The sequence below is a fragment of the Stenotrophomonas rhizophila genome (genome assembly GCF_001704155.1).
GTDB classification, from domain to species: Bacteria; Pseudomonadota; Gammaproteobacteria; order Xanthomonadales; family Xanthomonadaceae; genus Stenotrophomonas; species Stenotrophomonas rhizophila_A.
Genome location: NZ_CP016294.1, coordinates 3,282,545 through 3,339,554, shown reverse-complemented (window position 1 = coordinate 3,339,554; position 57,010 = coordinate 3,282,545). Strand labels below are relative to the sequence as shown.

At 67.4% G+C, this 57,010-nt stretch carries 48 protein-coding genes (1 of these 48 only partly in view); 31 read left to right on the top strand and 17 right to left on the bottom strand.

The genetic code is table 11. The features are described 5' to 3' along the window. The first annotated feature begins 129 nt into the window (after positions 1-129). Positions 130-381, top strand: coding sequence for a hypothetical protein (locus BAY15_RS14870; protein WP_068853792.1), 252 nt, complete (start codon positions 130-132; stop codon positions 379-381). Positions 382-442: 61 nt separating this feature from the next. Here the strand turns inward: BAY15_RS14870 and BAY15_RS14865 are convergent, their stop codons facing one another. Next, positions 443-1,327 (bottom strand): outer membrane protein assembly factor BamD, encoded by an 885-nt coding sequence (locus BAY15_RS14865; RefSeq protein WP_068853791.1) that lies wholly within the window; start codon positions 1,325-1,327, stop codon positions 443-445. 116 nt (positions 1,328-1,443) lie between these two features. On the opposite strand from BAY15_RS14865, the gene rluD reads away from it, so the two are divergent. Continuing rightward, positions 1,444-2,439, top strand: coding sequence for a 23S rRNA pseudouridine(1911/1915/1917) synthase RluD (gene rluD / locus BAY15_RS14860; protein ID WP_068853790.1), 996 nt, complete (start codon positions 1,444-1,446; stop codon positions 2,437-2,439). Between the two features lie 11 nt (positions 2,440-2,450). After that, complete coding sequence (gene pgeF / locus BAY15_RS14855; RefSeq protein ID WP_237334271.1) at positions 2,451-3,248, top strand: peptidoglycan editing factor PgeF; 798 nt, start codon at positions 2,451-2,453, stop codon at positions 3,246-3,248. A gap of 52 nt (positions 3,249-3,300) precedes the next feature. Here pgeF and BAY15_RS14850 read toward each other — a convergent pair whose 3' ends face one another. From BAY15_RS14850 to BAY15_RS14830, 5 genes are all read right to left on the bottom strand, one after another. Then, positions 3,301-4,569 (bottom strand): OmpA family protein, encoded by a 1,269-nt coding sequence (locus BAY15_RS14850; protein WP_068853788.1) that lies wholly within the window; start codon positions 4,567-4,569, stop codon positions 3,301-3,303. 297 nt (positions 4,570-4,866) lie between these two features. Further along, positions 4,867-6,234, bottom strand: a complete 1,368-nt coding sequence (gene otsA / locus BAY15_RS14845) for an alpha,alpha-trehalose-phosphate synthase (UDP-forming) (protein ID WP_068853787.1) — start codon at positions 6,232-6,234, stop codon at positions 4,867-4,869. Further along, positions 6,231-8,012 carry a glycoside hydrolase family 15 protein gene (locus BAY15_RS14840; RefSeq protein ID WP_068853786.1) on the bottom strand — a complete coding sequence of 594 codons (1,782 nt, stop codon included), beginning with the start codon at positions 8,010-8,012 and terminating at the stop codon, positions 6,231-6,233. Before BAY15_RS14840 ends, otsA begins: the two co-directional genes overlap by 4 nt. A gap of 22 nt (positions 8,013-8,034) precedes the next feature. After that, the gene (gene otsB, locus BAY15_RS14835) at positions 8,035-8,805 is read right to left on the bottom strand and encodes a trehalose-phosphatase (protein ID WP_068853785.1); all 771 of its coding nucleotides are present in this window, start codon (positions 8,803-8,805) and stop codon (positions 8,035-8,037) included. A 100-nt stretch (positions 8,806-8,905) separates the two neighbouring features. After that, the gene (locus tag BAY15_RS14830; RefSeq protein ID WP_068853784.1) at positions 8,906-11,353 is read right to left on the bottom strand and encodes a TonB-dependent receptor plug domain-containing protein; all 2,448 of its coding nucleotides are present in this window, start codon (positions 11,351-11,353) and stop codon (positions 8,906-8,908) included. A 272-nt stretch (positions 11,354-11,625) separates the two neighbouring features. Between BAY15_RS14830 and BAY15_RS14825 the strand changes: the two genes are divergently transcribed. The 4 genes from BAY15_RS14825 to BAY15_RS14810 all read left to right on the top strand — a co-directional run bounded on the left by BAY15_RS14825 (position 11,626) and on the right by BAY15_RS14810 (position 16,183). Beyond that, a complete protein-coding gene (locus BAY15_RS14825; protein WP_068853783.1) occupies positions 11,626-12,102 on the top strand; it encodes a DUF3574 domain-containing protein in 477 nt (158 codons plus the stop codon). 55 nt (positions 12,103-12,157) lie between these two features. After that, positions 12,158-12,613 (top strand): hypothetical protein, encoded by a 456-nt coding sequence (locus tag BAY15_RS14820; RefSeq protein WP_141236240.1) that lies wholly within the window; start codon positions 12,158-12,160, stop codon positions 12,611-12,613. Between the two features lie 94 nt (positions 12,614-12,707). Continuing rightward, on the top strand, positions 12,708-14,429 hold the full coding sequence (locus tag BAY15_RS14815) for a thiamine pyrophosphate-dependent enzyme (RefSeq protein WP_068853781.1): 1,722 nt from the start codon (positions 12,708-12,710) through the stop codon (positions 14,427-14,429). 149 nt (positions 14,430-14,578) lie between these two features. Continuing rightward, positions 14,579-16,183, top strand: coding sequence for a hypothetical protein (locus BAY15_RS14810; RefSeq protein ID WP_068853780.1), 1,605 nt, complete (start codon positions 14,579-14,581; stop codon positions 16,181-16,183). A gap of 93 nt (positions 16,184-16,276) precedes the next feature. Here BAY15_RS14810 and BAY15_RS14805 read toward each other — a convergent pair whose 3' ends face one another. Further along, on the bottom strand, positions 16,277-16,987 hold the full coding sequence (locus tag BAY15_RS14805; protein WP_068853779.1) for a glutathione S-transferase: 711 nt from the start codon (positions 16,985-16,987) through the stop codon (positions 16,277-16,279). Between the two features lie 185 nt (positions 16,988-17,172). On the opposite strand from BAY15_RS14805, the gene clpB reads away from it, so the two are divergent. Further along, entirely contained in the window at positions 17,173-19,758 is a 2,586-nt protein-coding gene (clpB, locus tag BAY15_RS14800; protein WP_068853778.1) for an ATP-dependent chaperone ClpB, read from the top strand. 52 nt (positions 19,759-19,810) lie between these two features. Here the strand turns inward: clpB and BAY15_RS14795 are convergent, their stop codons facing one another. From BAY15_RS14795 to BAY15_RS19240, 3 genes are all read right to left on the bottom strand, one after another. Next, entirely contained in the window at positions 19,811-20,434 is a 624-nt protein-coding gene (locus BAY15_RS14795) for a hypothetical protein (protein WP_068853777.1), read from the bottom strand. A gap of 13 nt (positions 20,435-20,447) precedes the next feature. Beyond that, positions 20,448-21,062, bottom strand: a complete 615-nt coding sequence (locus BAY15_RS14790) for a hypothetical protein (protein WP_068853776.1) — start codon at positions 21,060-21,062, stop codon at positions 20,448-20,450. Between the two features lie 137 nt (positions 21,063-21,199). After that, on the bottom strand, positions 21,200-23,536 hold the full coding sequence (locus BAY15_RS19240; protein WP_157771753.1) for a M13 family metallopeptidase: 2,337 nt from the start codon (positions 23,534-23,536) through the stop codon (positions 21,200-21,202). 30 nt (positions 23,537-23,566) lie between these two features. Here BAY15_RS19240 and BAY15_RS14780 point away from each other — a divergent pair, with 30 nt between their 5' ends. Both BAY15_RS14780 and BAY15_RS14775 read left to right on the top strand, forming a co-directional pair. Then, complete coding sequence (locus BAY15_RS14780) at positions 23,567-23,845, top strand: hypothetical protein (protein ID WP_068853774.1); 279 nt, start codon at positions 23,567-23,569, stop codon at positions 23,843-23,845. A 49-nt stretch (positions 23,846-23,894) separates the two neighbouring features. Then, on the top strand, positions 23,895-25,196 hold the full coding sequence (locus tag BAY15_RS14775; protein WP_068853773.1) for an O-acetylhomoserine aminocarboxypropyltransferase/cysteine synthase family protein: 1,302 nt from the start codon (positions 23,895-23,897) through the stop codon (positions 25,194-25,196). A gap of 46 nt (positions 25,197-25,242) precedes the next feature. Here BAY15_RS14775 and BAY15_RS14770 read toward each other — a convergent pair whose 3' ends face one another. The 3 genes from BAY15_RS14770 to BAY15_RS14760 all read right to left on the bottom strand — a co-directional run bounded on the left by BAY15_RS14770 (position 25,243) and on the right by BAY15_RS14760 (position 31,624). Further along, positions 25,243-27,129, bottom strand: a complete 1,887-nt coding sequence (locus BAY15_RS14770) for a M28 family metallopeptidase (RefSeq protein WP_068853772.1) — start codon at positions 27,127-27,129, stop codon at positions 25,243-25,245. A gap of 304 nt (positions 27,130-27,433) precedes the next feature. Then, positions 27,434-29,134: a YbaL family putative K(+) efflux transporter gene (ybaL, locus tag BAY15_RS14765; protein WP_068853771.1), complete on the bottom strand. Its 1,701-nt coding sequence runs from the start codon at positions 29,132-29,134 to the stop codon at positions 27,434-27,436. Positions 29,135-29,230: 96 nt separating this feature from the next. Further along, positions 29,231-31,624 carry a TonB-dependent receptor plug domain-containing protein gene (locus BAY15_RS14760; RefSeq protein ID WP_068853770.1) on the bottom strand — a complete coding sequence of 798 codons (2,394 nt, stop codon included), beginning with the start codon at positions 31,622-31,624 and terminating at the stop codon, positions 29,231-29,233. A gap of 333 nt (positions 31,625-31,957) precedes the next feature. On the opposite strand from BAY15_RS14760, the gene BAY15_RS14755 reads away from it, so the two are divergent. Continuing rightward, complete coding sequence (locus tag BAY15_RS14755; RefSeq protein WP_068853769.1) at positions 31,958-33,811, top strand: ABC-F family ATP-binding cassette domain-containing protein; 1,854 nt, start codon at positions 31,958-31,960, stop codon at positions 33,809-33,811. A gap of 103 nt (positions 33,812-33,914) precedes the next feature. On the opposite strand, the gene BAY15_RS14750 is transcribed toward BAY15_RS14755, so the two are convergent. Continuing rightward, the gene (locus tag BAY15_RS14750; RefSeq protein WP_068853768.1) at positions 33,915-34,778 is read right to left on the bottom strand and encodes a LysR family transcriptional regulator; all 864 of its coding nucleotides are present in this window, start codon (positions 34,776-34,778) and stop codon (positions 33,915-33,917) included. A gap of 204 nt (positions 34,779-34,982) precedes the next feature. Between BAY15_RS14750 and blaL2 the strand changes: the two genes are divergently transcribed. Continuing rightward, a complete protein-coding gene (gene blaL2, locus BAY15_RS14745) occupies positions 34,983-35,891 on the top strand; it encodes a L2 family extended-spectrum class A beta-lactamase (protein ID WP_068853767.1) in 909 nt (302 codons plus the stop codon). An 11-nt stretch (positions 35,892-35,902) separates the two neighbouring features. On the opposite strand, the gene ggpS is transcribed toward blaL2, so the two are convergent. Continuing rightward, positions 35,903-38,146: a glucosylglycerol-phosphate synthase gene (ggpS, locus tag BAY15_RS14740; protein WP_068854747.1), complete on the bottom strand. Its 2,244-nt coding sequence runs from the start codon at positions 38,144-38,146 to the stop codon at positions 35,903-35,905. Positions 38,147-38,208: 62 nt separating this feature from the next. Then, on the bottom strand, positions 38,209-39,480 hold the full coding sequence (locus BAY15_RS14735) for an MFS transporter (RefSeq protein WP_068853766.1): 1,272 nt from the start codon (positions 39,478-39,480) through the stop codon (positions 38,209-38,211). Between the two features lie 123 nt (positions 39,481-39,603). Between BAY15_RS14735 and BAY15_RS14730 the strand changes: the two genes are divergently transcribed. Next, entirely contained in the window at positions 39,604-40,245 is a 642-nt protein-coding gene (locus tag BAY15_RS14730; RefSeq protein ID WP_068853765.1) for a hypothetical protein, read from the top strand. 42 nt (positions 40,246-40,287) lie between these two features. Here BAY15_RS14730 and BAY15_RS14725 read toward each other — a convergent pair whose 3' ends face one another. Then, complete coding sequence (locus BAY15_RS14725; protein ID WP_068853764.1) at positions 40,288-41,217, bottom strand: DUF3011 domain-containing protein; 930 nt, start codon at positions 41,215-41,217, stop codon at positions 40,288-40,290. A 158-nt stretch (positions 41,218-41,375) separates the two neighbouring features. Between BAY15_RS14725 and aspS the strand changes: the two genes are divergently transcribed. The 18 genes from aspS to queC form a co-directional block, all read left to right on the top strand. Then, positions 41,376-43,127, top strand: a complete 1,752-nt coding sequence (aspS, locus tag BAY15_RS14720; RefSeq protein WP_068853763.1) for an aspartate--tRNA ligase — start codon at positions 41,376-41,378, stop codon at positions 43,125-43,127. Between the two features lie 87 nt (positions 43,128-43,214). Continuing rightward, entirely contained in the window at positions 43,215-43,547 is a 333-nt protein-coding gene (locus tag BAY15_RS14715; protein WP_068853762.1) for a DNA primase, read from the top strand. Between the two features lie 20 nt (positions 43,548-43,567). Beyond that, positions 43,568-44,089 (top strand): GNAT family N-acetyltransferase, encoded by a 522-nt coding sequence (locus tag BAY15_RS14710; protein WP_068853761.1) that lies wholly within the window; start codon positions 43,568-43,570, stop codon positions 44,087-44,089. Between the two features lie 92 nt (positions 44,090-44,181). Continuing rightward, positions 44,182-44,814, top strand: coding sequence for an esterase/lipase family protein (locus BAY15_RS14705; RefSeq protein ID WP_068853760.1), 633 nt, complete (start codon positions 44,182-44,184; stop codon positions 44,812-44,814). 76 nt (positions 44,815-44,890) lie between these two features. Next, positions 44,891-45,622 carry a YebC/PmpR family DNA-binding transcriptional regulator gene (locus BAY15_RS14700; RefSeq protein WP_068853759.1) on the top strand — a complete coding sequence of 244 codons (732 nt, stop codon included), beginning with the start codon at positions 44,891-44,893 and terminating at the stop codon, positions 45,620-45,622. A gap of 77 nt (positions 45,623-45,699) precedes the next feature. Continuing rightward, the gene (gene ruvC, locus BAY15_RS14695) at positions 45,700-46,221 is read left to right on the top strand and encodes a crossover junction endodeoxyribonuclease RuvC (protein WP_068853758.1); all 522 of its coding nucleotides are present in this window, start codon (positions 45,700-45,702) and stop codon (positions 46,219-46,221) included. A gap of 10 nt (positions 46,222-46,231) precedes the next feature. After that, positions 46,232-46,822, top strand: coding sequence for a Holliday junction branch migration protein RuvA (ruvA, locus tag BAY15_RS14690; RefSeq protein ID WP_068853757.1), 591 nt, complete (start codon positions 46,232-46,234; stop codon positions 46,820-46,822). A gap of 46 nt (positions 46,823-46,868) precedes the next feature. Further along, positions 46,869-48,788 (top strand): potassium transporter Kup, encoded by a 1,920-nt coding sequence (locus BAY15_RS14685; protein ID WP_068853756.1) that lies wholly within the window; start codon positions 46,869-46,871, stop codon positions 48,786-48,788. Positions 48,789-48,987: 199 nt separating this feature from the next. Next, on the top strand, positions 48,988-50,028 hold the full coding sequence (ruvB, locus tag BAY15_RS14680; protein WP_068853755.1) for a Holliday junction branch migration DNA helicase RuvB: 1,041 nt from the start codon (positions 48,988-48,990) through the stop codon (positions 50,026-50,028). Beyond that, complete coding sequence (ybgC, locus tag BAY15_RS14675; protein ID WP_068853754.1) at positions 50,018-50,449, top strand: tol-pal system-associated acyl-CoA thioesterase; 432 nt, start codon at positions 50,018-50,020, stop codon at positions 50,447-50,449. Before ruvB ends, ybgC begins: the two co-directional genes overlap by 11 nt. A gap of 10 nt (positions 50,450-50,459) precedes the next feature. After that, positions 50,460-51,239 (top strand): protein TolQ, encoded by a 780-nt coding sequence (gene tolQ / locus BAY15_RS14670; RefSeq protein ID WP_068853753.1) that lies wholly within the window; start codon positions 50,460-50,462, stop codon positions 51,237-51,239. Positions 51,240-51,262: 23 nt separating this feature from the next. Continuing rightward, positions 51,263-51,691: a protein TolR gene (tolR, locus tag BAY15_RS14665; protein ID WP_068853752.1), complete on the top strand. Its 429-nt coding sequence runs from the start codon at positions 51,263-51,265 to the stop codon at positions 51,689-51,691. Further along, positions 51,681-52,742: a cell envelope integrity protein TolA gene (gene tolA, locus BAY15_RS14660; protein WP_068853751.1), complete on the top strand. Its 1,062-nt coding sequence runs from the start codon at positions 51,681-51,683 to the stop codon at positions 52,740-52,742. The genes tolR and tolA overlap by 11 nt, the downstream gene beginning before the upstream one ends. Before the next feature lie 154 nt (positions 52,743-52,896). Then, positions 52,897-54,219, top strand: a complete 1,323-nt coding sequence (tolB, locus tag BAY15_RS14655) for a Tol-Pal system beta propeller repeat protein TolB (RefSeq protein WP_068853750.1) — start codon at positions 52,897-52,899, stop codon at positions 54,217-54,219. Positions 54,220-54,284: 65 nt separating this feature from the next. Continuing rightward, positions 54,285-54,800, top strand: a complete 516-nt coding sequence (gene pal, locus BAY15_RS14650) for a peptidoglycan-associated lipoprotein Pal (protein ID WP_068853749.1) — start codon at positions 54,285-54,287, stop codon at positions 54,798-54,800. Between the two features lie 3 nt (positions 54,801-54,803). After that, positions 54,804-55,622, top strand: coding sequence for a tol-pal system protein YbgF (gene ybgF / locus BAY15_RS14645; RefSeq protein ID WP_068853748.1), 819 nt, complete (start codon positions 54,804-54,806; stop codon positions 55,620-55,622). A gap of 116 nt (positions 55,623-55,738) precedes the next feature. Beyond that, a complete protein-coding gene (gene queE / locus BAY15_RS14640; protein ID WP_068853747.1) occupies positions 55,739-56,437 on the top strand; it encodes a 7-carboxy-7-deazaguanine synthase QueE in 699 nt (232 codons plus the stop codon). Positions 56,438-56,512: 75 nt separating this feature from the next. Next, positions 56,513-57,010: the 5' portion of a 7-cyano-7-deazaguanine synthase QueC gene (queC, locus tag BAY15_RS14635; protein ID WP_068853746.1), read on the top strand. The gene runs 168 nt beyond the window's last position; only the first 498 of its 666 coding nucleotides appear in the window; it begins with the start codon at positions 56,513-56,515; its stop codon lies beyond the right edge, outside the window.

Here is a 57,010-nt window from a genome sequence, read left to right as displayed (position 1 = left end):
GCTGCATGACCGGGCGCGGCAAGCGCGCCCTGTTGCGGAGACCCGTGACGATCTCCGGGGCTGAGCGAAACACGGAAGCGCATCCGCGGACGGTGACTAGAGTCAGGGTTTTCCTACGGAGACACCCTTATGCATGTTCCTTCCATCGAGACGCGAAACGTCGGCCATAGCCCTTACCCGGTCCCGACGCAGGCGCGAACGGCCACCGTGGCTGACCGCCCCGTGCCGGCGTCCATCGCCAATGCGCACATGGCGCGGACCGCAACGACCGTAGCGCCGATGAGCTACGCGGTCGGGCGCTTCCAGGTGGCCAACGTCACGGTGCGACAGGCCGAGCCCCGGGATGCCATCCCGGCGCCGGATACTCGCTCGATCTCCTGAAGCCGCGAACAAAAAAAGGGTCCCGCAAGGGACCCTTTTCTGTTTCAGCACCGCGCTGGTATCAGCGGCGATTCATCGTGGCATTGCGCTGGCCGGTGCTGGCGGACTTCTCGCCGGCGAACGGGTTCAGCTTGCGGATCATCCACGGGTACTTCGGCCAGTTGCCCTGCAGCCACGGGTGCTCGGGCTGGTTCAGCTCCAGCACGCGGCGGGCGTCGTCGGCCAGGGTCTTGTTGCCCAGGTGGGTGTAGGCCTCGCCCAAGGCGGCCACGGCGTCGTACTGGAACGCGCTCTGCGGGTAGGTATCCAGCAGGTAGTTGGCCCGGCCGGCGGCGGAGACGTAGGCCTCGCGGCGCAGGTAGTACAGCGCGTTGTCCAGCTCATGCTGGGCGAACACGTCGCGCAGCTCCAGCATGCGGCTGCGTGCATCGGCAGCGTAGCGGCTGTTGGGGTAACGCTCGACCACGATGTTGAAGTCGGCGTAGGCCTGGCGCGGGGTGGACAGGTCGCGGCGGCTCGGGTCCAGCGACCACACGCGGCGCAGGAACACCGTGTTGCGGTTGCTGTTGGCCAGGCCACGCAGGTAGTACATGTAGGCGATGTTGCGGTGGGTCGGGTAGGTGCGGATGAAGCGGTCGATGCTCGACACCGCGTCATCGTGCTTGCCGGCCTTGTACTGGGCGTAGGCGGTTTCGATCATCGCCTGCTCGGTGTACGGGCCGTACGGGTACTGGGCGATCAGGCGGCGGAAGGTGGCTTCGGCGCCACTCCAGTTGCCCTTCTGCATCAGGCCGTGGCTCTTGTCGTAGATCGTTTCGACAGGCTGGCCTTCTTCCGGGTTGTCACCCTTGGCGCCACGGTGGCAGCCGGTGGAAACGAGGGCCAGGACCAGCATCAGGGCCGCGGTGCGGACGGGCGCGGACAGCAGGGAAGAGCGTCGGATCATGGGGTCAGGGCGGGACGCGGCTGGAATACGAAGGGTCGATGATAGCCTAGTGGCCTGTCCTGCGACTGAAACTGGTCGCCGGGACCCCCAATTTGTCTTCCTGCGGTGTGCTCCCCATGTCCGATAACGCTTCTGAAACCGAATCCACCCGTCAGGCCGTCGTGCCCGATACCGCCGCCGGGCGGCGCTTTGACGCCGTGCTGGCCGACCTGTTCCCCGAATTCTCCCGCTCCAAGCTGAGCGAGTGGATCAAGTCCGGGGACGTGCTGCTGGACGGCGAACCCGTGCGCGGGCGCGACCCGGTCCGCGGCGGCGAGGTGGCCAGCCTGCATGTCGTGCTCGACACCCAGACCCACGCCGAGCCCGAGGACATCCCGCTGGACATCCTGTACGAGGATGAACACGTTTATGTGATCAACAAGCCGGTCGGCCTGGTGGTCCACCCCGGTGCGGGCAACCCCACCGGCACCCTGGTCAACGCGCTGCTGTTCCGCGACCCGGGCCTGTCGGTGCTGCCGCGCGCGGGCATCGTGCACCGCCTGGACAAAGACACCAGCGGCGTGATGGTGGTGGCCCGCACCATCCAGGCGCAGACCGCGCTGGTGGAGCAGCTGGCCGCGCGCAACGTCCACCGCCAGTACCTGGCAGTGGTGGTGGGCGCGCTGGTCTCCGGCGGTACCGCCGATGCGCCGATCGACCGCCACCCGCGCGACCGCATCCGCATGGCGGTGCGCGAGGACGGCAAGGATGCGGTGACCCATTACCGCCTTCGCGAACGCTTCCGCGCCCACACCGCGCTGGAGTGCCGCCTGGAAACCGGGCGTACCCACCAGATCCGCGTGCACATGGCGCACCTCAAGCACGCCATCGTGGGCGATTCGCTGTACGGCGGCGCGCTGAAGCTGCCCAAGGGCGCCACCGACGAGCTGGTCGCGCAGCTGCGCGGCTTCAAGCGCCAGGCGCTGCATGCTGAAACGCTGGAGTTCGCCCACCCGATCACCGGTGAGCCGATCCGCAACAGCGCGCCGCTGCCGGCCGACATGGTGGCGCTGCTGGACGCGCTGCGTGAAGACACCAAGCGGTTCACCGAGCTGGAACGCGGTCGCCGCTGATGGCTGCGCCCGTGGCCCCTGATTCGCCGCACGCCGCGCTGCTGCCGGTGCTGGCCGCCGACTGGGCGGCCGCGCCCGGGGTGCATGCGCTGACCACCCTGCGCCACGGCGCAGGCGGCTCGAAGGCGCCATTTGACCAGTTCAACATGGGCAACCGCACCGCCGCCGACGGCGACGACCCGGACCAGGTGGCGCGCAACCGCGCGCTGCTGCAGGCCGGGCTGGGCCTGCCCTCGGCACCCCACTGGCTGCGCCAGGTGCATGGCACGGGGGTGCTGCGGTTTGATGCGCCGCCCGTGGAGGGCGGCATTGACGCCGAACCCACCGCCGATGCGGCGGTCACCTCGGTGCCCGGGGTGGTGCTGGCGATCCTGACCGCCGACTGCCTGCCGGTGGTGCTGGCCGCGCGCGATGGCCGCGAGATCGGGGCCGCCCATGCCGGTTGGCGTGGCTTGGCCGACGGCATGCTGGAAGCCACGGTGGCGGCGATGCGTACGCCGCCGGGCGGGTTGCAGGCGTGGCTGGGGCCGGCGGCCGGGCCGGCCGAGTACGAGATCGGGGCGGACGTGTTCGCGGCGTTCGTGGACCTGGATGCGGGGGCGGCGGAGGCCTTCGTGGCCACCCGCCCGGGGCATTGGAAGGTGGATCTGTACGCGCTGGCGCGGCGGCGGCTGGTGGCGGCCGGGGTGGACCCGGGCGGAATTAGTGGTGGGCAGCTGAGCACGATTGCCGAGCCGGGGCGGTTCTATTCGCATCGGCGGGATCGACGGACCGGGCGGATGGCGACGTTGGCATGGATGGCGCCGTGAGCCCCGACGCGTAGCCGGTACCGATGGTTTGGCCGGCATGCGGACGCGCACGTCATCGAAGAACGCTGTATTCAATCCGCCGATTACGATCCCGCCCACTTTCCAACCGGTTGTCGGCCACCGGATGTTCTTCGCCATAACCACGCGGCTCCAGCGCACTTGCCGGCACCCCCAGCGCCTGCAGTTCCGCCACCACCACATCCGCGCGTTGCTGGCTCAGCTGCAGGTTGGTTTCGGCAGCCCCCAGGCTGTCGGTATGCCCGCCCACTTCGAGGCGCACACCGGGCCCGGCGGCTAGGATCGACTGCGCACTGGCCCGCAGCATGTCGCGCCCATCGGCCCGCAGCACTGGCGACTTGTGCTCGAACCCGACCTTGCCCTGGTTCAACGCCGCCACCAGCGCGTGCGGTTCGGGCTGGGCCGGCAGCTGCGCCAGCGCGATCCGGCCCGCGTCCCACAGCCCGCTCACCTGCAGGTGGCCAAACGCGCGGCGCAGGGTATTGGACACCGCGATCCGGTCCCCTTCCGGCAGCCGGGTCATGTCCACGTGCAGCGCATCACCGGTAAACGATAGCGAAAGCCCGGGATGGCGCAGCACCGGGGCCAACGTAACCAGTCGGTCCAGCCAACGCGGGGCCTGTGCCTGTGGGTCGCGCAGGATGTCGCCGGTGACCCCGCCCTGGCCGTACTGGGCCACCAGCGCGCTCCATACCCGGCGGCGGTCGGCCTCGCCTGGCAGGCGGCCGCGTACGTCGATCACGCCGCCGCTGTTCACCAGCGACAGCCGGGGCGGGTGCTGCTGGTCGGCATAGGTCGGCGCGGCACCGGTACTCACCCGGGTCTTCTGGTGGATCCAGCCGGTCAGGCACAGCAGCACGCCGGCAACCATCACCCACAGCAGCCCGCGCGCGGCGGTGCCCCGTACCAGGCGCAGGGTAGGGCTTCGCGGCACTGCCTGCTTCACGGGATGGGGCGCCTGCGCGCTGCGGGCTTCCTGCTCCAGGACATCCAGCAGGCCCGGCAGCAGGTCGGAGGCCACCACCGCGAACATGCCGGTGGGGAAGGCGGCCCGCCGCGCCAGCACGGCCAGCTCCTCGCGGCCGATCACGCATTCCAGCTGGCTGGCCAGCAGCCGCGAGGGCCGTTCATCACCGGGAAAACGGCTGCCCAGGCCCACGGCATCGAAACGACGGCGCAGGCCATGGATGCCGCCCGGCAGGCCGCGGATGTAATCGACCAGCACGTCCACCAGGTTGCGCGCGCGGTGGCCAAGGCCCATGTGCAGGGCGGTGTCTTCGATGAAGCGATCCAGCAGTGACATCAATCCGATTCCCGGTTCCAGCCCCTGCGGCATGCACGGGCGTTGCGGGAGTCAATGTCGGAACGGCCTGTCAACGAAAAATGAAAGTTGCGCGCGCCCCAGGTTGCGAATCGGTCGTAGTTTCCGACGATTTAGGAGGCCTATCGAAATGGCACGCTGCGCTTATCGGGATTTCCACGGCGGGAAGTGCAGAAAGCGACACACTCCTAAAACGAGCGCATCACGGCGGATGATGCGCATAGCGGGTACGAGTTCAGGCCAGAAGCGACAGATTTCTGGCCCGACAGCATGTCGTAATCAGCCGTTTTCCAGTGCCTCCAGATAGCTCTGGCGCCAGTGGTTGATGTCATGGGCGCGCAGGTGATCCATCATCGCCTGCCAGCGCTCCACGCGTTTGCGCAGCGGCATGGTGGCGGCGGTGGCGATGGCATCGGCCACGCCATCCAGGTCGTGCGGATTCACCAGCAACGCCTGCTTCATTTCGTCGGCCGCGCCGGCCAGCAGCGACAACACCAGCACACCGGGGTTTTCCGGGTCCTGCGAGGCCACGTACTCCTTGGCCACCAGGTTCATGCCATCGCGCAGCGGAGTGACCAGGCCGACGGCAGCGGCGCGGTAGAAGCCGGTGAGGGTGGCATGCGCGAAGTTCTGGTTCACGTAGCGCAGCGGGGTCCAGTCCGGTTCGGCAAAGCCGCCGTTGATGTGGCCGGCGATCTGTTCCAGCTGGCTGCGCAGCTGCCGGTACTCGGTGACATCGCCGCGCGACACCGGGGCGATCTGCAGGTAGGTGAGGCTGCCACGCTGGTCAGGGTGGCGTTGCAGGTAGCGCTCGAAACCCTGGAAGCGTTCGGGCAGACCCTTGGAGTAGTCCAGCCGGTCCACGCCGATCGCCAGCTGGCGGTCGCGCAGGCTGTTGCGCAGGTCGCGCACGGCCGGCTTGTTGGCACCGGCCTTGGCCTGGCGTTCGATGTGCGCAGTGTCGATGCCGATCGGGAACGCGGCGGCGCGGAAACGGCGACCGCCGGGGGCTTCCAGCATGCCATCGGGCAGCACCTTGCCGCCAGCGAACAGGCGCACGTAGGACTGGAAGCGGTCGGCGTCGCGCTGGGTCTGGAACCCGACCAGGTCGTAGGCGTACAGGCTGGAGAACAGCCGCAGGTGGTCGGGCATGGCCTGCAGCAGGTCGGCCGATGGCATCGGCACGTGCAGGAAGAAGCCGATGCGGCAGCCGATGCCACGTTCGCGCAGCAGCGAGGCCAGCGGGATCAGGTGGTAATCGTGGATCCACACGATGTCGTCTTCGCGCAGCAGCGGCGCCAGCTTTTCGGCGAACAGCGCGTTGACCCGGCGGTAGGTTTCGCGGGTGGCGCGGTCATAGTCCACCAGGTCCAGCCGGAAGTGCAGCAGCGGCCACAGGGTGCGGTTGGCGAAGCCGTTGTAGTAGCCGTCGACGTCGCGCTTGTTCAGGTCCATGGTGACGTAGCGGATGTCACCCTCGGTCTGCTCGTGCAGCTCGCCGCTGTCATCGCGCACGGATTTGCCGCTCCAGCCGAACCACAGCCCACCGCGTTCCTTCAGCGCGGCCAGCAGTCCCACTGCCAGCCCACCCGGGGCGGCCACGCCGGGCGCGGCCACGCGGTTGGACACCACGACAAGGCGGCTCATGAGGCCTCCTGCCAGCTACGCGACAGCCGCATGGCGGCGGTGACCAGGCCCACGTGCGAATAGGTCTGCGGGAAGTTGCCCCAGGCCTCGCCATTATCGAAGGCCAGGTCTTCGGAGAGCAGGCCGAGGTGGTTGCGGCGTTCGAGCAGCATTTCGAACATCTCGCGCGCTTCGTCCAGGCGGCCGATGGCAGCCAATGCGTCGATGTACCAGAACGTGCAGATGGTGAAGCTGGTTTCCGGCTCGCCGAAATCATCCGGCGCCACGTAGCGGTACAGCGCGTTGCCGTGCTTGAGGTCACGGCCGATGGCCTCGACGGTGGCGACGAAACGCGCATCGTCGGCGGCGATGAAGCCGATGTCGGCCAGCAGCAGCAGCGAGGCATCCAGGCGGTGGCCGCCGTAGGTGTCGGTGAAGTGGCCCAGCTCGTCGCTCCAGGACTCGCGCAGGATGCGCGCGTGGATGGTGTTGGCGCGGTCGCGCCAGTACTCGGCACGGTGGTCCAGCTTCAGGCGCACGGCGATCTTGCACAGGCGGTCGCAGGCGGCCCAGCACATCGCGCTGGTGTAGGTATGCACTTCGGTGCGGCCGCGGAATTCCCACAGGCCGGCGTCGGGCACGTCGTGCAGGGCGAAGGCCTGTTCGCCCAGCGGTTCCAGCCGCGCGAAGGTGTGGGCGTCGCCGGGGTCCTGCAGGCGGCGGTCGAAGAACAGCTGGGTGGACGCCAGCACCACGCTGCCGTACACATCGTGCTGGCGCTGCACCCAGGCCAGGTTGCCGCGCCGCACCGGGCCCATGCCACGGTAGCCATCGAGGGAGGCCACTTCGCTTTCTTCCAGCTTGGCCTCGAAGCCGATGCCGTACAGCGGCTGCAGGCTGCCATCGCCGGTGGCGAGATTGAAGATGTAGCCCAGGAACTGTTCCATGGTGCGGGTGGCACCGAGGCGGTTGAGCGCGCGCACCACGAAGGCGGCATCGCGCAGCCAGCAGTAGCGGTAATCCCAGTTGCGGATGCTGCCCGGCGCCTCGGGAATGGAGGTGGTCATGGCGGCGATGATGGCACCACTGTCTTCGTACTGGCACAGCTTGAGGGTGATCGCACTGCGGATCACCGCGTCCTGCCATTCAAGCGGAATGGACAGGTAGCGCACCCATTCGCGCCAGTAATCGCGCGTGCGCTGGAAGGATTCCTGCACATAGCCGCTGAGCGAACGGTTCAGCGATTCGTCCACGCCCAGCACCAGGTGCACCGGGTGGCTGAGCACGAACGGCAGCTCATCGCGCACGAAGCGCAGCGGTACGTCGGTGGTCAGGCGCAGCACGTGGTCGGGCAGTACCCAGCGGATGTGGTTGCTGCCCCAGGTGGCCTCGGGCACGCGCGCGCCCCAGTCCGCCAGCGGGCGGGCGCGCACGATGATGCGCGGGTTGCCACCCAGCGGGCGCACCTGGCGGATCAGGCTGACCGGCCGGTAGAAACGATCGTTCTGGCGCCAGCGCGGGGCGAAATCGATGATTTCCAGCGAGCCGCCGTGCTTGTCGTGCAGTACGGTGCGCAGGATGGCGGTGTTGGTCAGGTAGCTCTGTTCGCTGCTGACCATGTCTTCCAGTTCAATGGCGAAATCGCCACCGACCTGCTGGTTGGGCTGCAGCAGTGCGCAGAAGGTGGGGTCGCCGTCGAAGGTGGGCAGGCAGCTCCACACGACGCGCGCGTGGCGGTCGATCAGCGCGCCGAAGCTGCCGTTGCCGACCACGCCAAGGTCCAGGTTGGAATCAGTCATGGGGTGGGGGTCTCTGGGTACATCAGTAAGCGTTTTCCTGCAGCCATCCGTGTACGTCGCGCACACGCGGCAGGGCGAAGACCGCGGCACTGGGCTCGCGTTCGCCCACCAGCACGCTCCAGCCATGCAGGGTGTTGGCGGCATCGAAGCCGTACTCGTCGGTCAGGTCGTCGCCCAGGAACACGGGAATGCGGCCGCGGAAGGGCTGCTGCTGCATGAGCTGGCGGATCGCGCGGCCCTTGTCGCTGCCTTCGGGAATGAATTCCACCACGTGGTCGCCGGGCTGCAGCCGGTACCCGGTGTTGCCGCCGATGTGGCGTTCGGCGAACGCACGCACTTCGTTGGCGGCATGCGGCGCGCCACGCCAATGCAGGGCCAGGCTGCGGCCCTTGTCTTCGACCAGCACGCCGGGATGGCCATGCGCGAACCGCATGGCCTGCTGGTGCACGGCGTGCAGCCATTCGCTGGTGTCGCTGTCAGTGGCGGTGCGGCCGTCTACGGCGTGGGTGTCACCGCCCATGCCACGCACCTGGTGGCCGTGCAGGCCAGCGGCGGGCAGGTGCAGTGGCGCGAACAGGCGGTCCAGCTGGGCCAGCGGTCGCCCGCTGATCAGGGCAACCGCACCGTCGAGCCGGTCGCTGATGCGGCCGATGGCCTCGCGCACCTCGGGCAGCAGGGTGACGGCCTCGGGGTCGTCGGCAAATTCAATGAGGGTGCCATCCACGTCCAGGAACAGCGCGCACGCATTGTCCAGCAGTGGTGGCGGCGGACGGAGGGGGTAGTCGTTGGCCATGCTGCCAACATGCCACCGGAAGCGTGATCGTCCAGTAGACGATCACGCTTCCATTCAAACGCGCCCGGTAGCGCCAGGCCCTGCCTGGCGGTACCAATCATCAGAACGTGTAACGAACGCGCCCGTAATAATAGGCACCATTGCTGCCAATCGGCGACAGCACGTCATACGGCAGATTGCCGAAGTAATAGATGTCCTCGTTGGACAGATCCGAATAATTGTCGGTCAGGTTCTGCCCACCCAGCGCCACGCTCCACTGCGGCGTGATCCGGTACTCCACCTCGGCATCCAGCTGCCACTCGGCCCCGTAGGTCTGCCGCGGCACATACCCATCGCCGAAGTTGAACACCCGGGTCACGCTGCCGTAACGACTCAGGCGGCTGCTCAACGTCCAGCGGTCATTGGCCCAGGTCGCCGCCAGCTGCGCCCGCGTGCGCGGCGTGGCATCGGTCAGGGTGTTGGTCTCTTCCAGGCCGAACAGCACGTAGTCCGGATCCAGCGCCAACAGGCTCGCCGGCGTGGCCAGCACGTTCTTCAACGTGGTCTTGTTGTAGGCGTAGGTGCCGGTCAGCACCAGTTCCCCATCGCCCAGCCCTTGCCGCCAGTTGGTCACCAGCTCGGCGCCGCGCGTGCGGGTATCGGCGGCGTTGACGAAGAAATTGGCGCTCTGCAGCCCGGCCACGCCGAACTGCTGCTGCACGTAATCGGTGAGCGCATCGCCGGTGATGCTCTCCGACAGCGCGATGCGGTCATCGATATCGATCTGGTAGAAGTCCAGCGACAGGTCGAAGTGGTCGCCGATGCGGCTGGTGAAGCCCAGGCTGGTGTTGACCGACTTTTCCGGCTTCAGGTCGGTGGCACCCAGCCCGCGCGCGATCGGGTTGTTCACCGACAGCGTGCGGCCCTGCACGAGCTGGCCGGCGGCGTTGTAACCGGTGGAGGTGGATTCATAGCCGATCTGCGCCAGCGACGGCGCGCGGAAGTTGTTGGAGATCGCGCCACGCAGTGCGAACGCCGGGGTGAACTCATAGCGCAGGCCCAGCTTGCCGGTGAGTTCGCCGCCGTAATCGTCGCTGTGCTCGTAGCGTGCGGCCAGGTCGCTGGAGAAGTGTTCGCCGAATTGGCTGGACAGGCTGGCATACGCACTGGTCACGTCGCGGCGGAGCGAGGTGGCGTCCTGCGGGGTCAGCCCACCACCGGCCTGCGAGCCAGTCGGGCGGTCGGTGTAGGGGCCGGCGGCGTAGCTGGCGGGGTCACCGGGGCGAGTCTGGAAGTGGTCGCGGCGCGCTTCCAGGCCCAGGCCGAGGCTGTGGGTGTTGTCGCCCTGGGTGAACACCCGGCCGAGGTCGAAGTTGCCCACGGTCAGTTCATTGCGGTAATCGCCAGTCTTGAACCGGGTCGGGCTGCCTGGGCCCAGCGAGGCGTTGAGCGAGTTGCGCAGGCGGTAAGTGAAGTCATTGAAGCCGTAATCCAGGCTGGCGTCGTAGTTCCACTCGCCCCACTGGCCCTTGGCTCCGGCCACGGCCTGCACGTCGCGGTTCTCGCCTTCGGAAACCGGGCGGTAGCCGTTGGGGTACAGCTCGGTCCAGTTGGCGTCGCTGTCGGGGTAACGGAAGTAGTTGGCGCCTTCGGTGTCGCGCTGGTTGAAGGTGCTGAAGAAGTAGAACTTCGAGGTTTCACCGAACGGCAGTTCGGTGTTGATCCAGGCGTTGAGGTCCTTGGTCTTGCCATCGCCGAGCACGTAGTTGCGCTGGCCCTGCAGGGCCAGGTTCGCATCGGTCTGGTCCCACGGCGGAATCTGGTCGAAGCCGGCGCGGTTGGTGCCTTCGCGGTTCTTCAGCTCCAGGCCCACGCGCAGGAAGCCGCCGTCTTCGCCCAGCGCGGTGCCGACCTTGGCGCTGGCGAAGCTGGTCTGGCCATCGGTGAGCGTGCGGTCGATCGGCTTGAGGTCGGTGTGGTTGGCACCGAAGCTGGCTTCGATGGCGCCGCCTTCCGGGGCGTCATCCAGGATCACGTTGATCACACCGGCCACCGCATCCGAGCCGTAGAGCGCGCCGGCGCCGTCGCGCAGTACTTCGATGCGCTTGATGGCGCTGACCGGAATGGAGTTGAAGTCGACCGGCGTGGTGCCTTTGCCGATCTTGCTGTCGGTGTTCACCAGCGCGCTGGTGTGGCGGCGCTTGCCGTTCACCAGCACCAGTACCTGGTCGGGCGACAGCCCGCGCAGCTGGGCGGCGCGCACGTGGTCGGCACCGCCGGAGTTGGACTGGCGCGGGAAGTTGAACGAAGGCAGCAGCGCCTGCAGCGCGCTGCCCAGCTCGCCATTGACCACGCCGGCGCGGCGGATGTCCTCGGCGGTGAGAACGTCCACCGGCGAGGTCGATTCGAGCACGGTGCGGTCGATGGCGCGGGTGCCGGTGACAATCACCGTGTCCAGCGTGGTGGCGGAGGCGGGCGCGTCCTGCGCATGGAGGTCCCGGGCGAGAAGGGGAGAGGACAGGACCATGGCAATGGCAAGGCCAAGGCGCGACGCGGACGGACGGGACATGCGGGCTCCAGCAGCAAGAACGGGGGGGGGGGGGGGCAGGGGTGCCGGGCGTTGCCCGGCTGGTCCCAGATGAAACTATTGTTCCATCCGGATGAAGCGATATATTATCTTGGCGTGAACCCGGCCTGTGATGCAAGTCCCAGTACCGACGGCTATCAGCACATAACCGGACGTGATCTGCGGCGATGCCGGAATCCGTCACCCTGTCCACCGCGTAGCGACACGCCATGCATGTCCACGGAACCCTCGCAGCACCCGGAGCCCCCTGCACCATGAAGCTTTCCCCCCTCCTCCTGGCCGCCTTGCTCGCCCTCGGCGGCTGCGCCACCGCTACCCCGACCCCGCGCGCGCCCGAATCCGCCACCGCCACCCTCCAGGGCGATGCCGCCCGTCCGGATGCGGCGACCAACTGGGTGCGCAGCGAGCTGTACTTCGGCGTGGGCGAGGAAAGCGGTGCCTCTGATCGCGAGCAGACCGATGCGATCAGCGAGGCGCAGTGGCGCGACTTCCTGGACAAGCAGGTCACCCCGCGCTTCCCGGATGGCCTGACCGTGTTCGATGCCTACGGCCAGTGGCTGTTCCGCGGCGCCAAGGAGCCCAATCGCCTGCGCACCAAGGTGCTGGTGGTGCTGCACGAAAACACCCCGCAGCGGCGCGCGGATATCGAGGCGATCCGCCTGGCATGGAAGCAGGCGACGAAGCACCAGTCGGTGCTGTGGTCACAGCAGGCGGTGGAAGTGTCGTTTTGATCGCAGCAGGTGAAGTCGTTTTGCGACGCCTGGAGCGATGTTTTTCTGGAAGCACATGCAATGGGCATGGCGAAAAATGGGGAACCATCGATTCCAGGGAGTTGCCGTGCATTCCGTAGGTTCCAGTTCCTCGCAGGCGTCGGTCGCGCGGCAAGCGGTCGCGTCGCAGACCAACGACAAGCAGCAGGCAACGATCGGCACGCAGACGCTGTCCGTCGCTGAAATCAGCAACCGCCCGGCGGAAGCCGCAGCCGCTGCTCCGACGTGTCCTGCCCCCCAGGACCCTGTCGGTGTGGCACTGGAACGGTCTTCTCCGCGGGCTTTCCGCACTTTCATGGAACTGATGGTGTCCGAGGGGTACATGCCAAGGGAGATCCAGGCGGAGGTTTACATGCAATCCGGCACCCCTCAGCAGGTAGGCATGCTGCTTGCCCAGATTCGACGCAATTCCGACGCGTTGGACGCCTTCCCCCGGCTGCTCGCCCAGGCAAAGGCAGCCGAACGGGAATAACACCAACGTATGACCCGGGTACGCGCTGATTCGCACGCCGGTGTCACCCTCGCAGGTCTAGGCTGGTACTTCCCCCGAACGTGGAAGTGCCGCCATGAGCAAGCGCGTTGCCGAAATCGTCGTCGATACCCTGCAGGCCGCCGGTGTGCGGCACTGCTACGGGATCGTCGGCGACACCCTCAACCATGTCACCGATGCGATCCATCGCAGTGACATCGACTGGGTGCACGTGCGCCATGAAGAGGCTGCGGCGTTCGCGGCCGGTGCCGATTCGCTGATCAGTGGCCAGCTCACCGCCTGCGCCGGCTCCTGCGGCCCGGGCGGGCTGCATTTCATCAACGGCATCTTCGAGGCCAACCGCAACCGCACGCCGCTGGTGCTGATCGCCAGCCAGGTGGTCACCACCGAGCTGGGCATGGAGTTCCCGCAGGAAGTCGACTTCAAGGCGGTGTACGCCAGCTGCAGCGTGTTCTGCGAGCAGGTGTGCACCCCGGCGCAGGCGCGGCGGATGGCGACCCTGGCCTGCCAGGCGGCGATCAGCCGGCGCGGCGTGGCGGTGCTGATCCTGCCGGCCGACATTGCTGAAGCCGAGGTCAAGGACGATCAGCCGTTTTCCGTGCACTACACCCAGCCAGTACTGCGCCCCAACGACGACGAACTGCAGCGCATCGCGGCGCTGATCGGCGCGGGCAAGCGCATCGGCATTTATGCCGGTGCCGGCTGCGAGCACGCGCACGATCAACTTGTCGCGCTGGCCGCGCACCTCAAGGCGCCGATCGCGCACACTTCGCGGGCCAAGGATTTCGTGGAGCATGACAACCCGTACAACATGGGCATGACCGGTATTTTCGGCATTGAGTCGGGCTACCACACGCTGATGGCGTGCGACACGCTGCTGCTGCTCGGTGCGGATTTCGCCTGGGGCCAGTACTATCCGGACAAGGCGACGTTGATCCAGGTCGACCGCGATGGCAGCCACCTGGGCCGGCGCCACCCGGTGCAGCTGGGCGTGGTGGGCGACATCGGCCCGACCCTGGAGGCGCTGCTGCCGCTGCTGCCGGAACGCGAGGACCGCAGCTTTCTGGACGAGTGCATCGGCCACCGCGAGAAGGCGCTGGAGACCCGCGCGAAGGAGGAGTACCCGGGCGAGGGCGAGCTGATCCATCCGCAGCATCTCACCGCGCTGCTCGACCGGCATGGCGATGACGATGCGCTGTTTACCGCCGACTGCGGTTCGCCGATGGTGTGGATCCTGCGCCATATCCGCACCAATGGTCGCCGCCGCACGCTGACCAGCCTGCTGCACGGCACGATGGCCAATGCCCTGCCGCAGGCGCTGGGCCTGCAGAAGGCGTTCCCGGGCCGGCAGGTGATCGCGATGTGCGGCGATGGCGGCATCGCGATGCTTCTCGGCGAGCTGCTCACCGCCGTGCAGGAGAACCTGCCGATCAAGGTGGTGGTCTACAACAACAGCTCGCTGAACTTCGTGGAGCTGGAGCAGAAGGTGCAGGGCCTGCTGGACAACTACACCGATCTGAAAAACCCCGACTTCGGCCGCCTGGCCGAGGTGATCGGCTTCTACGGTCGCACCGTGACCCGCAGCGAAGACCTGGAGCAGGCGGTGCAGGACGTGCTGGCCCACCCCGGCCCGGCGCTGCTGGACGTGCATACCAGCCCCACCGAGCTGGTGATGCCGCCGCAGGTGGAGGCCAAGCAGGTGGCCGGGACCGCCCTGTATGCGGCCAAGGCGCTGCTGCACGGGCGGGTAGGGGACGTGCGCGACCTGCTGGCCAACAATTTCCTCAACAAGCCGTAGGGCGTCACGACCAACGGTCGTGACCTGCCGCGCCGGTAGGTACCGACCGTTGGTCGGTACAGGGCGCGCCCCGGTGTTCCACGCATGCGTCTGTCGCCCGGCGCAATGAACGCCTACCATCGGGTACCCCCCACCCCGTGCCCCCTCGCATGCCTGCATCCGCTCCTGTCTCCGGTCGCCCCCGCTGGTTCGTCGCCGGCGATCTCAACGGCTTTTTCGGCCTGGTGGTCGACAACCTGTCGATCCTGGGCTTCATCGCGATGGCGCTGGTCGGCATCTTCCAGTTCCCCGCCGACGTGGTGTTCGGGCGCATGTTCCCCGGCACCGCCTTCGGCGTGCTGGTCGGCAACGTGCTCTACACCTGGATGGCACGGCGGCTGGCCGCGCGCACCGGCCGCGATGGCGTCACCGCCATGCCGCTCGGCCTGGATGCGCCGACCAGCATCGGCATGGCGCTGCTGGTGCTGGGCCCGGCGTTCCTGGCCTTCAAGGCGCAGGGGTTGGCTCCGCACGATGCGGCCATTGCCACCTGGCAGCTGGGCATGGCCTCGCTGGTGATCATGGGCGTGCTCAAGACCGTGCTCTCGTTCTTCGGCGAAGCGGTCACCCGCGCGCTGCCGCGCGCCTCGCTGCTGGGCTCCATCGCCGGCATCGCGATCGTGCTGATGGGCTTCCTGCCGCTGCTGGAAACGCTGCGCTCGCCGGTGGTCGGCTTCGTCACGCTGGGCCTGCTGTTGTACGTGCTGGTGGCCAAGCGCAAGCTGCCGATCCGCGCCCCGGGCGTGCTGGTGGCCTTCGTGTTCGGCACGGTGCTGTACTACGGGCTCGGCCTGGCCGGGCTGGGTGCACCGGGCTTCAAGGTGCCCGAGTGGACCCCGCTGCAGATGGTGCTGCCGTGGCCGACGCTGGGCTTCATCGATGGCCTGCCCACCGCGATCACCTACCTGCCGCTGCTGCTGCCGTTCGGCCTGCTGATGGTGGTGGGCGGCATCAACGTCTCTGAAAGCGCACGTGCGGCCGGTGATGACTACCGCACCCGCGACATCCTGCTGGTGGAGGCGGTGGCCACGCTGGTGGCTGGCCTGTGCGGCGGCGTGGCGCAGACCACGCCGTACATCGGCCAGCCGGCGTACAAGCACATGGGCGCGCGCAGCGGCTACACGCTGCTGACCGGGCTGTTCGTGGGCATCGGCGGCATGCTGGGGGTGATTTCCGGGTTGGTGCAGTGGCTGCCGCTGGCGGTGCTGGCGCCGATCATCGTGTACGTGGCCATCGACATCACCACCCAGGCGTTCCAGGCAACGCCGCGCGAGCATGCCGGTGCGATGGTGCTGGGGTTCCTTCCTTCGGTGGCCTACCTGCTGGCGATCAAGGCGCCGGGCTGGATCCCGCCCGAGCAGCTGGCGGCGATGACCACCACGCTCGATGGGCATGGGCTGCCGGAGCTGGCGGTGATCTTCACCTTGGGCAATGGCTTCATCATCACCTCGATGCTGTGGATTGCCGCGGTGGTGGCGATGATCGACGGCAGGCTGCTGCGCTCTTCCGGGATCCTGCTGGTGGCTGCGGCGCTTACCCTGTTCGGGCTGATCCACTCGGTCGATCCGCGCGGTGGGATCTACCTGCCGTGGACACTGGAAGGCTTGCCGGAGCAGATCATGTGGCAGTTCGCGGGCGCGTATGTGGCGCTGGCGGTGCTGTTGGCCCTATTGTCGGTTATTCCGGTGCCCGCACGGGAAAAGGACGCGGCGTAGACCGCCTGGGCCGACCAACGGTCGGCGCTACCGGGACAGGCCTCCGTCCGAGGCGCTCCGTAGCGCCGACCGTTGGTCGGCCCAAGGAATGCGTCACGCGTCCGCGTCCAATTCCGGGTAGTGGCGAAAGATCCCGTTGGTGTTGAACGCCAAGCGGCGTTCCGAGGCCAGGTATGCGGCGATGTTCGGTCGCCGTTCCACCCGGTCCTTCAGTGCATGCAGCAGCGGCAGCGACGGCCGCAGTGCCTGCATGCGGCGCGGGAACATGTAGTCCAGCCCGCTCAGCAGCTGGAACAGCGACAGGTCCACGTACGAGTGCTCGCGCAGCGGGTGCAGGCCGCCATTGGCCTCCAGCACGCTTTCAAACCAGCCCAGAAACTTCGGCAACCGCTCGTCCCGCATCGACGCGGCGCGCGCCTTGGCTTCCTTCTTCTGGTCTTCGTAGTACTTCGAGGCCGCAATGGGATGGTGGGTGTCGTGGACCTCCGCGACCAGGTCGGCGATGGTCAGCTGCAGCTGCAATGCCTGCACCCGGCGTGAGGCGGCTTCGGGTACCAGCCCCAGCTCCGGCCCCAGATGATCGAGGATCGTGCCCACCTGCGCGATCACCTGTCGGCCGCTGACCAAGAACGGCGGCGCGAACGGGCGCAACCCCTCGGCCTTGCCGTCCAGGAACGGCTGCATCACCTCGTCGCCGTGCACCCGCGCCATGTCCGTATAGGAGGCGCCAGCATCTTCCAGCGCCAGCCGGATGAACTCGCCCCGGCCCTGGATGCCGGTCCAGTAGTACAGCTCGTAATGCATGCGCAAGCTCCGCGACAGGAGCGCCCAGCCTCCCGCCTGCGCTGCCAAGCAGGCGTGATGGCGATGTCGCTGCCACGTCGTCCGGGGCCTGAATGCGTTCTCATCCCCCCTTGAAACACGCCTGCATAACCGCATCTGTCAGATAGTGCTGGCTCGGCCAGCGGCAACATATCGAGGACACCCCCATGCGGATGGACAAGCTCACCTCGCGTTTCCAGCAGGCGCTGGCGGACGCACAGTCGCTGGCCGTGGGCCGCGACCACAACATCATCGAACCGGTACACGTGCTCACCGCGCTGCTCGACCAGCAGGGTGGTAGCACGCGCCCGCTGCTGGCCCAGGCCGGGGTCAACGTGCCGGTGCTGCGCGAGCGGTTGACCGAGGCGCTGGACGCCCTGCCGAAGGTCTCCGGGCAGGAAGGCAACCTGTCGATCGGCAATGACCTGAACCGGCTGCTCAACAAGACCGACAAACTGGCCCAGGAGCATGGCGATGCGTTCATCGCCAGCGAGTGGTTCGTGCTGGCCGCGCTTGACGATGGCGGCACGTTGGGCATGGCGCTGCGCGCTGCCGGTGCCGACAAAAACAAGATCGACGCGGCCATCGACAAGATTCGTGGCGGCGAAAGCGTGCAGTCGGAAAATGCCGAAGAACAGCGCCAGGCGCTGGAGAAGTACACCATCGACCTGACCGCGCGTGCCGAGAGCGGCAAGCTGGACCCGGTGATCGGGCGCGACGAGGAAATCCGCCGCACCATCCAGGTCCTGCAGCGCCGCACCAAGAACAACCCGGTGCTGATCGGCGAGCCGGGCGTGGGCAAGACCGCCATCGTGGAAGGGCTGGCCCAGCGCATCATCAACGACGAAGTGCCCGAAGGCCTGCGGGGCAAGCGCGTGCTGTCGCTGGACATGGGCGCGCTGATCGCCGGTGCCAAGTTCCGCGGTGAGTTCGAAGAGCGCCTGAAGGGCGTGCTGAATGACCTGGCCAAGAGCGAAGGCCAGATCATCCTGTTCATCGACGAACTGCACACCATGGTCGGCGCGGGCAAGGCCGATGGCGCGATGGACGCGGGCAACATGCTCAAGCCGGCGCTGGCGCGTGGCGAGCTGCACTGCGTGGGTGCCACCACCCTGGACGAGTACCGCAAGTACATCGAGAAGGATGCCGCACTGGAGCGCCGCTTCCAGAAGGTGTTCGTGGGCGAGCCGAGCGTGGAAGACACCATCGCGATCCTGCGTGGCTTGAAGGAAAAGTACGCCGTGCACCACGGGGTGGAGATCACCGACCCGGCGATCGTGGCCGCGGCCACGCTGTCGCACCGTTACATTGCCGACCGCCAGCTGCCGGACAAGGCCATCGACCTGATGGACGAGGCGGCCTCGCGCATCCGCATGGAGATCGACTCCAAGCCGGAAGAACTGGACCGCCTGGAACGGCGCCTGATCCAGCTCAAGATCCAGCGCGAGATGCTGAAGAAGGAAAAGGACGACGCCTCGCGCCAGCGCCTGGCCGACCTGGAAACCGAGATCGATGCGCTGGAGCGCGAGTTCTCCGACCTGGACGAGATCTGGAAGTCGGAGAAGGCCGCGCTGCAGGGCACCACCAAGATCAAGGAGCAGATCGAACAGGTGAAGCTGGAACTTGAAGCGGCGCAGCGGCGCCAGGATTTCGGCCGCATGAGCGAGCTGCAGTATGGCCAGCTGCCGCAGTTGGAGAAGCAGCTGCACGCCGCGCAGGAAGTGGAGAGCACCGAGTTCAAGCTGGTCCAGGACCGGGTTACCGCCGAGGAGATCGCCGAAGTGGTCTCGCGCTGGACCGGCATTCCGGTCAACCGCATGCTGGAAGGCGAGCGCGACAAGCTGCTGCGCATGGAAGATGTGCTGCATGAGCGGGTGGTGGGCCAGGAAGAGGCGATCAAGGTCGTCTCCGATGCGGTGCGCCGTTCTCGTGCCGGCCTGTCCGACCCGAACCGGCCGAGCGGTTCGTTCCTGTTCCTGGGCCCGACCGGCGTGGGCAAGACCGAGCTGTGCAAGTCGCTGGCCGAGTTCCTGTTCGACAGCAGCGACGCCATGATCCGCATCGACATGAGCGAGTTCATGGAAAAGCACAGCGTGGCGCGCCTGATCGGTGCGCCCCCGGGTTACGTGGGCTACGAAGAAGGCGGTTACCTCACCGAGGCCGTGCGTCGCCGCCCGTACTCGCTGATCCTGCTCGACGAAGTGGAGAAGGCGCACACCGATGTGTTCAACATCCTGCTGCAGGTGCTGGACGATGGCCGCCTCACCGATGGCCAGGGTCGCACCGTGGACTTCCGCAACACCGTCATCGTGATGACCTCCAACCTGGGCTCGCACCAGATCCAGGACATGTCCAGCGATGACAGTCCGGAGGCCTACACGCAGATGAAGGCGGCGGTGATGGGCGTGGTGCAGGCGCACTTCCGCCCGGAGTTCATCAACCGGCTGGACGACATCGTGGTGTTCCACCCGCTGGACAAGGTGCAGATCAAGCAGATCGCCCGTATCCAGATGCAGGGCCTGGAGAAGCGGCTGGCCGAACGCGGCCTGCGCATCGAGGTCAGCGATGCGGCGTTCGAGCTGCTGGGCAACGTCGGCTTCGATCCGATCTACGGTGCCCGCCCGCTCAAGCGCGCGATCCAGGCGCAGCTGGAGAACCCCTTGGCACAGAAGATCCTGTCCGGCGACTTCGTCGGCGGCGATGTGATCCAGGTGGATGCGGCCGAAGGCCGGCTGGCATTCGCCAAGGGTTGAGTGGCGATGTGATCCAAACAGAAGGCCCCGGTTTCCCGGGGCCTTTTTTTCGTTACTTGGCGACGAACTTCAGCGGCCCCTTGTAATCGGGCCACGAGATGGACCGCTCGTCGCGCACGTTGAGCGCCACCGGCTCGGCGGGCGCTGCCGTGGTGTCGGCGCTGCCTTCCACCGCCACGGTGGTGAACAGCGTGGGAGTGAAGAAGGTGGCGAACAGCGTGCGCTCTTCGTCGACGATCAGCGGCTCCATGGTCATCGTGGTGGTCTTGCCGGCCTCCACCGTGAATGACAGGACGTCCGGGTTCACGTAGGCACCCTTGGCCAGCACTTTCTCCACGCTGAAACCGGTGTGCGGTTCGAACCCGACCGTGGTCAGGCGGTAGGTGCCGGCAGGCAGCTGCAGCGTCTGGGTGCTGCCGTAACGGGTCATGTAGTTCACATCGAAATCGACGAAGCGCTTGTTGAGCAGGGTGACCACCATCTGCCCATCACGCAGCCCCCACTCGATGCCGCCGGTCTTGAGCTGCGATTCGATCTTGGGCTTGAGTGCCACTTCGGAACGGAACGGCTTGAGATCCAGTACCAGCGTACCGGTACCGGTTTCGGATTCGGCCGAGCTGGTGAAGCTGCCCAGCAGCAGCACCGAAGCCAATGCAAAACGGATGGCAAAACGCATATGTCGTCCTTGGTCAGCGTGGAATGAACTTGATGGGGCCGCGGTAATCCGGCCAGGCGGTGGAGCTGTTGTCGCGCAGGGTGACTGCTTTACGCCGGGGCGCTGCGCCGCCCGGTGCGCCGCCGTCCGCGCTGGACACGCTGGCGAACAGGGTGGGGATGAATACCGCCGGATTGAGGGCGTCCTCATCCATGATCACGGGCCCCACCTGCACGGTGACGGTCTTGCCGGCTTCGATCGTGAAAGACGCCACGTTGCGGTTCACGAACGTCGCCCGGTCCAGCAGCCGCTGTTCGCTGTAGCTGCGGCGGGGTTCCCGGCTCACGGCGGTGATCCGGTAGTTGCCCACCGGCAGCTGCAACGCGTGCCGGTACCCATAGCGGGTGGTGAAGCCGTAGTCGAAGTCGAGGTACCGGGTATCGACCACGGTGAGCACCAGTTCGTTGCCCTTGATGCCCCAGTCCACGCCGCCGGTGCGGATCAGTTCCTGCAGTTCCTTGCTGAGCGGTACTTCCGATTGCAGCTTGTCCACTTCCATGACCAGCGTGCCGGTGGCCGTCTGGGCCAGGCAGGCGAAGCTGCCCGACAGCAGCGCAGCCGCCAGCAGTGTGCGTAAGGCAAAGCGCATGTTCCGTCCCTTGGTGACAATCGCAGGGACCCCGCCCCTGCTGCGACGTCGCCGGAAGCTTCCCGGGCGACCGTCGCGGAGTATGCACGTTCAGCTGGCAGTTTGAAATGTGAGTTGCGGTCCCCGCTCCAGACGGATCAGAGGTAGACCACCCGTTCCGCATCGGTGCGGGTCATCGGTGTTCCCGGCGTGCAGTTGAAGGCTTGGGCATAGGCCGGCAGATTGGCCGGGCCCACATTGGCGCGCGGGGCGCCGAAGGCGTGGACGTCGGTTTCCGCGTCCTGCCGCAACCGCTGGGCGGTGTGCAGGCGGCGGTGGGTAACGGCCCCGCCCACGAAGAAGTCCCGCACGATGCCCAGCCTGTCCGGCACCGGATCGGTCTGGTTGTCCGTGACATGCAGCAGCGCGTCCAGGGCAATGGACAGTCCGCCCAGATCGGCCATGTTCTCGCTGGCTGTCAGCTGTCCGTTGATCGCCACGCCGTCGACCTGCTGCTGGTCGAACTGTGCCGCCAAGCGCGCTGACAGCGCGGCGTAGCGCTGGTGGTCGGCGTCGCTCCACCACCCCTGCAGGCCGCCGTCGATGCCGAACTGGCTGGATTCGGCGGAGAACGCATGCGACAGCTCATGCCCGATCACCACCCCGATCGCACCGTAGTTGACGGGACCGGCGTCGATGTCGAAGTAGGGCGGCTGCAGCAGCGCCGCCGAGAGGGCGATGTAGGGTTCTTCCTCCAGCATGTCGTAGTAACCGTCGACGGTCTGCGCGGTCATCCGCCAGGTTGAAGGGTCCACCGGCGCGCCCAGTCGCGCCAGTTCCCTGCGCTGTACGAAAGCGGTTGCCCGGCGCAGGTTGCGCAGGTAGCCGCAGGATTCGGTGTGCAGTCCGGACCAGTCGGGCCAGTGCTCGGGGTGGCCGATGCGGGTACGAAGCCGGTCCGCCTTGCGCAGGGCCGTGGCGCGGGTATCGGGGTCCATCCAGGGCACGACCTGCAGGCGGCGTTTCAATGCAGCGGTGATCTGCTCGACCAGCGCATTGACGGCCTCGCGCGTTTCGGTGGGAAATGCGACCGGCACATACAGCTCGCTGATCGCTTCGCCCGCCACCCGCTCGATGGCGGCCAGCACCTGCTTCCAGCGCGGTGGCATCGCATCCTGGCCCTGCAGCGTGCGCGCGTGGAAGGCGTGGTGCGCACGCACGAAGTCGTCGCCCAGGAACGGGCTGGCCGAATCCAGCGTATGGAAGCGCAGGTAGGCGCGCCAGGTGGCCGGATCCTCCGTGGTCAGGGCCGCAGCGACCTCCTGGTGGAATCCGGGCGTGGGCAGCGAGAAGCGGTCGGGAGGGGCCACGCCCAGCGACTGGAACAGCGCGCTCCAGCGGAACCCGGGCGTCAGCGCGTCGGCCTCTGCCAGGCTGACCGGATGGTAGTAATGGGTGAGGTTGGCGTTCAACTCCTCCCATGGAGTGGACGCATTGGCGAACCGGCGTTCCAGCGCCAATACCGCATCGGCCTGGCGTTCGGCGTCGGCCGGTGCGTCTCCGGCCAGGCGCAGCACATGGGCAACATGCGCGCGGTAGCCCAGCGCGGCTTCGACGTGGTCGTCCGTCAGGTAGTAGCTGCGATCCGGCATCCCGAGGCCGCCCTGGAAGGCGTAGGCGATCTGCGTATCGCGCGCGTCCATGTCGCGGTCCACGCCAAAGCCGAACACCGGGTTGATCCCGGCGGCGGTGAGTGCATGCAGATGGGCCTCGATCTGGGCGGGTGACTGAAGCCCGTCGATCGCGGCGAGTTCATCGCGCAAAGGGGAGATGCCTTCGGCGTTGATCCGGTGCTGGTTCATGCCGGTCGTCCAGAGATCGGCGACGATTCTTTCGGCAGGCGTAGGCAGCTCAAGCCTTGCCGCCTGCTCGGCCAACCGCCGCTGCAGGGCCAGGGATCGATCCTGCAGCATGGCCGGTACGTCCCAGCGCGACTGGTCGTCCGGCCGGGTTGCGGTGGCGTGCCAACGCGCATTGACATGGTCGTACAGCGAGTCGCACGGCGAGTGGGCAGGATCGAGGTCGGCCGGGCTGAAGCGCATCGGCGGGGGTAGGCCATCGGCGGTCTCCGGCGTCTGAACCTGCGAGTCGGCGGCAGGGAGACCCGCGAAGCGTGTATCGCACTCGTCCCGGGCTGCGCGGTGGCCAGCCTGGTAGCCCAACCACCCGCCGACGAGCGCACCGCCCAGCGCGGTGACGGCGGCACCGGCGAGGAGTTGCGGACACTGGCGGGGTCGCGACAGGCAGCCTGCAGCGGTCGCTGAAGCAATTCCGTTCAATGGATCCTGCGCCGGCACGGCCAGGTACGCCTCGCCCCGCGACGCGCCCGCACCAGGCAGCAGCGCCGGCCGTACCGGCGGCGTCGAATCCGCGCGCGCCGCGGCCGACGCGGACGCCGGTACGATCAGGCTGGAGAGCGCGGCAAGGGTGAGCACGCCCGCGTTGCCAACGCGCAGCAGCGGTGGATGGGCGCTACCGAACCGCTGGTGCCGGGCGTGATCCTGCGCGGGCTGTTGGCCGCGCAGCGACCGATGAAATTCGCCCACGCTGCGGCGGTGTTGTTGTACGGCATCGGCACGCATGGCGTGACCTCCACTATCAGTCGTGTGGGTGCCTGCCGTCGCAGGCGGAGCGCGATCATGACCACGGGCGCGCAGAACGCACATAGGATTGGTACGAAACGCACCCTGCACATCACCGCAGCGACGGTGCTCATGAGCAACCGGCATGACAGGGCGCGGTGAGGCTCGGCTATGGTGCGTTTTCGCACGCACCGTGCGCGGAGACCTCACGATGTCGGAACCGGACACCTCGCTGCCGCCGTGGAAAGCGGAAACCATCGCCGTGCATGGCGGGTATCGCCCGGACCCGACCACGCGCGCGGTGGCGGTGCCGATCTACCAGACCGTGGCCTACGCATTCGACGATACCCAGCACGCGGCGGACCTGTTCGACCTCAAGGTGCCAGGCAACATCTACACGCGCATCATGAACCCGACCACCGACGTGCTGGAGCAGCGCCTGGCGGCGCTGGAAGGCGGCATCGGCGCACTGGCGCTGGCATCGGGGCAGGCGGCCATCACCTATGCGATCCAGACCATCGCCGAAGCGGGCGACAACATCGTGGCGTCCAGCGCGTTGTATGGAGGCACCTACAACCTGTTCGCGCACACCCTGCCGCAGTTCGGCATCCAGACCCGGTTCGCCGATTACCGCGACCCGGATGCGTTCGCCGGCCTCATCGATGACCGCACCAAGGCGGTGTTCGTCGAATCCATCGGCAACCCGCGCGGCAACATCACCGACATCCAGGCGGTGGCCGACATCGCGCATGCGCACGGGGTGCCGCTGATCGTCGACAACACGGTGGCCACCCCGTACCTGCAGCGCTCGTTCGACTTCGGCGCCGACATCGTGGTGCACTCGCTGACCAAATACCTGGGCGGGCACGGCACCAGCGTCGGCGGGGCGATCGTGGATTCGGGCCGGTTCCCGTGGGCCGAACACAAGCAGCGCTTCCGCCGCCTCAACGAGCCGGACGTGAGCTACCACGGCGTGGTCTATACCGAGGCGCTGGGTCCTGCGGCCTACATCGGGCGTGCCCGGGTGGTGCCGCTGCGCAATACCGGCGCGGCACTGTCGCCGTTCAATGCCTTCCTGATCCTGCAGGGCATCGAAACGCTGGCGCTGCGGCTGGACCGGATCAATGCCAACGCGCTCGCCATTGCCGGTTTCCTGCGCGACCACGCCAAGGTGGCGTGGGTGAACTACGCAGCGCTGCCCGATCACCCCGAGCACGCGCTGGTGCAGCGTTACCTGCGCGGGCATGGCTCGGGTGTGCTGACCTTCGGCCTGCCGGGTGGCCGCGCGGCGGGTGCGCGCTTCCTGGATGCCCTGCGGCTGTTTACCCGGTTGGTGAACCTGGGCGATGCCAAGTCGCTGGCCACCCATCCGGCATCGACCACGCACCGCCAGCTGGACGCGGCGGAACTGGAACGCGCCGGGGTGAGCGAAGACACCGTGCGGTTGTCGATCGGCATCGAACACGTTGACGACCTGCTGGCCGATCTGGAGCAGGCGCTGGCCAAGGCGTGAGGCGGGACCACCCCGGCCGGTGCGGGCCGGCCGGGGTGGGTTTTCATCAGGGCGCCGGCGCGTGCACCCACGCGTCGATGGCATTCTCGATCACGGCGAGCGCGGCCATGGCGCGACGCGGGTCGACCTGGTCGAGCTGGTCGTGGCGGTTGTGGATGTTGGCCATCGCGCGTGACAGTGGCAACGCCTTGTAGGTGTGCATGGCGTGTTCCATGGCGTCCATCCGCGTTTCCATCGCCTGCGTCTCATCCGGTCCCAGGGTGCCATTGAGGTAGTGCTCGAACCGGCTCCAGTCCACCTCCGCATTGGCCAGCCACAACCGCGTACGCGCCTGCTGCATGTCGCGTTCAAGCGTGATGTCGGCCGCATCGGCCAGGTTCATTCCCAGCGCCGGCACGCCGTCGCGCTGGAAGGGAATATGGTCGGACTGCATTACCCAGCCCGCGCTGTCATGCACGGTCAGGCCGACCTGGCCGGCAGCGGCTTCGAGCAGCCCACGCAGCTGCGCTTCGGCGGCGGTGACCGGAGCCGGCGGTGGCTGCAGCGCACGCGAATCACCGTCCATGTAGAAGTGGTGGCGGTCCGAGCCGGACAACGTCATGCCGTCGCCGCGCCCGGTCATGTCCAGATTGAGCGCCACATCGGGGCAGCTGGCCTGCGCCAGGCATCGTTCGACGAAGGCTTTGGCGCCGAGCATGCCGTGCTCCTCCAGATCCGACACCAGCAGTTGGACGCGAACGCCGTCGGGCAGCGTTGCCGCGCCCAGCTTCCGTGCCAGCGCCAGCAGTGTGGCCAGCCCGGTGCCGTTGTCGCTGGCACCGCTGGAGCCTTCGCGCGCGCCGGTCATGTCGCCATGGGCGAGCACCATCAACGTGCGTCGGGGGGTGCCGGCGCCGGCAAACTCCAACATCAGATTGCAGCCGTTATAGGTCCGGTCGAAGCCGAAGGAGTCGCGGGTGCTGCCGGAGAACGGCAGCTGCTGCAGCGTGTGCCCGTCGCGCCGGAACAGCGCACGAAGCGTGTCGAAACGCGCGATGTTGGCGGCTACCTCGCGCTGTGCACCGGTCATGCCCGGCTGTTGTGCCTCCAGTGTGGCCTGTGCGATCTGCTCCAGATCCAGCTGGAAGCATGCCTGCGCCGGGCTCACCACGCTGCCCAGCAGGTCCGCCGCCCAATCCACCCAAGACAGCATGGGCGCCAGTGCGGCCGCGTCGGCACCGGCGGGCCAGCCGCCGTGCGTGTGCGTTTCAGCATGGCGGGCCACGCCCAGCGTCACCATGATCTGCCGACGGGTGGCTTCAGGGAGTTCCTGCAGCAGCGACCGGATCGCCGGGGCGGTGCAGGCCGCCGCATCGGTGCCGCAGTCGCGGACGATCTGCAGCAGCTGCATGCGCTGCTCGTCCGGCAGCAGCGCATACAGCGACTGCGGCAGGGACGGGGATGACTCTCGCGACGCTTCGGTGCCGGCTGCGGGCGCAGTGGAACGCCCCAGTGCGTAGCCCAACACACCGCTTCCTATCGTGCTGGCCGTCAGCGCTCCGTAGGTCAGCAGGCTGGCGGCCAGCGTCTGCGGACAGTGCCGGGGGGACGCGATGCAGCCGAGCGTGGCGCCATTGGCGATATGTTCGAGTGCGACCACGGGCGCCGTTGGCGCATCGCCGAGCATCGGCACGGCCTGGTGATCGATGCCCCCCTGCGCCCTGGCGCCCGGCAATGGCATCGGGTCGCCCGCCGGCGCCCTCACGCCGCGCGGCGGCATGCGACCGATGGCCATCGCCGAGGATAGGGCCAGTGCGGCAACCAGCCATTGCTGGCCGTTTCGTACCGTCAGCGGGCCCGTCCGGCCTGGCAGCGCCTGCACGCCGCGAGGCTGCGCGATCCTGTTGTTGAACTCGCCCTGGGCGCGGCGGACCAACGAAATATCGAGCGGCATAACAACCTCCTCGTTGAGGGAGCGCCGTGGCCGCTGCGGTGCAGGTGGCGGGGCGCCGGTGCGATGCACAGTGCACGCGCGTGCCGAAGTTGCCCATGGGAGTAGTTGCGTTTGCCAGACCCGGGCCCGCTTCCGCAACGCGGTGCTCATTACGGACCGGATCGCCATCACACCGGAGGACGCCGAAGCGCTACGATCCGCCCTCAGGTGCGCAAGATCCGACACGCGCTGCGGATCTGGACGACCCTGAGGACGTCCCCGAGACGATCCTGCGCGCCGATATCTGCGTGCCGCTGGCGGCCCGTTAAACCACCGGAATGGTGTGCTTGCCGATGTTGCGGTAGGGCGGGGTGGCCATGACCATTTCGGCCAGCGAGTACGCCAGTTCGCGTTCGGCCATCACCGTGCCGTCGGCGCCGTGTTCGAGCAGGTGCTTGACCTCGGCGTCGCTGTGCGCCCGCGCCAGCAGGGTCAGGCCCGGGTTGAGCGCGCGCAGCTTGGCCAGGGTTTCGCCCGCCTCCAGCGGCTGCGGAATGGCCAGCACCGCGATCTTGGCGCGTTCGGGATGGGCTTCGGCCAGCACGCGGTCGGAGGCGGCACTGCCACGGATCGCCGGCAGCCCGGCGGCGTGTGCTTCGGCCACATGCTCCTTGTTGTCATCGATCACCAGCACCGGCACGCCGCGGTCACGCAGCACCTGCGCCAGCGCGCTGCCGACCCGGCCGTAGCCGATCACGATGGCGTGGTCGTGCAGGTCCAGCGAGGGGCCGGGCGGCAATTCGGTTTCCACGGCGGCGGCGGGGGTCTCCTGGTGCTTCACCAGCCAGCGGTCGAGCAGGCCGAACACCAGCGGGTTGAGCATGATCGAGATCAGCGCGCCGGCCAGCACCAGTGCCTGGCCGGTGGGCGGCAGGATCTTCAGGCTCACGCCCAGGCCGGCGATGATGAAGGCGAACTCGCCGATCTGCGCCAGGCTGGCCGAAATGGTCAGCGCGGTGCCGTTGGGGTGGCCGAACGCACGCACGATGAAAAACGCGGCAGCGGACTTGCCGAACATGATGATGGCGGCGGTGGCCAGCACCTGCCACGGGTGTTCGACCAGGATGGCCGGGTTGAACAGCATGCCCACCGAGACGAAGAACAGCACCGCGAAAGCATCGCGCAGCGGCAGTGAATCGTTGGCGGCCTTGTGGCTGAGCTCGGATTCGTTGAGCAGCATGCCGGCGAAGAACGCGCCCAGCGCGAACGACACGCCGAACAGCATGGCCGAGCCGAACGCCACGCCCAGTGCGATGGCCAGCACCGCAAGGGTGAACAGTTCGCGCGAGCCGGTACCGGCAATGCGCTCCAGGATCCACGGAATGACCCGCCGGCCGACCACCAGCATCACCGCCACGAACAGGCCCAGCTGCACGAAGGTCCAGCCGATGCTGGCCAGCACGCTGCCGACGGTGTGGGTTTCATTGGCGGCATCCGGGCCGAACACGCCGGCCAGCACCGGCATCATCACCAGGGCCAGCACGCAGGCCAGGTCTTCGACGATCAGCCAGCCGACCGCGATCTTGCCGCGCTGGGTTTCCAGCAGGCGGCGTTCTTCCATTGCGCGCAGCAGCACCACGGTACTGGCGGTGGCCAACGCGAAGCCGAACACCACGCCGTGGATCACCGGCCAGCCCATCAGCCAGGCAAGGCCCCAGCCCAGCAGGGTGGCGACCAGGATCTGGCCGACCGCGCCGGGAATGGCGATCGCCTTGACCGCCATCAGGTCTTTCAATGAGAAGTGCAGGCCGACACCGAACATCAGCAGCATCACGCCGATTTCGGCCAGCTGGTTGGCCAACGCCTGGTCGGCGACGAAGCCGGGAGTGAACGGTCCTACGCAGATGCCCGCAACCAGGTAACCGACCAGCGGAGACAAACGCAGCTTGTTGGCCAGCGCACCCAGGATGAAGGCGAGCCCAAGGCCAACGGCGACGATGTTGATCAGGTCGGTGTCATGGTGCATCGGGGCTCGCAACTTGGGGGATGCCCCGATTTTCACCGATGCGGCCCGATCCGGCAAACCGCGCTGCGGCCTGCCGGATCCGGTGTCAGCCGATCATCACCACTTATAGGTCACGCGGCCGTACACGTAAGCGCCATTGAAGCCGTACGGCGAGTAGTTGCTGTACGGGAGCATGCCCCAGGTGGAGTTCTGCAGGTCCACGGTGCGGTCGGGGTACTCGTCCAGCAGGTTGTCCGCACCCAGGGTCAGGGTCCAGTTCTCGCTGGGCTTGTAGGCCACCGAGGCATCGAGCACCCACGAGGCATCGTAGGTCTGGTCGCGGGTCGGGGTCGCCGAATTGCGCACGGTGAACGAGCCGTAGCGGGTGGCGGCCAGGTTCAGGTCCCAGTGGTCCGAACGCCAGGTGCCGCTCAGGATGGTCTTGTCACGCGGGTAGCTGTCTTCGATGCGGCCCACTTCATCGCGGCCGATCAGCGACTGGGTCAGGCCCAGCGAGCCGAACACGGCCGGGGAGGCGATGAACTTCTTCACCTCGGTGTCGTTGTAGCTGTAGGCCGCGGTCAGTTCCAGCGAGCTGGCACTGAACGGGATGGTGTAGCTGGACACCGCGTCCACGCCGCGGGTGCGGGTATCCACGCCGTTGGTGAAGTAGGAGAACGCGGTGACTTGCGGGAGGCCCAGGTCGGCCAGCAGCGCATTGGTGGCAGCGTTGGTGGTGATGTTGGTGGACAGGATGATGCGGTCGTCGATGTCGATCTGGTACGCATCCACGGTCAGGTAGAGGCGGTCGATCGGCTGCAGCACCAGGCCCACGCTGTAGGAGGTGGAGCTTTCGGCCTTCAGCGGGCTGGCGCCCAGCGCCTGCGCGGCGGTGCTGGTGGTGGGGAAGGTGCCGCGTTCGACAAACACGCCGTTGACGATGGTGCTGGTCACCGCCTGGTAGCTCTGCTGGGCAAGCGACGGGGCGCGGAAGCCGGACGAGGCGGTGGCACGTAGCGCGACCTTGTCGGTGAAGGCGTAGCGGGCCGACAGCTTGCCGGAGAACTTGTCGCCGAAGTCCGAGTAATCCTCATAGCGGCCGGTGACGCCGGCCGAGAACTTGTCGGTCAGGTCCGCTTCCAGGCCGGCGTAGACGGCGTAGTTGTCGCGGTCGGCATCGACGGCATTGAGCGGGGTGAAACCGCCGAAGCCCTGCGCACCGGTGCCGAAGTAGGAATTGGGCTCGCCCGCGCTCTGTTCCCACTTCTCACGGCGGTACTCACCGCCGAAGGACAGCGTGACCGGGTAGGCCAGGCCCCAGTCCAGCTGCTTGGTGATGTCTACGTTGCCGATGTCCTGGGTGTATTCCAGCGCACCGGCGTAGAACGAACGCGGGCTGTCCACGCCCAACGCGTAGTTGATGCTGTTGCGGGTGTGGAAGTCGATCTTGTTGGTGCCGTGATTGTAGCTCACGTCCCAGGTCCAGCCGCTTTCGGTGTCGCCCTTCACGCCGGCCACCAGCGAACGGTCCTTGGAATACTGGTTGATTTCCGGCACGAAGCCGTCCGGGTAGGTCTGCGCCAGCAGCGCGCCCTGGCCGCTGTTGGTGCGCGAGCGGTAGAACGCGAACGAGGTGATGTCACGGTTGCTGGCCAGCGCGGTGGCGTAGGCCGACACGTGGTCGCTGAACTGGAAGCTGGCATTGGCCGAGGCGGCGGTGGCATCCACCTGCGGGTCGCCGACCACGAAGGTGGTCTGGCCCACGCTGGGGAAGTTGCCGGTGTTCGGCGTGGTGCCCTGGTAGGGCCCGGCGCGGTTGCTTTCGTCCTGCTGGGTGATCTGGCCGGCCACGTGCACGCTGCCGCGGCCGTCGGCGAAGCCGATGCCGGTATCGCCGGAGAGCTGGTACTTGTTGCCGTCGCCGGCCGAGTACTGGCCGGCATCCAGGGCCAGGCTGCCGCCCGCGCTGGAGCCCTTGAGCACGATGTTGATCACGCCGGCGATGGCGTCCGAGCCGTACTGCGCCGAGGCGCCGTCGCGCAGCACTTCGACGCGCTCGATGGAGGCGATCGGAATGGCGTTGATGTCCACCGCCGACGAGCCGCGGCCAATGCTGCCGTTGACGTTGATCTGGGCCGAGGTGTGGCGGCGCTTGCCGTTGACCAGCACCAGTACCTGGTCCGGGGACAGGCCGCGCAGCTGCGCCGGGCGGATGCCACTGGTGCCATCGGTCAGCGCCGGGCGCGGAAAGTTCAGCGAGGGCAGGGCACGCGCCAGCGCGGTGGCCAGTTCGGTGGTGCCGGTGGACTGCAGCGCCTCGGGGGTGATGATGTCGATCGGCGACTGCGACTCGGCCACGGTGCGGTCGGCCACGCGGGTGCCGGTCACGATGACCGTATCCAGGGTGTTGGCGGTGGCGCGGGCAGGGGCGTCCTGGGCGGCGACACTGAAGGCGGAGGCCCCGAGGGCGACGGCAACAGCGGCGGCAAGCGTACGGGTCTTGCGGTTCATCAGGATGTGGCTCCGGTTGGGACAAGGCGGCACCGGGCGACATCACGACTTCGGCAAAGCGGGTCAGCGAGGGCGGGTGTTGCGGTGCGCAAGTAACGGATTAACGGTATTTTTACTGACTGTCAAATTGAAAAAACGTTGCAAAAGCAACGGTTTAGCAAGATTCGGTCAATCAGGCGGGGGAGGGTCCCGGGGAAAGCGCAGGCAGGTTCGTGGGAGAGAGACGAGGCCTGCCGCGCATCCCGGGGCGCGTCAAGTATTCGTTAACGCTAGAATTGCGTCGCAGGAAAGGTGCTCACCAGCACATTCCATTCCGTTATATGGACCCCCCAGATGATTTCCCTTCGTAACTTCGCCTTGCGCCGCGGCGAGCGGCTGCTGTTGTCCAATGTCGACCTGACCCTGCATGCGGGCTACCGCGTGGGCGTGGTCGGCCGCAACGGAGCCGGCAAGTCCAGCCTGTTCGCGGCCGTGCAGGGCGAGCTGGAGGCCGACAAGGGCGATGTGGACCTGCCCGGCAAGATCCGCATCGCCAGCGTGGCCCAGGAAACCCCGGCGCTGCAGGACCCGGCGCTGCAGTTCGTGCTGGAAGGCGACACCGAAGTGGCGGCCGTGCTGCGCGAGGAAGCCGAGGCGACCGCGCGCGAGGACTGGGAAGCGGTGGCCAATGCGCACCAGAAGATGGCCGAGATCGGTGCGTACGATGCCGAATCCCGTGCGGGCAAGCTGCTGCATGGCCTGGGCTTCCCGTCCGATACCCATTCACGGCCGGTGGCGACGTTCTCCGGTGGCTGGCGCGCGCGACTGAACCTGGCGCGCGCGCTGATGATGCCCAGCGACCTGCTGCTGCTCGACGAACCGACCAACCACCTCGACCTGGACGCGGTGTTCTGGCTGGAACAATGGCTGCTCAAGTACCCGGGCACGCTGCTGCTGATCTCGCATGACCGCGAGTTCCTCGACAACGTGGCCACCCACACCCTGCACCTGCATGGCGGCGGCGCCAAGCTGTACCCGGGCGGCTACACCGACTTCGAGCGCCAGCGCGCCGAACAGCTGCGCCAGCAGCAGATCGCGCACGAGAAGGAACAGGCCGAGCGCGCCCACCTGCAGAGCTTCATCGACCGGTTCAAGGCGCTGGCCAGCAAGGCAACGCAGGCACAGAGCCGCATGAAGCGCCTGGCCAAACTGACCGGCACCGAAGCGGTGCGCGCCGAGCGCGAGTTCCGCATCGAGTTCGCGCCGCCGGCCAAGCTGCCGTTCTCGCTGATCCGCCTCAACGATGTGGATGCCGGTTACAGCCCGGACGCGGTGATCCTGCACAACGTGGGCTTCGGCCTGGAGGCGGGGCAGCGCATCGGCCTGCTGGGACCCAACGGCGCGGGCAAGACCACGCTGGTGCGGACCCTGGTCGGTGAGCTGGACCCGGTGTCCGGCGATCGCTCGGCGCACCCGGACCTGCGCATCGGCTACTTCGCCCAGCACACGGTGGAGTCGCTGCATGAAGGCCAGTCGCCGATGGACCACTTCCGGGACATCTCCCCGGATGGCAGCAACCAGTCCTTCCGCGATTTCCTCGGCAAGTGGAACTTCGCCGGCGACCGTGCGTTCGAGCCGGTGGATGGTTTCTCCGGTGGTGAGCGCGCGCGCCTGGCGCTGGCGATGATTGCCTGGCAGCAGCCGAACGTGCTGCTGCTCGACGAACCGACCAACCACCTTGACCTGGAAATGCGCGAAGCGCTGGCCGAAGCGCTGGCGACCTTCGAAGGGGCGATCGTGATGGTCTCGCACGACCGCCACCTGATCGGCCTGGTCTGCGACACCTTCTGGCGCGTGGCTGACGGTGTGGTGGAGCCGTTCGACGGCGACCTGGACGAGTACGCAGCGTGGCTGCGTTCGCGCCCGGCCGCGCAGGGCACCAAACAGAAGATGGCCGCTGCCGCGCCGGAGCCGGTGCCGCCAACCCCGCCGCTGCCGCCGAAGAAGACCGTCAACCCGGTGAAGCTGGCCAGCGCCGAAGCCAAGGTCAACGAGCTGGAAGCTCGCTTGGCCGAGCTGGACCGCCAACTGGCCGACCCGGTCAACTACGCCGACGCCACCCGCATGGCGGTGCTCGGCCGCGACCGCGAAACCACCGCGCAGCAGCTGGAAAAAGCCGAAGCCGCGTGGATGGAATTGATGGCCTGAAGGCCCGTGCCGACCATTGGTCGGCACAAACCTGCCCGCGTAGCGACACGCCATGCGTGTCCACGGAATGCCCGAACGAAACCCGGACACGCATGGCGTGCCCCTACGCCTGCGCTTCCAGCCACACCCTGAAACGCTTGCCTGCCTCGCTCTCCGCCCGCGAACGCAACCGCGTCAGCCAATAACTCCCCAGCTCCAGCGTCTGCGCGAACGGCTGCACCAACCGTCCCTGCGCCAGGTCCTGTTCGAACATTCTCAATGGCAGCAACGCCACGCCGGCACCGGCGGCGGCCGCGCTGGCCAGCGTCAATGACGAATCAAACACCGGCCCGCGCGCCTCCAACTCGGCCACGCCAGCAGCCTGCAGCCACTGCGGCCACTCATCACTGCGGTAGGAGCGCAGCAGTGCCACGCTGGCCAGGTCGCGCGGTTGCCGCAGCGTCCGCGCCAGTGCCGGCGCGCACACCGGTGCGAAGGGCGCCGCCAGCACCGGGGTGCACACCTGGCCCTGCCAGTCGCCATCGCCGAAGCGGATCGCCAAGTCCAACCCTTCGCCGGCCAGGTCGATGCGGTTGTTGTGGGTCTGCAGGCGCAGCTCGATATCGGGGTGCCGTGCGTTGAAGTCGGCCAGCCGCGGCAGCAGCCAACCGGTGGCGAACGTGCCCACTACGCCGACCCCGAGCACTTCGCGGAAATGCCCGCCCACGAACCGGTCCAGGCTCACCGCGATGCGGTCGAAGGCCTCGTTCAGCACCGGATACAGGCGCGCCCCTTCGTCGGTCAAGGCCACCCCTCGCGGCAGCCGGTGGAACAGCACCGCGCCCAGCCGCTCTTCCAGCCCACGGATCTGGTGACTCAGCGCAGCCTGGCTCACGCACAGCTCCAGCGCGGCGCGGGTGAAGTTCTGATGGCGCGCGGCGGCCTCGAAGGCACGCAACGCGTTGAGCGGGAGCTGGGGACGAAGCATGGGCGAGTCGTGAGGAATCTTGATGGGTAATGGTAACGCCGGCAGGGCCTGCGGTCGGCGCTACCACGGGTGGACGCCATGCGAGGTAACCCTGCCTTTAGCACCATGCCATGAATCCTGCTCATGCCTCCCGTTGAGAATACTCGCTGGTGGCCTGTGGCCCGAAATGCTTCCATGGCCACTTCCCAGCCCCGGAGATACCCAATGCTCGCCCGCCGCCAGTTCCTCCAGATGACCGGTGCCGCCGCAGCTTCCGCCTTGGCCGCTACCGTGTTGGCCAAGACGCCGCCGACCGCACTGGCGGGTGACAAGCCGCAGGCAGCCGATTTCGCCGCCTTGGAAAAAGCCAGTGGCGGGCGGCTCGGCGTGACCCTGCTCGACACGGCCAGCGGCCGCCGCATCGGCCATCGCCAGGACGAGCGCTTCCCGATGTGCAGCACCTTCAAGTTCGCGCTCTCGGCGACGGTGCTGCATCTGGCCGACCAGGGCACGCTGTCGCTGGACCGGCGGCTGCCGGTGCGCCAGCAGGACATGCTCTCCCACGCACCGGTGACCAAGCGCCACGTGGGCAAGGACCTGACCGTGCGCGACCTGTGCCGCGCGACCATGGTCACCAGCGACAACCCGGCGGCGAACCTGCTGTTGGGGGTGGTCGGTGGACCGGCAGGGGTGACTGCGTTCCTGCGCGCCAATGGCGATGCGGTGACCCGCAACGATCGCCTGGAGCCGGACATGAACCGGTTCGCGCCCGATGATCCGCGCGATACCACCAGCCCCGCCGCGATGGCCGCCAGCCTGCAGCGGTTCGTGCTGGGGGAGGTGCTCACGCCAGCCTCGCGGCTGCAGCTGGCCGACTGGCTGATCGACAACGAAACCGGTGACACGCGGCTGCGTGCCGGGCTGTCGCCGGCGTGGCGGGTGGGCGACAAGACCGGCAGCAATGGCGAGGACACCACCAACGACATCGCCATCCTGTGGCCACTGGCCGGCGGCGCCCCGTGGGTGCTGGCCAGCTACCTGCAGGGCGCCACGGTGGATGATGCCGGGCGCAACGACACACTGCGCCAGGTGGCGGTGATCGCCGAGAAAATGATCAGCGCGCACGCGCGCTGATCACTGCGGCGTCAGGCGGTGCCGGTTTCCTTGACCGCACCAAGGAACTCGCGCCCCCAGCGGTCCACGTCGTAATACTCCACGCTGCCGAACAACTGGCGCATGCGCCCGCCTGCCTCCTCTTCCGGCATCGACAGCGCCTGCAGCAGCCCGGCGGTCAGATCGGCCGGGTCGTGCGGGTTGGTCAGTACCGCGCCCTTCAACTCGGCCGCCGCGCCAGCGAATTCACTCAGCACCAGCACGCCATTGCTGCCTTCGATGCCATGGGTGGCCACGAATTCCTTGGCCACCAGGTTCAGGCCATCGCGCAGCGGGGTGATCCACATCACCTGCGCGGCCGCGTAATGCGCCACCACTTCTTCGAACGGCAATGCCTGTGCGAAGAAGCGCACGGGGGTCCAGTCCAGCCGCGAGAAGCGCCCGTTGATACGGCCCACCGCTTGTTCGATCTGGTTCTGCAGCGTGCGGTACACGGTCATCTCGCGCGCGGCCGGCACGCACACCATCAGCAGGGTGACCTTGCCCTGGCGGTCCGGATGCTGCTCCAGCAAGCGCTCGAACGCTTCCAGCTTGGCCAGCGTACCCTTGGTGTAATCCAGCCGCTCCACCGACAGCACCAGCTTGCGCGCACCGATCTCACGGCGCAGCTTGAAGATGTCGTTGCGCACGCTGGGCCGGGCCAGCACATCGTGGATGCGGCGTAGATCCGTGCCGACCGGGTGCGCACCCAGTGCCACCTCACGGTCTCCGACCCGGATGCGCGTGGTCATGGTATCCAGCCCCACCGCGCAGCCGTAGGTCAGGAAGCGTGGCGCGCAGCTTTCCCAGGACAACCGCTCCGCCGGCATCGCGCCGCGCACGACATCCACGAAGTTCTCCACCTGGCGCGGGATGTGGAAGCCGATGTAATCGCAGCAGAGCAGGCTGCCGATGATCTCGCGGCGCCACGGCACCACGTTGAACACATCAGCCGACGGAAAGTAGGTGTGGTGGAAGAAGGCGATCTTCAGGTCAGGGCGCAGCTCGCGCAGGGTGGCCGGCACCATCCACAGGTTGTAGTCGTGGATCCACACGGTGGCGCCATGCGCAGCTTCGGCGGCGGTGGCTTCGGCGAAGCGCCGGTTGACCTTCAGGAAGACCTGCCAGTCGTCCTCGCGGAAGCGCGCGCGTTCCCAGAACACATGCAGCATCGGCCAGAACGCTTCCTTGGAGAAGCGCTTGTAGAAGATGTCCACTTCCTGCCGGGTCAGTGGCACGCGCGCGGCCGTCAGCGTGGGGTAGCGCTCGGCGTCCACCGCCATATGGGTCTGGAACGGGCCGCGCTTGGGGTCGTCGATGCCCCAGGCCACCCATGAACCGGTCTGGCCGCCCTGGAAGAAGCTCAGCAGCGAGGGAATGATGCCGTTGGGCGAGCGCGGTGGGCGCTGCACCAGCACGCCGTCTTCCATCACTTCGTCGAAGGGCATGCGGTGGTAAAGCATCACCAGGTCGGCGCCTTCGGCGCGCGTGGCTGCAGGCGGCTTCAGCCACGCATCATCGGCCGGCAGCAGGGCGAAGTGCTCGATCGCCTCCAGGATGCCGCCGCAGCCCGGCGCCTGCGCATGGTAGGTGTGCGCCAGCCCGGTGGTAGCGGCGGTGAGCGCCGGTTCTGAGTCGCCCACGCATACGCCGCGGAAGCCAGCGGTGTACATCGAGAGGTCGTTGAGGGTATCGCCAGCCACCAGGATGCGGTCACGCGGCAGGTCCAGCAGGCGCGCCAGCGCAGCCAGGGTGCGGCCCTTGTCGGTGTCCGGCGGCAGAATGTCCAGGTAGCGGTCGGCCGAATACAGCACATCGCAGCCCAGTGCCTGCGCGGCCGCCTGGATCTGCGCGCGCAGCGGCGCCAGCGTGGCCGGGTCGCAGAAGTAGGAGCAGCGCCGCTCCTGCGGCACGTCCTGGCGCTGCAGTGCAGTGAACCGCCGCATCGCGGCCGCCACCACCTGTTCGCCGGGCCAGTGCGCGTCGATCATCGATTGCAGGGGCTGCAGCGGCTGCAGGGTGTGGCCATCGACCACGGTCGCGCCGACATCGCAGACAACGTAATCGGGGCGCGGAATGGCGGGATCGGAGAGCAGCGGCATCACCGCTTCCAGGCCGCGGCCGGTGATGAAGATCAGGCGGATACCGGGGTGCTGGTCGACCAGCCGGTACAGACGGTGGCGCGCGGCGGCATCGCCGGCGAGAAAGGTGCCATCCAGGTCGGTGGCGAGAATCAGTTGCTGGGCCGGGGGAGCCGCCGGCGTGCGGGATGAGGTGGACGGGTTGGGTGTCAAAACAGTCAATGCACTTCCTTATCGGTGTCGTTGGGTGAGGGAGAAGGGGTGTCCGGCGGCGGAGCGACGTCCGTTTCCGGCATCAATTCCAATGCCGCCGGCGTGGTGCGCAGCATCAGCCGGAACACCACCGGGTGTGTGCGCAGCCGGTCGAAGCTGAGCAGGCGCGCGGTGGTGAACAGGGCCAGCACGCCGAGCACCACGGCGAAGTACAGGGGCAGGGCGGCCGGGCCGAACTGCTGCATGGCCGCCCCGGCCAGCGCCGGGCCGAGCGCCGCGCCCACGCCGTGCACCAGCAGCAGGCTGGAGCAGCCCGACAGCAGGTCCTGGCGCGGCAGGTAATCGAGCATGTGCGCCACCGCGAAGGGATACAGTGCGAACGCCAGGCCGCCATAGAAGAAGAACAGCCCGAACAACAGCCAGGTCTGCTGTTGGATCATCGGCATCGCGGCCACCAGGGCGATGCCGGCGGCGGCCAGGCACAGCGCCACCAGCCCGACGCGCCGGTCATGGCCGTCGCTGATGTGCCCCAGCGGCCACTGCAGCAGCGCGCCGCCGGCAATGGCGGTGAGCATGAAGCGGGCCACGCCGTCATTGTCGAGGCCCACCTCGCCGGCATACACCGGGAGCAGGCCCCAGAACGCGCCCATCGCCAGGCCCGACAGCCCGGCGGCGACCGTGGCCACCGGCGCCATCGCGTACAGCCGCGACAGCGTCAGGCGCGGCACCGACGGCACCTCCGGTGGGGTGAGCCGGGTGGCGGTGATCGGCAGCACCGCGGCGCAGACCAGCATGGCGATCAGCATGAACATCGACATGGCCGGCGCGTTGCTGACCATCAGCAGGATCTGGCCCAGTGCCAGCGCGGAAAGATTGACCACCATGTACAGCGAGAACGCACGGCTGCGCTGGCGCGGGTCGGGTTCGGCGTTGAGCCAGCTTTCGATCACCGTGTACAGGCCCACCAGCGCGATGCCGGTGATGATGCGCAGCAGCCCCCACAGCCAGGCGTTGAGCCACAGCGGATGCAGCAGCACCGCGATGGCGGCGAGGGCGGCAAAGAAGGCGAACGCACGGATATGCCCGATACGGCCGATCAGCGACGGGGCGAAGAAGGTGCCCATGAAGAAGCCGGCGAAATAACCGGACATCACCAGGCCCAACGTACCGGCACCGAAGCCGGCTTCACCGCCGCTTACCGCCAGCAAGGTGCCCAGAAGCCCGCTGCCGGTCAACAGCAGCGCTACTCCCGTCAGCAGGGCGGTCAGCCGCAACACGCGTGCGACCTTCGTGGGGAAGGCGAACCGGTCACGACAACGACCCTAACACAGACGTGATTAATCCTTTGTCGCGGTTGGCGCGGATTTGCGCATTACGCCCATGCGGGCTACGGTGTCCGCATGACTGTGTACAAGTTCCTGCCGCTCGCGGCTGCGTCGTTGCTCGCCGCGTGTGGTGGCCAGCGTGACAGCGTGGCCCACGATGTTGCGATGGCCCCGGCCGACGCGTTTCTCGCTGCTGTCGCCGCGCATTGCGGCAAGGCGTTTGAAGGCCAAATCGCCGTCAACGAGCCGAAGGGCACCGGGCCTGACCCGTTCGACGGCAAGCGCCTGGTGATGCATGTGCGCGGCTGCGATGACGCCTCGCATACGCTGCGCATTCCCTTCCATGTGGGTGACGATCATTCGCGCACCTGGGTGCTGAGCCGTACCGATACCGGCCTGCGCCTCAAGCACGATCACCGCCATGCAGATGGCAGTCCGGACGCGGTCACGATGTACGGTGGCGACAGTGCACCGCCCGGCACCGCGCAGCGCCAGTCGTTCCCAGTGGATGCCGATTCGGTGGCGATGTTCCGCAAGGCCGGCATGGAGGCGTCGGTGACCAATACGTGGGCGATGGAAATCGAGCCGGACAAGACGTTCGTGTACGAGCTCACCCGCCCGGGTGGACGCCGGTTCCAGGTGGTGTTCGACCTCTCGCACCCGGTGGCGTTGCCGCCCGCGCCCTGGGGCGCGGACACCGAACCGACCAACAAATAGCCGCGCCGGTAGGGCCCGACCGTTGGTCGGGCCGCGTTCCCGTCAACGCGCGCCGAACCTCGCCCGGCACCCGTTGCTGACCCACACCATGCTCGGCCGATAGCCCCAGCTGCGGTTCTCGACACAGCTGCTGCCCGACAGCTGCTCCAGCAGCACCGGCCGGCCCTGGCGTGAATCCCACGCGCAGGTCTGCTGGCGGTTGCCGTTGCTGCTGCAGGTCACGCTGTAGTTGCTGCCGCCTCCGCCGCCGCCCCAGTTGCCGCGCGATTCGGCGAATTCGCCGCGGCAGCCGCGGGTGACCCAGATGGCGTTGCCGCGCATGCCCCAGGTCTGGTTCTGCACGCAGGCCGAGCCGGAGATCTGCCGCACCAGTGCGGCATTGCGCCACGGGGTAGGGCAGCTGCGCTCGCGGTTGTCGTTGCTTTCGCAGCGGATGGTGGTGCCGGGGCCGCCGGTACCCGGCCCCCAGCCGCCCCCACGGCCCTCGACGAATTCGGCCCGGCAGCCGCCGCTGACCCAGACCTGGCCATTGCGCGAGCCCCAGTTGTTGCCTTCCACGCAGCGGGTGCCGGAGATCTGCCGGGACAGGCGCGCGCTGCGCCAGCCGGTGGTGCAGACCCGCTGGCGGTTGTCGTTGCTTTCGCAGCGGATCACCCCATTGTTGCCGCCGCCGGGGTTCCAGCCGCCGCCGGAGCCGCCCAGCGAGGTGGCGATGTCCTGCTTGATCCGGGAAAAGCCCCAGGACGAGCGGTTCACCTGGTCCAGGTAGAAGCGCATCTGGTCGTCGGGGATGCGCCGCCCCCCGGACTGTTCGGCGTATTCCTGGGCAATGACCCGCTGCTGGTCCTGGACCGACAGGGTGCGGAGGTTCTCCGGGGCGTAGGCCCGGGCATTGACCTGGGCCTGGGCCGGCAGCGACGGGGCGCCGCAGGCCAGCAGGGCGGTGAAACAAGCGACAGCGAGGCGGTTCATGGCAAATCCCCTTGCGCATGGTGGTGCGCGGACTATAGGTACGGGTCGTATTAAGCCCGTGTGACCGTCCGGATTTGCCCGATCGGGTCGCCGGCCGCAGAATAACGGGCTGACCGGTGCCGCCTGGCGCCGGCAATCTCCTGCGGAGCTTTACCCCCATGCGTACCCACTTCTGTGGCCTGGTCGACGAGACCCTGATTGGCCAGACTGTCACCCTCGCCGGCTGGACCGACGTTGCCCGCAACCTGGGCGGCGTGTGCTTCATCGATCTTCGCGATCATGAGGGCATCGTGCAGGTGACGGTGGAGCCTGAGAACGCGGAAGTGTTCAAGGTCGCCGCCAGCCTCGGCTACGAGGACGTGCTGCAGGTGGAAGGCGTGGTGCGCAGGCGCCATGCGGTGAACGACAAGATCCGTACCGGCCAGGTCGAGATCGTCGCCACCCGCATCACCGTGCTCAACAAGGCCGAACCGCTGCCGTTCCACGCCCACGAGAACCCGGGCGAAGAAACCCGCCTGAAGTACCGTTACCTGGACCTGCGCCGCCCGGAAATGCAGCGCATGCAGCGCACCCGCATCAAGCTGGTACAGGCGCTGCGCCGCCACCTCGATGGCGACGGCTTCCAGGACATCGAAACCCCGATCCTGACCAAGGCCACCCCGGAAGGCGCACGCGACTTCCTGGTGCCGGCGCGCATGCACCCGGGCGAGTTCTACGCCCTGCCGCAGTCCCCGCAGCTGTTCAAGCAGATCCTGATGGTGGCCGGCTTCGACCGCTACTACCAGATCGCGCGCTGCTTCCGCGACGAAGCGCTGCGCGCCGACCGCCAGCTGGAATTCACCCAGCTGGACATGGAATTCGCCTTCGTGCGCGAGCGCGACGTGCAGGACTACGTGGAAGGCATGATCCGCGCGATCTTCAAGGAAGTGGTCGACGTGGAGCTGGCTGCCAGCTTCCCGCGCATGACCTGGGCCGAGGCGATGCGTCGCTATGGCTCGGACAAGCCGGACCTGCGCATCGCGCTGGAGCTGGTGGACGTGGCCGAGCTGGTCAAGGCCAGCGAATTCCCGGTGTTCACCGCCGCCGCCAATGATGCCGACGGCCGCGTCGCCGCGCTGCGCATCTCGGGCGGTGCCAGCCTGTCGCGCAAGCAGATCGATGAGTACGCCGCGCACGCCGCCAAGTACGGCGCCAAGGGCCTGGCCTACATCAAGATCGCCGAGAACGGCGAAGTCAGCTCGCCCATCGCCAAGTTCTTCAGCGAAGAGGCCTTCGCCGCGCTGGTCGCCCACGTCGGCGCCGGTAACGGCGACATCGTCTTCTTCGGTGCCGGCGGCTACAACAAGGTGTCCGACTTCATGGGCGCGCTGCGCCTGAAGGCCGGCAAGGACTTCAACCTGGTCGCCGACGGCTGGGCGCCGCTGTGGGTCACCGACTTCCCGATGTTCGAGTACGACGACGAAGCCCAGCGCTACGTCGCCCTGCATCACCCCTTCACCGCCCCGGCGGTGGATGACATCGCCGACCTGCGCGCCAATGCGAAAACGGCCGTGTCGCGCGGCTACGACATGGTGCTCAACGGCAACGAGATCGGCGGCGGTTCGATCCGTATCCACCGCTCGGACATGCAGAGCACGGTGTTCGAGCTGCTGGGCATCGGTGCGGAAGAGGCTGAGGCCAAGTTCGGCTTCCTGCTTGACGCGCTGCGTTTCGGCGCGCCGCCGCACGGCGGCATCGCCTTCGGCATCGACCGCATCGCCGCGCTGATGGCCGGCACCGAATCGATCCGCGACGTGATCCCGTTCCCGAAGACCACCGGCGCGCAGTGCCTGATGACCGGCGCCCCGTCGCCGATCCCGGACGAGCAGCTGGCCGAAGTGCACATCCAGGTCCGCCCGCGGAAAAACTGATTCCGCGATCGACCGATCGCACCCTCCCGGTAGCGCCGGCCGTTGGCCGGCCCCCCTCACCGTCACATCGCTCAGGAGATCCAGGTAATGACCGAGTTCGCGTTCGTATTGGAATGGGAAAAGCTGGGCAATGAAGGCACCGATGCCAACTTGGTGACCGAACGCGCCCGCGTGTTCGGCGGCTGGCTGGTGCGCGTGGGGACCAACCCGGCCGCGATGGCGCTGACCTTCGTCGCCGATGGCGAAGGCCGCTGGGACGGTGAGGACTTCGGCGTCGAGGATTACGAGGACGACGAAGAGGAAGAAGGCGAGGACGAAGACGAAGAGTACGAAGAGGACGAGGAAGACGAGGAGGAGTACGAGGAAGAGGACGAAGAAGACGGCGAAGAGGAAGACGCCGCCAAGGGGACGCAGGCCTGAGGCCTGCCCCGTACCCGTCCATGTACACCATCCGCCGCGCCGGCCCCGATGACGCACCGATCCTGTCGGTGCTGGCCACCCGTACCTTCGTGGAAACCTTCGGCCACCTGTACCCGGCCCAGGACCTGCAGGACTTCCTGGACGAGGCCTACGCCGAAGACCGCCAGCGCGTGATCCTGTCCCACCCCGATTACGCGGTGTGGCTGCTCGAGCTGGATGGCGTGGCGGTCGGCCATGCCGCCGCCGGCCCCTGTGGCCTGCCGCATCCGGACGTGCAACCGGGCGACGGCGAGCTCAAGCGGCTGTACCTGATCAAGGAACAGCAGAGCTGCGGTTGGGGCAGCCGCCTGCTGGAAACCGCGCTGACCTGGCTGGAGCGCAATGGCCCGCGCACCCTGTGGCTGGGGGTCTGGTCGGAAAACTTCGGCGCCCAGCGTTTCTACGCCCGCTATGGGTTCAGCAAGGTGGGTACCTACGAATTCCCGGTCGGCCAGGTGCGCGACCTTGAATTCATCCTGCGCCGCCCGCCTCAGGCGGCCTGAACGGCGGGTTTCACCCGCCGTTCCTTCGTCCATTTGTCTAATGGCACCGTTTGCTACCTCTGGAACGGTTTCGCACCGGCTACGCTGAGCACATGACTCCCCCCGTTTTACTGCTGCACGGCATCTGGAATGCCCGCGCCTGGGTTGGCCCGTTGGCCTGGCGCCTGCGCGCGCGCGGCTTCAGCGTGGATACCTTCGGCTACGCCAGCGTGTTCGGCGGCCCCGACGTGGCCGTGCCGCAGCTGTTGAAGCGGCTGCAGGACAGCGGCCCGGTAGCGCTGGTCGGGCACAGCCTGGGGGGACTGGTGGCGCTGGAGGCCCTGCGCCGCCAGCCGGACCTGCCAGTGTCGCGGGTGGTCTGCCTGGGCTCGCCGCTGCGCGGCAGCGGCACCGCCCGTTCGCTGGCCGAACATGGCTGGTCGCTGGCACTGGGCCGCAGCAGCGAACTGCTGCTCGATGGCCTGCCGGCGTGGGAGGGCAGGGCGCAGGTCGGGCTGATCGCCGGTTCCGTGCCGCATGGGCTGGGCAGCCTGCTGGGTGCCTGTGGTGACGCCTCCGACGGCACTGTGGCGCTGGACGAGACCCGCCTGCCGGGCCTGGCCGACCACTGCGTGGTGGCCGCCAGCCACAGCGGGCTGGTGTTTTCCCCGGACGCCGCCCGCCAGACCGCCGCGTTCCTGCGCGATGGCTGCTTCCGCCCGGACCGGGCCGCGCACGCCGCCTGAGCCCCGGCTAACACGGTGAGGGCGGCCGATCAGGTAGAATCCGCGCCCTGTTCCTGACGCAAGCACGGAAACACCCATGGGTAGAGGCCCTTCCATCGAAAACCGCAAAAACGCGTCTGACGCGAAGCGCGGCAAGATTTTCACCAAGATCATCCGTGAGATCGGCGTAGCCGCGCGCGGCGGTGGAGGCGACCCCAACAACAACCCGCGCCTGCGGGTGGCCATGGACAAGGGCCTGGCCTCGAACATGTCCAAGGACGTGATCGAACGGGCCATCAAGAAGGCCACCGGCGAGCTGGAAGGCGTTGAATACGAAGAGATCCGCTACGAGGGCTATGCCCCCGGTGGCGTCGCCGTGATCGTGGACTGCCTGACCGATAACCGCGTGCGCACCGTGGCCGATGTCCGCCACGCGTTCAGCAAGTGCGGCGGCAACATGGGCACCGAAGGCTCGGTGTCCTTCATGTTCAAGCGCATGGGCGTGCTGCACTTCGCCGGCGGCGCCAACGAGGACGCGGTGACCGAGGCGGCCATCGAGGCCGGCGCCGATGACATCGTGGTGTACCCGGAAGACGGCGCCATCGACGTGCTGACCGCGGCAGACATGTACCACGCGGTCAAGGATGCGCTGGAGGCCGGTGGGCTGAAGCCGGACCACGCCGAGCTGACCTTCCGCGCCGACAACGACATCAAGGTCGAGGGCGACACCGCCCTGCAGGTCAAGAAGCTGCTGGACATGCTGGAAGACCTGGACGATGTGCAGGACGTTTTCTCCAACGCCGACCTCGGCGCGGACGCCTACGCCTGACGTCCATGCCCCCGTCTCGCCAAGTGCGACGTCGGGGGCGGACAATGCGGACCATGATGACTCCCGACGTTCCACGCATGATCCGCATCCTCGGCATCGACCCCGGTTCGCAACGCACCGGGGTGGGCATCATTGATGTGGACCCCACCGGCAAGGTGCTGCACGTGCACCACCTGCCGCTGGTGCTGCTGGGCGCCGACGACTTCCCCAACCGCATGAAGCTGCTGGTGCTGGGGCTCAACGCGCTGGTGGAGGAATACCGCCCGCACGAAGTGGCCATCGAGAAGGTGTTCATGGCGCGCAACCCGGATTCGGCCCTGAAGCTGGGCCAGGCGCGCGGCGCGGCGATCTCGGCGGTGGTCATGCGCGACCTGCCGGTGCACGAATACGCGGCCAGCGAGATCAAGCTGGCGGTGGTGGGCCGGGGCGGGGCGGAGAAGCAACAGGTCCAACACATGGTCGGGCTTATGCTCAACCTGAAAACCAGGCTGCAGGCCGACGCCGCCGATGCGTTGGCCGTGGCCATCACCCACGCCCACGTAAGGGCAACCGCGCAGCGCCTGGGCGTCAACACCCGCCAGGCCTGGGGACGGAAATGAGGACATCTGCATGATTGGTCGTCTGCGTGGGATCGTGGCGTACAAGGCGCCGCCGTGGCTGCTGATCGACGTCAACGGCGTCGGCTACGAGCTGGAGGCGCCGATGAGCACCTTCTACGACCTGCCCGAACTGGGCCGCGAGGTCACCCTCTTCACCCACTACGCGCAGAAGGAAGACAGCGTCTCGCTGTATGGCTTCCTGCGCGAGGGCGAGCGCCGCCTGTTCCGCGATGTGCAGAAGGTCAGCGGCATTGGCGCCAAGATCGCGCTGGCGGTGCTGTCCGGGGTGAGCGTGGATGAGTTCGCGAAGATGGTGCAGGCCGGTGACATCACCGCGCTGACCCGCATTCCGGGCATCGGCAAGAAGACCGCCGAGCGCATGGTGCTGGAGCTGCGCGACCGCGCGGCCAATTTTGGCGGCGGCGGTGCACCCATTGCCGGCGCAGCGCCGGCCACCGACCCGGTCTCCGAAGCCACCGTGGCCCTGCAGCAGCTGGGCTACAAGCCGACCGAGGCCGCGCGCATGGCGCGCGATGCCAACGCCGAGGGCGATGATGTCGCCACCGTGATCCGCAAGGCCCTGCAGGCCGCGCTGCGCTGAGCGCGCCGGCCTTTTTCCCTACCGACCGACGCCCTCCCGGAGTTCCATGTCCACCTCTTCCACCCAGCACGACAGCGGCCAGCACGGGCACGGCCATGCGCCGGCCGCCAGCGGCCTGGCCCTGATCGTCGGCGCCATCGGCGTGGTGTTCGGCGACATCGGTACCAGCCCGCTCTATACCCTGAAGGAAGCGTTCTCGCCGCATTACGGCCTCAACAGCGACCACGACACCGTGCTGGGCGTGCTGTCGCTGGCGTTCTGGGCGCTGAACATCGTGGTGACGCTGAAGTACGTCACCATCATCATGCGCGCCGACAACGACGGCGAGGGCGGCATCATGGCGTTGATGGCGCTGACCCAGCGCACCCTGCGCCACGGGTCGCGCTCGGCCTATGTGGTGGGCATCCTGGGCATCTTCGGCGCCTCGCTGTTCTTCGGCGACGGCGTGATCACCCCGGCCATTTCCGTGCTGGGCGCGGTGGAGGGCCTGGAGGTGGCCGCCCCCGGCCTGCATGCCTTCATCGTGCCGATCACCGTGGTGGTGCTGTTGGCGGTGTTTGCCGTGCAGCGCTTCGGCACCGAGAAGATCGGCAAGTTGTTCGGGCCGATCACCTCGATCTGGTTCATTTCGCTGGCCGCGATCGGCATCTGGAACATCGTGGATTCGCCCGAAGTGCTCAAGGCCTTCAACCCGATGTGGGCGCTGCGCTTCTTCATGGAGCACGGCTGGCACGGCATCTTCATCCTCGGTGCGGTGGTGCTGGCGGTGACCGGTGGCGAGGCGCTGTATGCGGACATGGGCCACTTCGGGGCCAAGCCGATCCGCCACGCCTGGTACTTCTTCGTGCTGCCGTGCCTGGTGCTGAACTACCTGGGGCAGGGCGCGCTGGTGCTCAACAACCCCGAAGCGGTGAAGAACCCGTTCTTCGAAGCGGTGCCGGAGTGGGCGCTGTATCCGATGATCATCCTGGCCACCATGGCCGCGGTGATCGCCTCGCAGTCGGTCATCACCGGCGCGTTCTCGGTCTCGCGCCAGGCCATGCAGCTGGGCTACATCCCGCGCATGCGCATCACCCATACCTCGCACGACACCATCGGCCAGATCTACATCCCCGGCATCAACTGGGGCATCGCGGTGATGGTGATCGGGCTGGTGCTGGCCTTCCGCAGCTCCTCCAACCTGGCGGTGGCCTACGGCATCTCGGTGTCGGCGACCATGCTCATCGATACCCTGCTGCTGGCGCTGGTGGCCCGCGCGCTGTGGCCGACCTCGCGTTACTGGATCATCCCGCTGTGCGTGGTGTTCTTCATCATCGACCTGGGCTTTGTGATCGCCAACGGTGCCAAGCTGCTGCAGGGCGCCTGGTTCCCGGTGGTGCTGGGCATCGTGCTGTTCACCATGATGCGCACCTGGCGGCGTGGCCGCGAGCTGCTGCGCGATGAGATCCGCAAGGACGGCATCCGGCTGGATACCTTCCTGCCCGGGCTGATGCTGGCCCCGCCGGTACGGGTGCCGGGCACGGCGGTGTTCCTCACCGCCGACCCCTCGGTGGCCCCGCACGCGCTGATGCACAACCTCAAGCACAACAAGGTGCTGCACGAGCGCAACGTGTTCCTGCACGTGGAAACCCTGCCCATTCCGTACGCGATGGAAGGCAAGCGCCTGAAGATCGAATCGGTGGGCGATGAGTTCTACCGCGTGTTCGTGCGCTTCGGGTTCATGGAAACCCCGGACGTGCCGCTGGCGCTGATGCGCTCGTGCGACCACGGCGGGATCTATTTCGACCCGATGGACACCACCTTCTTCGCCAGCCGCGAGACCATTGTGGCCACCGCCAACCGCGGCATGCCGATCTGGCGCGACAAGCTGTTCGCGCTGATGCACCGGAACGCGGCGCCGGCGACCGGGTTCTTCCGGATCCCAGGAAATCGCCTCGTAGAGCTGGGCGCGCAGGTCGAGATCTGACTGCGTCAGACCTCGACCTGCGGCCCAAGATTTGCTTCGCAAACCTCGGGTCCCGGGGCATTCCACCTTATCCCCGCGCCGTTGGCGCGCCCCCTTAAACAACAAGGGGGCTCTCCCCCAGACGCGTCATCGGTAGCGCCGGCCGTTGGCCGGCCCGCAGGAAGCCCCGAAACATGCGTCATTGCTTCATAATCGGGCAATGACCGACGACCGCATCATCGGCGCCGGTGCCACCCGCGAGGATGACACCACCGACGCCAGCATCCGCCCCAAGCGCATGGCCGATTACCTTGGCCAGGCGCCCGTGCGCGAGCAGCTGTCGATCTACATCGAAGCGGCCAAGGCCCGCGGCGATGCGCTGGACCATGTGCTGATCTTCGGGCCGCCGGGCTTGGGCAAGACCACCCTGAGCCACGTCATCGCCAACGAGCTGGGCGTGGCGCTGCGGGTGACCTCCGGGCCGGTGATCGAAAAAGCCGGCGACCTGGCCGCGCTGCTCACCAACCTGCAGCCGCACGACGTGCTGTTCATCGATGAAATCCACCGCCTGTCGCCGGTGGTGGAAGAAGTGCTGTACCCGGCGATGGAAGATTTCCAGATCGACATCATGATCGGCGAGGGCCCTGCGGCCCGCTCGATCAAGATCGACCTGCCGCCGTTCACCCTGATCGGCGCCACCACCCGGGCCGGCCTGCTGACCGCGCCGCTGCGCGACCGCTTCGGCATCGTGCACCGGCTGGAGTTCTACACCCCCGAAGAGCTGACCAGGATCGTCCGGCGCTCGGCGGCCATCCTCGGCATCGACTGCACCGCCGATGGCGCGGCGGAAATCGCGCGGCGTTCGCGCGGCACCCCGCGTATCGCCAACCGGCTGCTGCGCCGGGTGCGCGACTACGCCCAGGTCAAGGCCGCCGGCCATATCGACCAAGAAGTGGCGCAGGCCGCCATGCAGATGCTGAAGGTGGACCCGGAAGGCTTCGACGACCTCGACCGGCGCATGCTGCGCACGCTGATCGATTACTTCGACGGCGGCCCGGTAGGCGTGGAATCAATGGCCGCGGCCCTGTCCGAAGAGCGCGGCACCCTGGAAGATGTGGTCGAACCCTACCTGATCCAGCAGGGCTTCCTGGTGCGCACCGCGCGCGGCCGCATGGCTACCCAGAAGGCCTACCGCCACCTGGGCCTGAAGCCGAAGAATCCCCCGGCCGACCTGTTCGCGGAGGTGCCGGATGTCGGTTGACCTGCGGTTCAGTTGGCCGACACGCATATATTGGGAAGATACCGACGCTGGCGGGGTGGTCTACCACGCCCGCTACGTGGCCTTCATGGAGCGGGCGCGCACCGAATGGATGCGGGCCCTGGGCTACGGCCAGGAACGCACCCGCACCGAGCATGGCCTGGTGTTCGCGGTCCGGTCGATGACCATGGAGTTCCTCAAGCCGGCGCGGCTGGACGACGCGCTGGCGGTGACCGCCACGCTGGTGCAGTGCAAGCGCGCCAGCATGGTGTTCGACCAGGCGGTGTGTCGCGGCGATGAAACGCTGCTGACCGCGCAGGTGAAAATCGCGGCACTGGACGCTGCCACATTCAAGCCGCGCGGCATGGACGATGTTCTCCACGCCGCGCTGAAACCCCACGTAATTCAAATAGCCGCATATTGAGGAACAACGGATGATCGGAATGCTCCTGGCCCTGCAGGCCACGGTGGTCGAAGCGCTGCCGCAGGAAGTCACCAGCGCCGCGTCGCAGACCGTCGCCCAAGCCGCGCACGGCGGTGGCATCAATTACCTGGACCTGATGATCAAGGCCAGCCTGCCGGTGAAGATCATCGTGCTGCTGCTGCTTGCCGGCTCGTTCATCAGCTGGGTGATCATCTTCCGCAAGGCGCGCGTGTTCAACGCCGCCAACCGCGAAGCCGATGAGTTCGAAAGCCGCTTCTGGTCCGGTGCCGACCTGGGCAAGCTGTACAGCGCTGCCACCGACCGCAACCGCAAGGTGGGCGGCCTGGAGGCGATCTTCGAGGCCGGTTTCCGCGAATTCACCCGTCTGCGCGACAAGCGCCGGCTGGATGGCCGCGCCCAGCTCGAAGGCGCCCAGCGCGCCATGCGCACCACCTTCACCCGTGAAGTGGACCAGATGGAGCGCAGCCTGGAGCTGCTGGCCAACATCGGTTCCACCGCCCCCTACGTGGGCCTGGTCGGCACCGTGTTCGGCATCATGGTGACCATGCACGACATGATCAACAGCGGTGAGCAGGCCGGTATCGCCTCGGTTGCACCGGGTATTTCCGAAGCCCTGTTCGCCACCGCCATCGGCCTGTTCGTGGCCATCCCGGCGGTGTGGGCCTACAACCGCTTCACCACCCGCGTCGAGCGCCTGTCGGTCCGCTTCGAGACCTTCGCCGAAGAGTTCAGCTCGATCCTGCAGCGCCAGTCCGCGGGCGACGAGTAAGCGCCCAGCACAAGGATCACGCCATGACCGCTGCCATCGGCCGCCGCAAGCGCCGCAAGCTCAAATCCGAAATCAACGTCGTGCCGTACATCGACGTCATGCTGGTGCTGTTGATCATCTTCATGGTCACCGCGCCGCTGCTCACCCTGAGCTTTGAAGTGGACCTGCCCAGTTCGCAGGCCAAGGCGCTGGAGAGCAAGCAGGACCCGGTGATCGTCTCGGTGCGCCTGGACGGCCAGCTCAGCCTGAAGCTGCCGGAAGCCAAGGAGCCGGCCCCGATGGACGCCGGCCAGCTGCAGGCCCAGCTCGGCGCGCTCGCCGCACAGGACAAGAACCTGCGCGTGATCGTGGCCGCCGACAAGGCCGTGGCCTATGAAAAGGTGGTCGCGGCGATGGACGTGATCAAGCGCGCCAACGTGGAAAAGGTGGGCCTGGCGACCGATGCACGCTGAAGCCCTGCCACCGCAGCGCCAGCCGGAAGGCGAGTGGGGCCTGCCGATCGCACTTGCGATCCTGGTCCACGTGCTGCTCGCGCTGGTGTTCATCGCCGCCTGGCTGTGGTCACCCCAGCGCAGCACCGAAGCGGCCGCCGGCGATCCGGCCATTGAAGCCAGCCTGCAGCTGTCGGCCTCGGAAGCCGCTGCGGCACGCCAGGCGCTGCGTGCCTCGGAAAAACTGCCTGACCTGCCCGAGCCGGTGGCCGAGCCGACCCCGGTGGAAGAAGACACCGTGCCGCCGCCACAGCCGCTGCCCGAGCCGCGCCCGCAGGACGCGCCCACCCCGCAGCAGCAGAACGCGCAGGAACGCATCGCCCAGCCCGACACCGTCGACCAGGCCGCGGTCAACGCGATGTCGATTTCCGCCGAGAAGGCCAAGCAGGAGCAGGAAGCCAAGCGCCGCCAGGAGCAGATCGACCTGACCGAGCGCAAGCGCGTGGAAGAGGCCGAACAGAAACTGCGCCTGGCCAAGCAGCAGGAAGAGGCCGCGCGGAAGAAGAAGCTGGCCGAGCAGGAGCAGAAGGCCAACGACGTCAAGGCCGAAGCCGAGCGCCAGAAGAAGATCGCCGAGATCCGCAGCCGCCGCGAGGCCGCCGAGAAGGAAGCGAAGCTCGCCGAGCAGAAGCTGCGCCAGCTGGCTGCCGCGCGTGCCGCCGCAGGCCAGTCCACCGCCGGCTCCAGCGGCGCCGCCCAGCCGGCCGCCGGCGGCGGCGGTACCAGCGATGACCTGCGTGCCAAGTACGCGGCAGCGATCCAGCAGAAGGTGCTGGCGGCGTGGACCCGCCCGGACAACGTGCCGTTCGGCCAGCGCTGCAAGATCGTGATCGTGCAGCTGCCCGGCGGCAACGTGAATTCGGCCAAGGTCAGCCCGGATTGCCCGTTCGACGAGGCCGGCCGCCGTTCGATCGAAGCGGCCGTGCTCAACGCCCAGCCGCTGCCGTACCGCGGCTTCGAAGAGGTGTTCTCGCGCCAGCTCAACTTCACCTTTACCGCCCAGGACAACTGATCCCGGGCGGGCAGGCGGTGCCCGATTTCGTTAATGACATGTGATTTTTCGTAGCATGACCACTCGGATTTCACACCCGGTTGGTTCATGATTGCGAAACCGTTCACCGCACTGCTGTTATCCCTCGTTCTGGTTTTCCCCCTATAGAGCGCCCATGAAGAAGATGCCTCGCTGGTTTGCCGTGTTCGCGGCTTTGTTGTTCCTGCCACTTGCCGCCGCTGCGCAGCAGAGGGGCCTGGACATCGACATCATCGGCGGCAACGCCTCCGCGCTGCCCATCACCGTAGTGCCCATGCCCTACCAGGGCTCGGCCGCCGCCCCGCAGACCGATGTGGCGCAGGTGGTCCGCGCCGATCTGGAGCGTTCGGGCCAGTTCCGCACCCTCCCCGAAGCGCAGATCGTCGAAAAGCCAACCCGTGGCGGCGAGATCCAGTTCGCCACCTGGCGCGCGCTGAAGCAGAACTACATCGTGGTCGGCCGGGTCATGGACGCCGGTGCTGGCGCCTACCGCGTCGAATATGAGCTGTATGACGTGCCCAAGGGCGAGCGCCTGCTGGGCCTGGCGATGACCGCCCGTGGCAATGCCATGCGCGACGTCGCCCACCAGATGGCCGACGCCATCTACGAAAAGATCACCGGTGTGCGCGGTGCCTTCTGGACCCGCATCGCCTATGTCACCGCCAGCGGCAAGGGCGATGCCATGCGCTACGCGCTGATGGTGGCCGATTCGGACGGCTTCAACCCGCAGACCATCGTGCGTTCGGCCGAACCGCTGCTGTCGCCCTCGTGGAGCCCGGATGGCAACCGCCTGGCCTACGTCAGCTTCGAGCGCGGCAATTCGGCGATCTACATCCAGAACATCGCCACCGGCGCCCGTGAGCTGGTCACCAGCTTCCGCGGCATCAACAGCGCCCCGTCGTTCTCCCCGGACGGCCGCCGCCTGGCCCTGTCGCTGTCGCGCAGCGGCAACCCGGAAATCTACGTGATGGACCTGGGCAGCAAGCAGCTCACCCAGCTCACCAACCACTTCGCCATCGACACCGAGCCGACCTGGAGCGCAGACGGTTCCAGCGTCTACTTCACCTCCGACCGTGGCGGCCGCCCGCAGATCTACCAGGTCTCCTCCAGTGGTGGCAGCGCCTCGCGCGTGACCTTCCAGGGCAACTACAACGCCACCCCGAGCATGTCCTACGACGGCAAGAAGCTGGTGGTGGCGCAGGGCAGTGGCAATACCTACAAGATCGCGATGATGGACAGCAGCCTGGGCTCGCCGCGCTGGAGCACGCTGTCGCCGGGTTCGCTTGACGAGTCCCCCACGTTTGCGCCCAACGCAAGCATGGTGCTGTATGCCGCCCGCGAGGGTGGTCGTGGAGTGTTGTATGCCGTGTCGGCTGATGCGCGCGTGCGCCAGCGGCTGGTACTGGCCGACGGTGATGTCCGCGAACCTTCTTGGTCGCCATACCGTACAAAGCGCTAACAGAGTGTTAAGATCCGCACGTATTCATCCCTACATCCGGCTTTAGGAGCCTCAAAGGTAACTACATGAACAAGACCACCCGCGTTTTGCTTGTCTCCCTGCTGTCCGTGGCCGCTCTGGCCGGTTGCTCCAAGAAGGTCAAGGAACAGCCTGCTGCTCCGGTCGACACCGGCAGCACCTCGCAGCCGACCGGCCCGTCGACCTCCGGCCTGTACGGCCCGGGCGACCTGGACACCGACGCCTGCCTGCGCCAGCGCGTTGTGTTCTTCGACCTGGACCAGGATGCAATCAAGCCGGAATTCCAGGCCCAGATGGCTTGCCACGCCAAGTACCTGCGTGACCGTCCGTCGGCCCGCATGACCCTGCAGGGTCACACCGACGAGCGCGGTTCGCGCGCTTACAACCAGGCCCTGGGTGAGCGTCGTGCCAACGCCGTGTCCTCGGCGCTGCAGGCCAACGGTGGTTCGGCCAGCCAGATCACCGTCGTGTCCTACGGTGAAGAGCGTCCGACCTGCACCGAGTCGAACGAAGGTTGCTGGTCGCAGAACCGTCGCGTCGAAATCGTCTACACCGCGCAGTAATCCATGCGCATCGGCATCAAAACCCTGATGCTGGTCGTTGCGGCAGCCCTCGTGGCTGCCGCACCGGCGCAGGCCCAGCGGCAGAGCCTGGCCGACCGCGTTGGCGCGCTCGAGCAGCAGGCCTACAACAACAGCTCCAACCAGGACCTGTTGAACCAGGTCAACCAGCTTCGGCAGCAGATCCAGCAGCTGCAGAGCACGGTTGAGCAGCTCCAGAACGAAAACGCCCAGCTCAAGCAGACCTCGCAGGACCAGTACCTGGACCTGGACGGGCGTCTGAACCGTATTGAAGGTGGCTCGGCCCCGATCCTTCCGGCCGCTCCGGCCGCGAATGCACCGGCCGTTGCCCCCAAGCCCGCCGCACCGGCAGTGGCCGCCACCGAGCGGCCGCCCTCCGTGCACGGCGACCCGGGCAGCCTTGCCGCCAGTGGCGATGAGCGCACCGCGTACAACGTGGCCTTTGATTCGCTCAAGGCCGGCAAGTACGACGACTCGGCCCAGCTGTTCCTGAGCTTCCTCGAGCTCTATCCCAATGGCGTCTACACCCCCAACGCGCTGTACTGGCTGGGTGAAAGCTACTACGCCACCCGCAATTTCCCGCTCGCCGAGGCGCAGTTCCGCGACCTCATCGCGCGTTACCCGACCCACGACAAGGCCTCTGGTGGCCTGTTGAAGATCGGCCTTTCCCAGTACGGCGAAGGCAGGATCGATGAAGCCCAGGCCACCCTGGAGCAGGTCGTCAACACCTATCCCGGCTCGGACGCCGCGCGCACCGCGCAGGACCGTCTGCAGGCCATCCGCCTCGGCCAGCAGATCCGCTGAGGCCCCGACCGGCCAAGGCCGGTATAATCAAAGGTTGGCCCGACTGTTTCGGGCACCGTAGAGCCAGGCCCTGCCTGGCTGCTCTCGTTTCCGTAACCGCACACCAGACCCCCACGATGACCAGCCCCCTGTCCGCCGCCGCCGCGCTCCCTAGCGAGATCGTGCAGTCGCCCCTGCCACGGCTGAAGATCACCGAGATCTTCACCTCCCTGCAGGGCGAAGCCGATACCGCCGGCTGGCCGACCGTGTTCGTGCGCCTGACCGGCTGCCCGCTGCGCTGCACCTACTGCGACACCGCCTACGCCTTCCACGGCGGCACCTGGTGGGATATCGACGAGATCGTGCGCGAAGTGCTGGCCCAGGGCGTCCACCACGTGTGCGTGACCGGCGGCGAGCCGCTGGCGCAGAAGCGCTGCCTGGTGCTGCTGGAAAAGCTGTGCGAGGCGGGCCTGGACGTCTCGCTGGAAACCTCCGGCGCGCTGGATGTGGGCGGCGTGGACCCGCGGGTGTCGCGCGTGGTCGACCTCAAGACCCCCGGTTCGGGCGAAATGGCACGCAACCGCCTGGAAAACCTGCCGCTGCTGACCCGCCGCGACCAGATCAAGTTCGTGCTGTGCAGCCGCGAGGACTACGACTGGGCGCGGGGCATGGTCCGCGAGCACCGCTTGAACGAGCGCTCGATGGTGCTGTTCTCGCCCAGCAAGGGCCAGGTCAGCCCGCGCGAGCTGGCCGACTGGATCGTGGAAGATCGCCTGCCGGTCCGCTTCCAGATGCAGCTGCACAAGATTCTGTGGGACGACGAACCGGGCCGCTGAGCCCGTTCGTTGCCCCTTGATGTACCGGCGCGGGACAGCGTGCTGGCTTTCCCGCAACCCACCGGAAACACCCTCATGAAGAACGCAGTTGTCCTCCTGTCCGGCGGCATGGATTCCGCCGCCGTCGTCGCCATGGCCCGCGAGCAGGGCTTCGCCGTGCATGCGCTGAGCGTGCGCTACGGCCAGCGCCACACCTCCGAACTGGATGCCGCCGCCGCCGTGGCCAAGGCGCTGGGCGTGGTGGCGCACAAGACCGTCAACGTGGACCTGCGCAGCATCGGCGGCTCGGCGCTGACCGACGACATCGACGTGCCCGAAGCGGGCGGCGAGGGCATCCCGGTCACCTACGTGCCGGCGCGCAACACCATCATGCTCTCGGTCGCGCTGGGCTGGGCCGAAGTGCTGGGCGCCAACGACATCTTCTGCGGCGTCAACGCCGTGGATTACTCCGGCTACCCGGACTGCCGTCCCGAGTTCATCAGCGCCTTCCAGACCCTGGCCAACCTGGCCACCAAGGCCGGCGTGGAAGGGGCGGGCATCCAGGTACACGCGCCGCTGCAGTTCCTGAGCAAG

Excerpts from the sequence above, each read along its gene's own strand:
- BAY15_RS14710 (WP_068853761.1), top strand. The coding sequence starts at position 43,568 with ATGTACACCATCCGCCGCGCCGGCCCCGATGACGCACCGATCCTGTCG.
- aspS (WP_068853763.1), top strand. The coding sequence starts at position 41,376 with ATGCGTACCCACTTCTGTGGCCTGGTCGACGAGACCCTGATTGGCCAG.
- ybgC (WP_068853754.1), top strand. The coding sequence starts at position 50,018 with ATGTCGGTTGACCTGCGGTTCAGTTGGCCGACACGCATATATTGGGAA.
- tolB (WP_068853750.1), top strand. The coding sequence starts at position 52,897 with ATGAAGAAGATGCCTCGCTGGTTTGCCGTGTTCGCGGCTTTGTTGTTC.
- ruvC (WP_068853758.1), top strand. The coding sequence starts at position 45,700 with ATGATCCGCATCCTCGGCATCGACCCCGGTTCGCAACGCACCGGGGTG.
- BAY15_RS14715 (WP_068853762.1), top strand. The coding sequence starts at position 43,215 with ATGACCGAGTTCGCGTTCGTATTGGAATGGGAAAAGCTGGGCAATGAA.
- BAY15_RS14725 (WP_068853764.1), bottom strand. The coding sequence starts at position 41,217 with ATGAACCGCCTCGCTGTCGCTTGTTTCACCGCCCTGCTGGCCTGCGGC.
- BAY15_RS14825 (WP_068853783.1), top strand. The coding sequence starts at position 11,626 with ATGAAGCTTTCCCCCCTCCTCCTGGCCGCCTTGCTCGCCCTCGGCGGC.
- BAY15_RS14760 (WP_068853770.1), bottom strand. The coding sequence starts at position 31,624 with ATGAACCGCAAGACCCGTACGCTTGCCGCCGCTGTTGCCGTCGCCCTC.
- BAY15_RS14685 (WP_068853756.1), top strand. The coding sequence starts at position 46,869 with ATGTCCACCTCTTCCACCCAGCACGACAGCGGCCAGCACGGGCACGGC.
- tolQ (WP_068853753.1), top strand. The coding sequence starts at position 50,460 with ATGATCGGAATGCTCCTGGCCCTGCAGGCCACGGTGGTCGAAGCGCTG.
- BAY15_RS14775 (WP_068853773.1), top strand. The coding sequence starts at position 23,895 with ATGTCGGAACCGGACACCTCGCTGCCGCCGTGGAAAGCGGAAACCATC.
- otsB (WP_068853785.1), bottom strand. The coding sequence starts at position 8,805 with ATGGCCAACGACTACCCCCTCCGTCCGCCGCCACCACTGCTGGACAAT.
- BAY15_RS14830 (WP_068853784.1), bottom strand. The coding sequence starts at position 11,353 with ATGTCCCGTCCGTCCGCGTCGCGCCTTGGCCTTGCCATTGCCATGGTC.
- BAY15_RS14815 (WP_068853781.1), top strand. The coding sequence starts at position 12,708 with ATGAGCAAGCGCGTTGCCGAAATCGTCGTCGATACCCTGCAGGCCGCC.
- tolA (WP_068853751.1), top strand. The coding sequence starts at position 51,681 with ATGCACGCTGAAGCCCTGCCACCGCAGCGCCAGCCGGAAGGCGAGTGG.
- BAY15_RS14850 (WP_068853788.1), bottom strand. The coding sequence starts at position 4,569 with ATGTCACTGCTGGATCGCTTCATCGAAGACACCGCCCTGCACATGGGC.
- BAY15_RS14705 (WP_068853760.1), top strand. The coding sequence starts at position 44,182 with ATGACTCCCCCCGTTTTACTGCTGCACGGCATCTGGAATGCCCGCGCC.
- BAY15_RS14795 (WP_068853777.1), bottom strand. The coding sequence starts at position 20,434 with ATGCGTTTTGCCATCCGTTTTGCATTGGCTTCGGTGCTGCTGCTGGGC.
- tolR (WP_068853752.1), top strand. The coding sequence starts at position 51,263 with ATGACCGCTGCCATCGGCCGCCGCAAGCGCCGCAAGCTCAAATCCGAA.
- BAY15_RS14870 (WP_068853792.1), top strand. The coding sequence starts at position 130 with ATGCATGTTCCTTCCATCGAGACGCGAAACGTCGGCCATAGCCCTTAC.
- rluD (WP_068853790.1), top strand. The coding sequence starts at position 1,444 with ATGTCCGATAACGCTTCTGAAACCGAATCCACCCGTCAGGCCGTCGTG.
- BAY15_RS14790 (WP_068853776.1), bottom strand. The coding sequence starts at position 21,062 with ATGCGCTTTGCCTTACGCACACTGCTGGCGGCTGCGCTGCTGTCGGGC.
- clpB (WP_068853778.1), top strand. The coding sequence starts at position 17,173 with ATGCGGATGGACAAGCTCACCTCGCGTTTCCAGCAGGCGCTGGCGGAC.
- BAY15_RS14755 (WP_068853769.1), top strand. The coding sequence starts at position 31,958 with ATGATTTCCCTTCGTAACTTCGCCTTGCGCCGCGGCGAGCGGCTGCTG.
- otsA (WP_068853787.1), bottom strand. The coding sequence starts at position 6,234 with ATGAGCCGCCTTGTCGTGGTGTCCAACCGCGTGGCCGCGCCCGGCGTG.
- BAY15_RS14700 (WP_068853759.1), top strand. The coding sequence starts at position 44,891 with ATGGGTAGAGGCCCTTCCATCGAAAACCGCAAAAACGCGTCTGACGCG.
- ybgF (WP_068853748.1), top strand. The coding sequence starts at position 54,804 with ATGCGCATCGGCATCAAAACCCTGATGCTGGTCGTTGCGGCAGCCCTC.
- BAY15_RS14820 (WP_141236240.1), top strand. The coding sequence starts at position 12,158 with ATGCAATGGGCATGGCGAAAAATGGGGAACCATCGATTCCAGGGAGTT.
- blaL2 (WP_068853767.1), top strand. The coding sequence starts at position 34,983 with ATGCTCGCCCGCCGCCAGTTCCTCCAGATGACCGGTGCCGCCGCAGCT.
- BAY15_RS14750 (WP_068853768.1), bottom strand. The coding sequence starts at position 34,778 with ATGCTTCGTCCCCAGCTCCCGCTCAACGCGTTGCGTGCCTTCGAGGCC.
- BAY15_RS14780 (WP_068853774.1), top strand. The coding sequence starts at position 23,567 with ATGGGCGCTACCGAACCGCTGGTGCCGGGCGTGATCCTGCGCGGGCTG.
- queE (WP_068853747.1), top strand. The coding sequence starts at position 55,739 with ATGACCAGCCCCCTGTCCGCCGCCGCCGCGCTCCCTAGCGAGATCGTG.
- ruvB (WP_068853755.1), top strand. The coding sequence starts at position 48,988 with ATGACCGACGACCGCATCATCGGCGCCGGTGCCACCCGCGAGGATGAC.
- ybaL (WP_068853771.1), bottom strand. The coding sequence starts at position 29,134 with ATGCACCATGACACCGACCTGATCAACATCGTCGCCGTTGGCCTTGGG.
- BAY15_RS14865 (WP_068853791.1), bottom strand. The coding sequence starts at position 1,327 with ATGATCCGACGCTCTTCCCTGCTGTCCGCGCCCGTCCGCACCGCGGCC.
- BAY15_RS14730 (WP_068853765.1), top strand. The coding sequence starts at position 39,604 with ATGACTGTGTACAAGTTCCTGCCGCTCGCGGCTGCGTCGTTGCTCGCC.
- BAY15_RS14810 (WP_068853780.1), top strand. The coding sequence starts at position 14,579 with ATGCCTGCATCCGCTCCTGTCTCCGGTCGCCCCCGCTGGTTCGTCGCC.
- ruvA (WP_068853757.1), top strand. The coding sequence starts at position 46,232 with ATGATTGGTCGTCTGCGTGGGATCGTGGCGTACAAGGCGCCGCCGTGG.
- pal (WP_068853749.1), top strand. The coding sequence starts at position 54,285 with ATGAACAAGACCACCCGCGTTTTGCTTGTCTCCCTGCTGTCCGTGGCC.
- BAY15_RS14805 (WP_068853779.1), bottom strand. The coding sequence starts at position 16,987 with ATGCATTACGAGCTGTACTACTGGACCGGCATCCAGGGCCGGGGCGAG.
- BAY15_RS14840 (WP_068853786.1), bottom strand. The coding sequence starts at position 8,012 with ATGACTGATTCCAACCTGGACCTTGGCGTGGTCGGCAACGGCAGCTTC.
- BAY15_RS14770 (WP_068853772.1), bottom strand. The coding sequence starts at position 27,129 with ATGCCGCTCGATATTTCGTTGGTCCGCCGCGCCCAGGGCGAGTTCAAC.